General features: G+C 43.4%; 69 protein-coding genes and 1 pseudogene (1 of these 70 running past the window's edge). 6 read left to right on the forward strand and 64 right to left on the reverse strand.

What is annotated here, in order from left to right; all coding sequences use genetic code 11:
• Positions 1 to 146 precede the first annotated feature (146 nt).
• From AC3WJJ_RS13535 to AC3WJJ_RS13675, 29 genes are all read right to left on the reverse strand, one after another.
• Positions 147 to 509 carry a hypothetical protein gene (locus tag AC3WJJ_RS13535; protein WP_492541330.1) on the reverse strand — a complete coding sequence of 121 codons (363 nt, stop codon included), beginning with the start codon at positions 507 to 509 and terminating at the stop codon, positions 147 to 149.
• Positions 510 to 605: 96 nt separating this feature from the next.
• Positions 606 to 812: a hypothetical protein gene (locus tag AC3WJJ_RS13540; RefSeq protein ID WP_492541332.1), complete on the reverse strand. Its 207-nt coding sequence runs from the start codon at positions 810 to 812 to the stop codon at positions 606 to 608.
• 117 nt (positions 813 to 929) lie between these two features.
• The gene (locus AC3WJJ_RS13545) at positions 930 to 1,142 is read right to left on the reverse strand and encodes a hypothetical protein (RefSeq protein WP_492541334.1); all 213 of its coding nucleotides are present in this window, start codon (positions 1,140 to 1,142) and stop codon (positions 930 to 932) included.
• A gap of 15 nt (positions 1,143 to 1,157) precedes the next feature.
• The gene (locus AC3WJJ_RS13550; RefSeq protein ID WP_492541335.1) at positions 1,158 to 1,766 is read right to left on the reverse strand and encodes a hypothetical protein; all 609 of its coding nucleotides are present in this window, start codon (positions 1,764 to 1,766) and stop codon (positions 1,158 to 1,160) included.
• Positions 1,763 to 1,912, reverse strand: coding sequence for a hypothetical protein (locus AC3WJJ_RS13555; RefSeq protein ID WP_492541337.1), 150 nt, complete (start codon positions 1,910 to 1,912; stop codon positions 1,763 to 1,765). The genes AC3WJJ_RS13550 and AC3WJJ_RS13555 overlap by 4 nt, the downstream gene beginning before the upstream one ends.
• On the reverse strand, positions 1,909 to 2,247 hold the full coding sequence (locus AC3WJJ_RS13560) for a hypothetical protein (protein WP_492541339.1): 339 nt from the start codon (positions 2,245 to 2,247) through the stop codon (positions 1,909 to 1,911). Before AC3WJJ_RS13560 ends, AC3WJJ_RS13555 begins: the two co-directional genes overlap by 4 nt.
• 2 nt (positions 2,248 to 2,249) lie before the next feature.
• The gene (locus AC3WJJ_RS13565; protein ID WP_492541341.1) at positions 2,250 to 2,642 is read right to left on the reverse strand and encodes a YopX family protein; all 393 of its coding nucleotides are present in this window, start codon (positions 2,640 to 2,642) and stop codon (positions 2,250 to 2,252) included.
• An 89-nt stretch (positions 2,643 to 2,731) separates the two neighbouring features.
• The gene (locus AC3WJJ_RS13570) at positions 2,732 to 3,046 is read right to left on the reverse strand and encodes a hypothetical protein (RefSeq protein WP_492541343.1); all 315 of its coding nucleotides are present in this window, start codon (positions 3,044 to 3,046) and stop codon (positions 2,732 to 2,734) included.
• Between the two features lie 121 nt (positions 3,047 to 3,167).
• Positions 3,168 to 3,359 (reverse strand): hypothetical protein, encoded by a 192-nt coding sequence (locus AC3WJJ_RS13575; protein WP_492541345.1) that lies wholly within the window; start codon positions 3,357 to 3,359, stop codon positions 3,168 to 3,170.
• Positions 3,360 to 3,390: 31 nt separating this feature from the next.
• Entirely contained in the window at positions 3,391 to 3,891 is a 501-nt protein-coding gene (locus AC3WJJ_RS13580) for a DNA N-6-adenine-methyltransferase (RefSeq protein WP_492541347.1), read from the reverse strand.
• A 22-nt stretch (positions 3,892 to 3,913) separates the two neighbouring features.
• Entirely contained in the window at positions 3,914 to 4,195 is a 282-nt protein-coding gene (locus tag AC3WJJ_RS13585; protein ID WP_492541349.1) for a hypothetical protein, read from the reverse strand.
• A 520-nt stretch (positions 4,196 to 4,715) separates the two neighbouring features.
• Complete coding sequence (locus AC3WJJ_RS13590; RefSeq protein WP_492541351.1) at positions 4,716 to 5,384, reverse strand: dUTP diphosphatase; 669 nt, start codon at positions 5,382 to 5,384, stop codon at positions 4,716 to 4,718.
• Positions 5,385 to 5,386: 2 nt separating this feature from the next.
• Entirely contained in the window at positions 5,387 to 5,707 is a 321-nt protein-coding gene (locus AC3WJJ_RS13595; RefSeq protein WP_492541353.1) for a hypothetical protein, read from the reverse strand.
• 158 nt (positions 5,708 to 5,865) lie between these two features.
• Positions 5,866 to 6,330 carry a Holliday junction resolvase RecU gene (locus tag AC3WJJ_RS13600; protein ID WP_492541355.1) on the reverse strand — a complete coding sequence of 155 codons (465 nt, stop codon included), beginning with the start codon at positions 6,328 to 6,330 and terminating at the stop codon, positions 5,866 to 5,868.
• Positions 6,331 to 6,350: 20 nt separating this feature from the next.
• Entirely contained in the window at positions 6,351 to 6,593 is a 243-nt protein-coding gene (locus AC3WJJ_RS13605) for a hypothetical protein (protein ID WP_492541357.1), read from the reverse strand.
• Positions 6,560 to 6,718: a hypothetical protein gene (locus AC3WJJ_RS13610; protein ID WP_492541358.1), complete on the reverse strand. Its 159-nt coding sequence runs from the start codon at positions 6,716 to 6,718 to the stop codon at positions 6,560 to 6,562. Before AC3WJJ_RS13610 ends, AC3WJJ_RS13605 begins: the two co-directional genes overlap by 34 nt.
• Positions 6,687 to 6,815, reverse strand: coding sequence for a hypothetical protein (locus tag AC3WJJ_RS13615; protein WP_492541360.1), 129 nt, complete (start codon positions 6,813 to 6,815; stop codon positions 6,687 to 6,689). Before AC3WJJ_RS13615 ends, AC3WJJ_RS13610 begins: the two co-directional genes overlap by 32 nt.
• Positions 6,816 to 6,822: 7 nt before the next feature.
• Positions 6,823 to 7,563, reverse strand: coding sequence for an ATP-binding protein (locus tag AC3WJJ_RS13620; RefSeq protein ID WP_492541362.1), 741 nt, complete (start codon positions 7,561 to 7,563; stop codon positions 6,823 to 6,825).
• Positions 7,520 to 8,296: a DnaD domain-containing protein gene (locus AC3WJJ_RS13625; RefSeq protein WP_492541364.1), complete on the reverse strand. Its 777-nt coding sequence runs from the start codon at positions 8,294 to 8,296 to the stop codon at positions 7,520 to 7,522. Before AC3WJJ_RS13625 ends, AC3WJJ_RS13620 begins: the two co-directional genes overlap by 44 nt.
• A gap of 81 nt (positions 8,297 to 8,377) precedes the next feature.
• Complete coding sequence (locus AC3WJJ_RS13630) at positions 8,378 to 8,743, reverse strand: hypothetical protein (protein ID WP_492541366.1); 366 nt, start codon at positions 8,741 to 8,743, stop codon at positions 8,378 to 8,380.
• A 72-nt stretch (positions 8,744 to 8,815) separates the two neighbouring features.
• Positions 8,816 to 9,130: a single-stranded DNA-binding protein gene (locus AC3WJJ_RS13635; protein WP_492541368.1), complete on the reverse strand. Its 315-nt coding sequence runs from the start codon at positions 9,128 to 9,130 to the stop codon at positions 8,816 to 8,818.
• 11 nt (positions 9,131 to 9,141) lie between these two features.
• Positions 9,142 to 9,954, reverse strand: coding sequence for a PD-(D/E)XK nuclease-like domain-containing protein (locus AC3WJJ_RS13640; RefSeq protein WP_492541370.1), 813 nt, complete (start codon positions 9,952 to 9,954; stop codon positions 9,142 to 9,144).
• Entirely contained in the window at positions 9,935 to 10,708 is a 774-nt protein-coding gene (locus AC3WJJ_RS13645; RefSeq protein ID WP_492541372.1) for a recombinase RecT, read from the reverse strand. The genes AC3WJJ_RS13640 and AC3WJJ_RS13645 overlap by 20 nt, the downstream gene beginning before the upstream one ends.
• A 62-nt stretch (positions 10,709 to 10,770) precedes the next feature.
• A complete protein-coding gene (locus AC3WJJ_RS13650; protein ID WP_492541374.1) occupies positions 10,771 to 10,962 on the reverse strand; it encodes a hypothetical protein in 192 nt (63 codons plus the stop codon).
• A gap of 56 nt (positions 10,963 to 11,018) precedes the next feature.
• The gene (locus AC3WJJ_RS13655) at positions 11,019 to 11,258 is read right to left on the reverse strand and encodes a hypothetical protein (RefSeq protein ID WP_492541376.1); all 240 of its coding nucleotides are present in this window, start codon (positions 11,256 to 11,258) and stop codon (positions 11,019 to 11,021) included.
• A 57-nt stretch (positions 11,259 to 11,315) separates the two neighbouring features.
• Positions 11,316 to 11,492, reverse strand: a complete 177-nt coding sequence (locus AC3WJJ_RS13660; protein WP_492541378.1) for a hypothetical protein — start codon at positions 11,490 to 11,492, stop codon at positions 11,316 to 11,318.
• Between the two features lie 192 nt (positions 11,493 to 11,684).
• Entirely contained in the window at positions 11,685 to 12,422 is a 738-nt protein-coding gene (locus AC3WJJ_RS13665; RefSeq protein ID WP_492541379.1) for a Rha family transcriptional regulator, read from the reverse strand.
• Positions 12,423 to 12,464: 42 nt separating this feature from the next.
• Positions 12,465 to 12,608 carry a hypothetical protein gene (locus AC3WJJ_RS13670; protein WP_492541381.1) on the reverse strand — a complete coding sequence of 48 codons (144 nt, stop codon included), beginning with the start codon at positions 12,606 to 12,608 and terminating at the stop codon, positions 12,465 to 12,467.
• Between the two features lie 90 nt (positions 12,609 to 12,698).
• Positions 12,699 to 12,884, reverse strand: a complete 186-nt coding sequence (locus AC3WJJ_RS13675) for a helix-turn-helix domain-containing protein (protein ID WP_492541382.1) — start codon at positions 12,882 to 12,884, stop codon at positions 12,699 to 12,701.
• A 161-nt stretch (positions 12,885 to 13,045) separates the two neighbouring features.
• Here AC3WJJ_RS13675 and AC3WJJ_RS13680 point away from each other — a divergent pair, with 161 nt between their 5' ends.
• The 3 genes and pseudogenes from AC3WJJ_RS13680 to AC3WJJ_RS13690 form a co-directional block, all read left to right on the forward strand.
• Complete coding sequence (locus AC3WJJ_RS13680) at positions 13,046 to 13,696, forward strand: LexA family protein (protein WP_492541384.1); 651 nt, start codon at positions 13,046 to 13,048, stop codon at positions 13,694 to 13,696.
• A gap of 12 nt (positions 13,697 to 13,708) precedes the next feature.
• Positions 13,709 to 15,124, forward strand: a complete 1,416-nt coding sequence (locus AC3WJJ_RS13685) for a recombinase family protein (RefSeq protein ID WP_492541386.1) — start codon at positions 13,709 to 13,711, stop codon at positions 15,122 to 15,124.
• 26 nt (positions 15,125 to 15,150) lie between these two features.
• A pseudogene (locus AC3WJJ_RS13690) lies at positions 15,151 to 16,374 on the forward strand (SpoVR family protein); the annotation flags it as partial.
• 131 nt (positions 16,375 to 16,505) lie between these two features.
• Here AC3WJJ_RS13690 and pdxR read toward each other — a convergent pair.
• The 14 genes from pdxR to AC3WJJ_RS13760 form a co-directional block, all read right to left on the reverse strand.
• The gene (gene pdxR / locus AC3WJJ_RS13695; RefSeq protein WP_492541388.1) at positions 16,506 to 18,023 is read right to left on the reverse strand and encodes a MocR-like pyridoxine biosynthesis transcription factor PdxR; all 1,518 of its coding nucleotides are present in this window, start codon (positions 18,021 to 18,023) and stop codon (positions 16,506 to 16,508) included.
• Between the two features lie 90 nt (positions 18,024 to 18,113).
• Entirely contained in the window at positions 18,114 to 19,328 is a 1,215-nt protein-coding gene (trpB, locus tag AC3WJJ_RS13700; protein ID WP_492541390.1) for a tryptophan synthase subunit beta, read from the reverse strand.
• Positions 19,329 to 19,337: 9 nt separating this feature from the next.
• On the reverse strand, positions 19,338 to 20,792 hold the full coding sequence (locus AC3WJJ_RS13705) for a UbiD family decarboxylase (protein ID WP_492541392.1): 1,455 nt from the start codon (positions 20,790 to 20,792) through the stop codon (positions 19,338 to 19,340).
• Positions 20,789 to 21,094 carry a chorismate mutase gene (locus tag AC3WJJ_RS13710; RefSeq protein WP_492541394.1) on the reverse strand — a complete coding sequence of 102 codons (306 nt, stop codon included), beginning with the start codon at positions 21,092 to 21,094 and terminating at the stop codon, positions 20,789 to 20,791. The genes AC3WJJ_RS13705 and AC3WJJ_RS13710 overlap by 4 nt, the downstream gene beginning before the upstream one ends.
• 12 nt (positions 21,095 to 21,106) lie before the next feature.
• A complete protein-coding gene (locus AC3WJJ_RS13715) occupies positions 21,107 to 21,706 on the reverse strand; it encodes an anthranilate synthase component II (RefSeq protein WP_492541396.1) in 600 nt (199 codons plus the stop codon).
• Entirely contained in the window at positions 21,687 to 23,195 is a 1,509-nt protein-coding gene (locus AC3WJJ_RS13720; protein ID WP_492541398.1) for an anthranilate synthase component I family protein, read from the reverse strand. Before AC3WJJ_RS13720 ends, AC3WJJ_RS13715 begins: the two co-directional genes overlap by 20 nt.
• A 23-nt stretch (positions 23,196 to 23,218) precedes the next feature.
• Entirely contained in the window at positions 23,219 to 23,566 is a 348-nt protein-coding gene (locus tag AC3WJJ_RS13725) for a cupin domain-containing protein (protein WP_422657929.1), read from the reverse strand.
• 57 nt (positions 23,567 to 23,623) lie between these two features.
• Complete coding sequence (locus AC3WJJ_RS13730) at positions 23,624 to 24,307, reverse strand: flavodoxin family protein (protein WP_492541400.1); 684 nt, start codon at positions 24,305 to 24,307, stop codon at positions 23,624 to 23,626.
• A 27-nt stretch (positions 24,308 to 24,334) separates the two neighbouring features.
• Entirely contained in the window at positions 24,335 to 24,634 is a 300-nt protein-coding gene (locus tag AC3WJJ_RS13735) for an AzlD domain-containing protein (RefSeq protein ID WP_492541402.1), read from the reverse strand.
• Positions 24,631 to 25,350 carry an AzlC family ABC transporter permease gene (locus AC3WJJ_RS13740; RefSeq protein WP_492541404.1) on the reverse strand — a complete coding sequence of 240 codons (720 nt, stop codon included), beginning with the start codon at positions 25,348 to 25,350 and terminating at the stop codon, positions 24,631 to 24,633. The genes AC3WJJ_RS13735 and AC3WJJ_RS13740 overlap by 4 nt, the downstream gene beginning before the upstream one ends.
• Positions 25,347 to 26,132 (reverse strand): B3/B4 domain-containing protein, encoded by a 786-nt coding sequence (locus AC3WJJ_RS13745; RefSeq protein WP_492541406.1) that lies wholly within the window; start codon positions 26,130 to 26,132, stop codon positions 25,347 to 25,349. Before AC3WJJ_RS13745 ends, AC3WJJ_RS13740 begins: the two co-directional genes overlap by 4 nt.
• A gap of 217 nt (positions 26,133 to 26,349) precedes the next feature.
• A complete protein-coding gene (locus AC3WJJ_RS13750; RefSeq protein WP_492541408.1) occupies positions 26,350 to 26,523 on the reverse strand; it encodes a glycine zipper domain-containing protein in 174 nt (57 codons plus the stop codon).
• Between the two features lie 48 nt (positions 26,524 to 26,571).
• A complete protein-coding gene (locus AC3WJJ_RS13755) occupies positions 26,572 to 27,612 on the reverse strand; it encodes a protoglobin domain-containing protein (RefSeq protein ID WP_492541410.1) in 1,041 nt (346 codons plus the stop codon).
• A gap of 270 nt (positions 27,613 to 27,882) precedes the next feature.
• Positions 27,883 to 29,778: a PrkA family serine protein kinase gene (locus AC3WJJ_RS13760; protein WP_492541412.1), complete on the reverse strand. Its 1,896-nt coding sequence runs from the start codon at positions 29,776 to 29,778 to the stop codon at positions 27,883 to 27,885.
• A 275-nt stretch (positions 29,779 to 30,053) separates the two neighbouring features.
• On the opposite strand from AC3WJJ_RS13760, the gene AC3WJJ_RS13765 reads away from it, so the two are divergent.
• Positions 30,054 to 30,896: a DUF2161 family putative PD-(D/E)XK-type phosphodiesterase gene (locus AC3WJJ_RS13765; RefSeq protein WP_492541414.1), complete on the forward strand. Its 843-nt coding sequence runs from the start codon at positions 30,054 to 30,056 to the stop codon at positions 30,894 to 30,896.
• Positions 30,897 to 31,020: 124 nt separating this feature from the next.
• On the opposite strand, the gene AC3WJJ_RS13770 is transcribed toward AC3WJJ_RS13765, so the two are convergent.
• Both AC3WJJ_RS13770 and AC3WJJ_RS13775 read right to left on the reverse strand, forming a co-directional pair.
• A complete protein-coding gene (locus tag AC3WJJ_RS13770) occupies positions 31,021 to 32,235 on the reverse strand; it encodes an aminotransferase-like domain-containing protein (RefSeq protein WP_492541416.1) in 1,215 nt (404 codons plus the stop codon).
• Positions 32,236 to 32,337: 102 nt separating this feature from the next.
• Positions 32,338 to 32,994 (reverse strand): response regulator, encoded by a 657-nt coding sequence (locus AC3WJJ_RS13775; protein WP_492541418.1) that lies wholly within the window; start codon positions 32,992 to 32,994, stop codon positions 32,338 to 32,340.
• A 372-nt stretch (positions 32,995 to 33,366) separates the two neighbouring features.
• On the opposite strand from AC3WJJ_RS13775, the gene AC3WJJ_RS13780 reads away from it, so the two are divergent.
• Positions 33,367 to 33,780: a hypothetical protein gene (locus tag AC3WJJ_RS13780; protein ID WP_492541420.1), complete on the forward strand. Its 414-nt coding sequence runs from the start codon at positions 33,367 to 33,369 to the stop codon at positions 33,778 to 33,780.
• Positions 33,781 to 33,794: 14 nt separating this feature from the next.
• Positions 33,795 to 34,856 carry a phosphodiester glycosidase family protein gene (locus tag AC3WJJ_RS13785; protein WP_492541421.1) on the forward strand — a complete coding sequence of 354 codons (1,062 nt, stop codon included), beginning with the start codon at positions 33,795 to 33,797 and terminating at the stop codon, positions 34,854 to 34,856.
• A gap of 281 nt (positions 34,857 to 35,137) precedes the next feature.
• Here the strand turns inward: AC3WJJ_RS13785 and AC3WJJ_RS13790 are convergent, their stop codons facing one another.
• From AC3WJJ_RS13790 to AC3WJJ_RS13880, 19 genes are all read right to left on the reverse strand, one after another.
• A complete protein-coding gene (locus AC3WJJ_RS13790; RefSeq protein WP_422657942.1) occupies positions 35,138 to 35,392 on the reverse strand; it encodes an AbrB/MazE/SpoVT family DNA-binding domain-containing protein in 255 nt (84 codons plus the stop codon).
• Positions 35,393 to 35,588: 196 nt separating this feature from the next.
• Complete coding sequence (trmL, locus tag AC3WJJ_RS13795) at positions 35,589 to 36,053, reverse strand: tRNA (uridine(34)/cytosine(34)/5-carboxymethylaminomethyluridine(34)-2'-O)-methyltransferase TrmL (RefSeq protein WP_422657943.1); 465 nt, start codon at positions 36,051 to 36,053, stop codon at positions 35,589 to 35,591.
• 121 nt (positions 36,054 to 36,174) lie between these two features.
• Positions 36,175 to 37,263, reverse strand: a complete 1,089-nt coding sequence (gene serC / locus AC3WJJ_RS13800) for a 3-phosphoserine/phosphohydroxythreonine transaminase (protein WP_492541424.1) — start codon at positions 37,261 to 37,263, stop codon at positions 36,175 to 36,177.
• Between the two features lie 190 nt (positions 37,264 to 37,453).
• Entirely contained in the window at positions 37,454 to 38,878 is a 1,425-nt protein-coding gene (gene glnA, locus AC3WJJ_RS13805; protein WP_492541426.1) for a type I glutamate--ammonia ligase, read from the reverse strand.
• A gap of 273 nt (positions 38,879 to 39,151) precedes the next feature.
• Positions 39,152 to 40,207, reverse strand: a complete 1,056-nt coding sequence (gene aroF / locus AC3WJJ_RS13810; protein ID WP_492541428.1) for a 3-deoxy-7-phosphoheptulonate synthase — start codon at positions 40,205 to 40,207, stop codon at positions 39,152 to 39,154.
• Between the two features lie 216 nt (positions 40,208 to 40,423).
• Entirely contained in the window at positions 40,424 to 42,214 is a 1,791-nt protein-coding gene (locus AC3WJJ_RS13815; protein ID WP_492541430.1) for a cache domain-containing sensor histidine kinase, read from the reverse strand.
• 24 nt (positions 42,215 to 42,238) lie between these two features.
• Positions 42,239 to 43,813, reverse strand: coding sequence for a response regulator (locus AC3WJJ_RS13820; protein WP_492541432.1), 1,575 nt, complete (start codon positions 43,811 to 43,813; stop codon positions 42,239 to 42,241).
• 79 nt (positions 43,814 to 43,892) lie between these two features.
• On the reverse strand, positions 43,893 to 45,566 hold the full coding sequence (locus AC3WJJ_RS13825; protein WP_492541434.1) for an extracellular solute-binding protein: 1,674 nt from the start codon (positions 45,564 to 45,566) through the stop codon (positions 43,893 to 43,895).
• Between the two features lie 77 nt (positions 45,567 to 45,643).
• A complete protein-coding gene (locus AC3WJJ_RS13830; RefSeq protein WP_492541436.1) occupies positions 45,644 to 46,540 on the reverse strand; it encodes a carbohydrate ABC transporter permease in 897 nt (298 codons plus the stop codon).
• 34 nt (positions 46,541 to 46,574) lie between these two features.
• Positions 46,575 to 47,531 (reverse strand): ABC transporter permease, encoded by a 957-nt coding sequence (locus AC3WJJ_RS13835; RefSeq protein WP_422657951.1) that lies wholly within the window; start codon positions 47,529 to 47,531, stop codon positions 46,575 to 46,577.
• Positions 47,532 to 47,768: 237 nt separating this feature from the next.
• Positions 47,769 to 48,713, reverse strand: a complete 945-nt coding sequence (locus AC3WJJ_RS13840) for a 4-hydroxy-3-methylbut-2-enyl diphosphate reductase (RefSeq protein WP_492542046.1) — start codon at positions 48,711 to 48,713, stop codon at positions 47,769 to 47,771.
• Between the two features lie 53 nt (positions 48,714 to 48,766).
• Positions 48,767 to 50,230 (reverse strand): sensor histidine kinase, encoded by a 1,464-nt coding sequence (locus AC3WJJ_RS13845; protein WP_492541438.1) that lies wholly within the window; start codon positions 50,228 to 50,230, stop codon positions 48,767 to 48,769.
• A 1-nt stretch (position 50,231) separates the two neighbouring features.
• Positions 50,232 to 50,918 carry a response regulator transcription factor gene (locus AC3WJJ_RS13850; RefSeq protein ID WP_492541440.1) on the reverse strand — a complete coding sequence of 229 codons (687 nt, stop codon included), beginning with the start codon at positions 50,916 to 50,918 and terminating at the stop codon, positions 50,232 to 50,234.
• Positions 50,919 to 51,041: 123 nt separating this feature from the next.
• Positions 51,042 to 52,676, reverse strand: coding sequence for a S1C family serine protease (locus AC3WJJ_RS13855; RefSeq protein ID WP_492541442.1), 1,635 nt, complete (start codon positions 52,674 to 52,676; stop codon positions 51,042 to 51,044).
• A gap of 174 nt (positions 52,677 to 52,850) precedes the next feature.
• Positions 52,851 to 53,501 carry a response regulator gene (locus AC3WJJ_RS13860; RefSeq protein ID WP_492541444.1) on the reverse strand — a complete coding sequence of 217 codons (651 nt, stop codon included), beginning with the start codon at positions 53,499 to 53,501 and terminating at the stop codon, positions 52,851 to 52,853.
• A 12-nt stretch (positions 53,502 to 53,513) separates the two neighbouring features.
• Complete coding sequence (locus AC3WJJ_RS13865) at positions 53,514 to 54,602, reverse strand: sensor histidine kinase (RefSeq protein WP_492541447.1); 1,089 nt, start codon at positions 54,600 to 54,602, stop codon at positions 53,514 to 53,516.
• A gap of 4 nt (positions 54,603 to 54,606) precedes the next feature.
• Positions 54,607 to 55,602 (reverse strand): cell wall-active antibiotics response protein LiaF, encoded by a 996-nt coding sequence (gene liaF / locus AC3WJJ_RS13870; RefSeq protein WP_492542048.1) that lies wholly within the window; start codon positions 55,600 to 55,602, stop codon positions 54,607 to 54,609.
• Between the two features lie 200 nt (positions 55,603 to 55,802).
• Positions 55,803 to 56,096 carry a hypothetical protein gene (locus tag AC3WJJ_RS13875; RefSeq protein ID WP_492541449.1) on the reverse strand — a complete coding sequence of 98 codons (294 nt, stop codon included), beginning with the start codon at positions 56,094 to 56,096 and terminating at the stop codon, positions 55,803 to 55,805.
• A gap of 120 nt (positions 56,097 to 56,216) precedes the next feature.
• Positions 56,217 to 56,708 carry the 3' portion of a 3D domain-containing protein gene (locus AC3WJJ_RS13880; protein ID WP_492542049.1) on the reverse strand. It continues 87 nt past the right edge of the window, so only the last 492 of its 579 coding nucleotides appear in the window; its start codon lies beyond the right edge, outside the window; the stop codon is at positions 56,217 to 56,219.

Below are 56,708 nucleotides of genomic sequence, written 5' to 3' on the forward strand. Positions count from 1 at the left end.
CACAATGTAACCGAGTCCTGCAATGATAAGGGTTAGCAGGGACACCCGAGCGTTTAGCTCTATGTCCCTAACTATAATTTGTACTAACCCTCATATTTTCGTCAGCTTACGTTCATATTCCATTCAATTTACCGTCAGTTTTTTGATCATATAATTCCGCAGTCTTTAAGGGTATTTGCCACACTCAACAGTCCTTTTTCAATTCTCCGATCTATTGTACTTTCTGACATGATTGATCTAAACTGAGCAACGGTGTTTTTCCTTCTCCCTGACTTGAGGTATCGGTGCTTGATGACGTCTCTTGCTTCACTGTCTAGGATAGCTTCGACAGTAGTCTTCACCACTTCAATCTTTACCTCATACTCTTCGAGCTTTTGTTGCTGATCAGGAGTTAATTCCTTTAGACGATTCAACACCCTTACTGATGCCACCCATTGATGATATTCAACTTGTAACATGTGTATAGCGGCTTCTATGTCCTTTTCTCTGGCACTTGGTATTAGTTCCATTTGTTCCACCGCCCCCATAGGTTCACCCCAATTTGCATTTATTTACTAGCATCTTGAATATAACACTCGTATTTCGCGTCATTCATTTTCATTTTTCTACATAAAATCGAATATACTCGTCTGCCCTTCCTTCACAAATTCCGATGAGTCGCAGATTAATCCATCGTCCAGCCATCGCTTGGGAGCTTCCTGCTTACAGTGAGGCCATACCATTTCCCCGGCCCTGTGACGCTTTGGTTCTTCTTCCTCTGCCTTTTTAGTCCACACCCAGTGGGTTTGTGCTGTTACCGTGTTAGGTGTCACGACTGAGCCCCCAAACTGCTCTATGGCAACTCAAGCATATTTTCATTTGGTTTCCGTTCACTTGATTCTTCATGTTTAACTTCGCGGGCTTCTTTTTGCACAAGTCGCATTTGATACTCATGTTGTTTCCTCCCCTGGTAGGTTGATAGGGGACCAATGGGTTACTCCGTTGAGTCTGTAACCGCCTTTCCCATGCCATCCGTAACCTTCTATGGCTAGAAACTTCGCATGTTGAGCAAGTTCTGGTTCTATCCCGTCTATTAAAACCAAGTGTGTTACATGGCTCTCTATGCTTCTGTCTGTGGGATCATACATGCGCCATTGAATCATTTACCTTCACTCCTTTTACATGTTTGATAAAGCTTTCTTCCAGACTTTTCTGCTTTTAATTCTTGAAATCGAATGAATAGATACTCCATAATCAGCGGCTATTTCTTTCAACAATCGTGTATCGTTATAAATTTGTCTTACTTGCTCTTCAGTCAACTTGTACTTTCTTGTGTCCCTTCTTCTTCGGGGCAACGTACCGGCCGGACTCAATAGCAATTCTTCTGAACAGCCTTTATTTATTCTCCCTGTAAGTGTTTCTTCGTGAATTCCGGCAAAGTCGGCCCATTCTTGTACGTTTCTTGTTAATCCGGCTATTGTGACTTTTCTATTACTTCTTCTGTTATTTAGGTTTTCTTTTTGAGTAACCCATCTGCAGTTGTTTGGAGAGTATCCTGAATTATTATTGATACGATCTATCTGGAGACCTTCCGCGCACCCGTTATCAAGACACCATTTTTTAAACTTAGCAAAATCCTTCCACTCTTCACAGACAGAAATTCCTCTTCCACCATAACGATGAAATTGAGGATGATTAGGATTAGTACATCTTGATCTCATTGCCAACCAAGCATTTTTTATTTTTCGATGTAAAACCCTTTCTTCCTCGCTTTTCCAGTTACTCACTTTGCTTCTTCCTCCTCAACCTTCAGGTATCCAGCAGCACTGCAAATCGGACAATCGGGATGGTTTTCTGACTCCGTATATCCACGCCCGTTGCATCCATAACATTTTTCAATATCTCCGGATAGATAATGGCCACTCTCCCTCATTCCACTACCTCCAAATCCTTAACGGGTACAGTAAATGTGTAAGTATCAAAATCAATCTGTACAGTTGGATTCGTGACCACACCACTCAATGCAATGCCATTACCGTATATTTCGTGTTTAACTCCATCTCCCGGCTTAATGGTGGGTACTGGTGGGGTGTCGGGATCAAACTTACCCGCCTCGATTTGATTAACGATATCCGTTAAAACTGTCTCACGTCCTAAGTAGAATCGGGTGCTCTTTTCGTTGAACTTTTCCTTGATGCAAAATTCCAATTCCTTTTTCAAGCTTCTCAGCAACTTTGTCTGGTCTATTAGCTTTACTTGGTTATTCATATCTACCCCTCCAATAGATCGGGATTGTCGTATACTGATCCGATAACCTCATATGATGAAAGCAATTCTTCGCGAATCTTTGCGTATTTTCCGATTCCATCTACAACATATCCAGCACCAGCGTAAACAACTTTGCCTGAAAACTGGTTGAAAATATCAGTAGCGCCTCTAACTATATCCCCTTCATATATCTCAGCGCCTTTACGATCGGTCAGGCCGGTGTATTGCATGTAGATCAAGTGGTCCAGCGTTTTGAATTCTGCCTCCGACTCTGAAATGTCCGTTGCTACAATCCCCGAGCTGTTGAATTCGAAGCAAATATTCGTTTCTTCGCCAACGTAGTACATTTCGTTTTTCACGTTGTCCCATGTTCTGAATTTGATTTCACGTTTCATCTTCTCTTCCTCCTCTCTAAAGGGATGGATAAGGGCTTATACGGCCCACGCTACGCTCGGATTATTCAGTCGATTGATGCCCTTCGGCCTTAAGCAAACGATCGTTCTTTTTTGAGTTCTTGCCAAGGTAAAACGTACACTTCGAATGATCCTCGCTGTTTGTTGCAATACGTATATCCACTTTCCAGACCAAGGTGTGAACAATCTTCTGGCATTCTAGGGTAGTACCTACAATGGATTCCGTCATGAACATCATCTGCTGTAATCTCGAAGTCAATTTCCTCGAATCTATAATCAAATTCGCCCCTGCACTGTTTCAGAAAATCAGTTGCATCTTTAAAGGCGCTTTTCTTACCGACAAGCTCAGTCACTGATGAACCGTCTGTAAACTCCATTAAATGCATCGTATTTCCTCCTTTGGTTTTGCGGCATGCCGCCATCGTCCCGACCGAAATACTTAGGCGAAGCCGGTAGCCGTATAAGGTTGTGTAGGGTTTATATGTGGGAGGTTGCCCTCCCTTGGGGTTAACCGATCATTCTTTTTGCAAGATTCGCCACAATGCTTTTCCGTTCATTAGGAGCAAAGGGCTGCAGTAGTCGCTCCATTTCAGTTACACATTTTTCAAAGCGACCAGGTTCATATTCTTCAGTAATCGCCACCGCAACACCTGTTTCTGAGCTCACGCGGCTGGTTCTGATTTGTCGGTGTGGTTTCATTCGATCGCTTCCTCCCTTGAGTTAGATAGGTTCATTTAAGTCTCACAAACATGCCCCAATGACTCACGTTTTCCAAAGTTTTAACGTTATGAGACCCGTATGCTATCAATACTGATGGGGCCCCTGCGTTCGCGTTCGCCCTTTTACCGTCCACATGATGAAAATGCAATCTACCTTTGAGAAACAACAGCGCATCAGCCCTAGTCCACACATGATTAAAGAACATTTCCGTTTCAGTCCGTGCAAATATTAGTGCGATTCCGTTCCCGTGTTCACTTAATTTATGAAGCCATTCAGCAGCTTCCCTTCCATAAGGCGGGTTTAGCCACACCCGACCATTCCATTCAGCCTTTAAGCCGTCATCCATAACAGTTAAGTGCCTTTTCGCCGTATCCCATGGACGAACTATCGGAGAGCATGGGTCTAAGTCAAACGGTCCAAGTTTGCTAACGATCTCCGGTGGAGTCAACCATTCATCCTTTTGCATACGTGCAGATTGGTGACCTCCCATGCCTGATACTCTAGTGCTCATTCCGTCTTATCCCTCCTTGGGTTTATAGGGCTTCCCTAGCTTGTTCTCCGCGATCTTCTACCACTTTCATGGACCAGAAGGCTTGCTTATATCCGTCATCAAAAACCTCATTCTCAGCTACATAGATGTCTTCATCCGCATAGAACCTCAGCGCTTCATCCTTGCGTTCGATCTCTGCCAGTAGGTAACCGATCCAGTCATGTACTTGGTCGAACTTATCCCTCATTTGAGGCTGTCTCTTGAACAATTCTTCTGCCATTTGGTATTCAGCTTTTATCTCGTCTATCTTGTTCTGTTCGCTCATTGTTATCTCTCCTTAATACACGCCCGTTAGTGTGCAATCGTGGTATTTTTCTTTATCGATCCATTTGAATCCGTGCTTCTGAAAGTAGGCCAGATTGATCAAAGGTAGTTTGTAACCGTATGAGTACCAAATGTGATGAATCCTATGAATACCCGTGATGCGTTGAATTATCCTGTGTTTTTTTCTTTTCTTCATTTGTTATCTCTCCTTATATGGGATGGGGGTTAAGCTGTTTGATTGGAATTTAATTACTACGACTCACTTTGTTTATTGGAAGCACTTCCTAATCAGCTGGAATCTATCATTTATTGCTAGGAAGTAGTTCTTCCTCAATAAACAGTAGGGGTTGATTTTATGAAAAACGCATATTCATGGTTCGTTACAGTAATGGTTCACAAACAGATAATTGCAGAATTGATAGTTGATTTGGCCACATCGGGCCGCAGCCTAGAAGTGGCTTTTTCTTTTGTGAAATTCTTTTGGTTTTGGAGGTTAGAAAGAATGAGTTAACCTTCTCTTTTTAATATCCGGTACTCTGCCGATCATGATTGACCGCATTCTTTGCCATGTATGCTGCTTCGATTTGTTCCCAAGTGAATCCAAGTTGTAATCCGAGCGACAAAAAGTGAATCCCGACATCTTCGTATAACTCATATGGCTCTAAGTCATCGTTTCCAGTTGCAAATTCGTAAATTGCCATGAATACTTCGTTGAATTTTTCTATCAATCCATGCGTTGACTGAAAAGCTCGTATATTGTGTTCGTGTAAATATCTAGCATCTTCTTCGAATTCATATCCAATTTCATTCCCAATCGACAATATGAAGTGTAGGCAGTCAATGTATTCTTCTAGGAGTGGGTTTTCGTAACCAAGCTTTCCAGTGGCGTTGCAATCAGTACAAGGATCAAAATCCAATCCCGTATGACCTTCCATCAAAAACAGCATATTTGCTTCATGATTCATATCTCCGGTTCCATCACAAGTTGAACACAATACTTCGACTGTTGTATTTGGTTGTTGATTCTTACTCCAAAACTTGAACCCTCGCCATTCATTGGCACATTCCCCGAGCTCCACTTGTAGAGCCAGTACCTTTTGCGGCAACAAGTCTTGTCCTTCCAGACCTTTCTCCTTTATGATCCGTTCATCCAGTTCACGTTGCATTTCAAATAGCTTTATAAGGTTCATATTTATTTGGCCTCCTTGATTTCTTGTTTCGTTGCCTGACGCACTACAAATGCCCTACCGCCAATCCAAACTATCGATGGTTCTGTTGTGTTATAAATCTCTATCTCACCCTTAGATAAGCCGTGTATTAGCTCTGTGGATGTCTTTAACTGTGCGTCATCGGTGTCATCTACAGTTATCATTTTGATTCCGTCCCACGATTCGCGAATCTCTTCGGCTTTTTCAATAACTGCGTTCCGTTGCTTCGGTTGCAAAACAATTTCCATAGCTTCTCTGTAGTGGTCTACAGCCTTTGCATAAGCTCTGGTGTGTATTTGGTTCATTTCAGCCCAAAACGCTCCTGTAGAGGCTTTTTTCATGCGCTGCTGGAACGCTCGTTTTTCGTCTCTGTTCACACTGATCACCGCCCATTATTTGTATTTATAGAAACTGGTGTTTGGTTAAAGGGTAATAAGAGGCCCTTGTCAGCTGTTTTTCCGTCCTAATTAACAGCTGACAAATAATCTAATTGATATGCTCCTGACTTGATCAACTCTGCGTTTTCTTGAAACCAGACATAAGGAATACTCTTCCTTCCTTGGTTATACTGATCGTCCCACCAACCTAATAAATCATGTTTGGTTATCAGATATGTTTCATCGAATGATTCAAAATGTATAAGGGCAAATCCTATCCCTTGCCAGCGGCGTATAAATTCTATTTGATGTTCTTCAAAGTTACTGAGTGGGAAGCTAGTGAGCTTTTTAGTGCTTTTAGCTTCAAAGCAGATAGACCTTCCATTCCAGTCACCCATAAAATCGACTGTGCTTGGTCCTTCCGGAAATGCATTAACAATTTTCTTTCCTTTCCGGATCACTTTCCATGGGGTTGAAACCTTCTTGATACTTGCAATCCCCTTCCGTTCGTACTGTTCACAGGCATAAATTACAAGCTCTTCGAATTTCATTCCCCTGTTAGCAAAGGTATTCACGCTATCACCCTTTTCGGTTTCATCGATTCCCGTTGCTCTGCTATTTGATCGATCATGTCCACCAATTTAGTTCGGATGTATTCCTCTCTATAGGCTGCTGGAACACTGAATACTGCGGCTTCTTCTGAAATCTTAGCTATCATGCTATCTGCACTCTTGAGGTGTTCGAATATGAGATACTCCAGAGATTCGAAAATACTGTCCATCACTGGTTCATGATTTTTCGGTTTACGTCCCATGGTGTATTCACTCCCAATCGTTTGATGACTTCCTTGGCTGCATGTACTCGGCAATCAAAGTCCAATCCGCAATTCATGACGATATCTATAAGTTCAATGTCTTGCTTGTTCTCCATCGCTTTCATGTTGAGTTTCCTCCTTTATCCCGAAGCTCTCCCTGCCCCGGCGCATAAATTCTTCAAAGTCTTCGTCTATTAGGTTGTAGTCATCAATTTGTTTCATAATCCTCCTACTGCAGCCGATAGTTCAATTCAATGCCGCCCGTTAGTGTTACTTTGTAATCCCGGCACATTTCGTTGATCCGACTGCCAATGCCTTCGTCATATTCACAAATCTGTCCGATCGTTTTTTCCGAGCTGATTAATAATGGTTTGTTCTCTAAATATCTAAAGTTGATGATTGCGAATAATTGTTCCAGTTGAAAATCCGTTGGTTCCCGGCGGCCTTTAAACATGTCGTCAATGTAAAGTAGTTCTGCACGTTGTAGCTGCCGGATCCGTTCATCCATCAAATCGAAGTTATCTTTGATCTCGTTGAACCCTTCAACCCAAGGGAAGTAGACAACGCCTACTCCCTTACTTAGAAGGTTGTTTGATATCGCCATGAGCAAGTGTGTTTTGCCGCACCCCGGACGCCCTAGGAGAGCCGCGCTGTTGTATCTGGTATATTTGATCCCTTCGAAGTTCAGGACGTAATTCCAAGCCGCCTGTTTCGCCTCAGCTACAATCAACGGTCTACCTTCTAGGTTGAAGTTCCCAAATGTCTTCTTTTGGAACTCTTCCGTTATCTTGCTAGACCTCATTAAACGCTCAGCACTTCTTTCCTTTCGGCACTCACACGGTACGGCGTACTCATGACCTTCTTCATTTTTCAGGATGATCCACTCGGCATCCTTGCACTTCTGACAACGATATTTCGCTAGGTCTTCAGCTTCCCGTTCTGTTTTGCTTATCGAGGAAAGCGTACTCACTCTCTCGCGAAGCTTGTCCAGATCTAACCCTTCCATGGCTTTCTTGATACTTTCCATATTGCTCCCCTTTCCGTCTATCAAACTCGACTATTTGGGTTTTGCAATCCTCTATTGATTTGGCTCCGTGCCTTTGCCACTCGTTTAAAGTCTGATTAACATAGCTCCACTTAGGAACTCCGTTGTCTATGGCTCTTCGAATTGCAAGGTTAAGGACCTCTGAATCAAAAGTGTTCAACCAGTCTTTCACGTACTCATATTGTGAAGGTGGCATTGTCCCAATGTTCCTTTGGTAAAAATCGACCACTTGAGCGAATGCTTTATCATCATCATTTAATACTTCTTCTTCATTCTCATCATTCTTTACATTCTTGTTTGTGGTCATTTGTTGGTCATTTGATGGTCTTTTGTTGGTCATTTGTTGGTCAATCTGATGGTCATCTTTGACCTCTGCACCTTGATAAATGTCCCAGTTGTCAATACTTACAACACTAAATTTGTTGGTCTTTTTGATGGTCAGAAAACCACCACTTTCCAATGTTTCTAGCCACCTAAAAACCGTTTTATCTCCGGTCACTTTCTCCTTTGGTTTAAGGCCTTGATTGTACAATTCCTTAATATCAAATCGACCAGTTACAAACTCACCAGGCATCAAATGAACCGTTTGTTTGCCTATGATTTGATCTCGTTCTTTATGTGTTGCTTCGGTTAGGCATATCATCCATAACCGAAACAACTGGTGATCATTAAATATTGAGCTGTCCCGTATTTTCCGGTGAAGCTTAATCCAACCTTTCCCGGACATTTCACCACCTGCTTATTGTTTTGCTAGTTCGATCAATGCTTTTTGTATCTTTTGAGCTTCGACGTTATCTCCCTTTTTAGCTTCAAGGTATTCCAGCAGCCGGTTCATCCAACGTTTCTTGTTGGAATGTACTAGCTGGTGCATCTCTGTACTGAGAAGAACACAATTCCATTCCTCATACTTTCCGTTACCGCCACCCATGCCGCCATATACCACACGGTGCAGATGTAGTCCGGGACCCGGCTTACCACTCAGCAAGCACCAGTTACCATCCCGATCCTTTACAGCCGCCCGGACATCTTCTTTTGAGGTTTTGTCTTTATTGCGTTTCGTCTTCTTGCTTGGCTTATGACAAGGCAGAAGTTCAAAGGTCGTCATATGGATTGCCTCCTAAAATGGGAGTGCATTCGGGTCATAACTCAACGTTTCCCCTTCACCTTCAAATACATCTTAAGGTGCGTTGTTTGACTGATTGTTTCTAGGTGTCAAAAACTCCACTGAATCTGCCAATACATTTGTGTAATATTTGTCATCGTTGCGGTCGATGTTCACTTGGCCCGACACACCGACTTTGGATCCCTTCTTGCAATACTCAGCTACATTCTCAGCTTGCTTCCCAAAAGCGGTGCAGTTGAAAAAGTCAGTCTCATTCCGGTCGAAACTTCTTGGTACAGCAACTGTAAATTTGGTGTAAGCCTTACCACCACCACTATACTTAAGCTCTGGATCTTTGGTTAGATTTCCGATAATTGAAAATACGTTCATTTGGTTTCCTCCTAGTACAAGCTCAATTCGCTAAAGTGTTTGATACTCTTTATCTTCTTGGTCAGTCGGCAGTACTCGCATTTTTCACAACGAACCGGTTCAGCCCCTCGGTACTTTACCGCCTTGACTCGTTCAATGTTATTGGCAACAATCTGCAAGCTATGCTCAATGATTTCATAATCAAAATAGATAATTTCATGATCCGGTGGATCTTGTTTAGTCACAACTACCATGTGAGGTAGCAGCCATTGGCTCCGACCTGTGGACTTGCGTTCGATCTCCGCGTAGACAGCCATTTGAACCGTATATCCATAGTGGTCCAGAAAGTTCTCATACGCTTGAGCATCCTTATTCCACCACTTGCCGTCCATCTCTTTCATCGTTTTGATATCTGCAAAGATACCAACATCAGGGTTATAGCTATCCAACATGGCTTTCCAAGGAATACCGAATAGCTCAGTTGTGAGAATTACTTCCTTCTGTCCAGCCAATGCTTTCATTACCAATGGGTCAGACTCTAAGACTCGAATCATCTTCTCACAGTGCTTAAAGCTGGCTTTTAATTGTCCTTTAGTCGGTCCTTTACTGCTGATAATGTCCGGGTTCTCAGCCTTGAACTCTTCCAATGTCCCTTCATTCCAAGCGTGGACATAATGACCTTCCTTGAACGCATCAATTGCATATGGCTGGAACTCTCCATTGATCGATGCCATGGCCTGAGCTTCACACCCACCAAAGGCAGGTAAGAAGCTCTTGAACTGGCTCACAGACATATAATGGCGACTTGCTTCGGGACCGTAATAATTACTCTTGTTCAGTTCCATTGGCTGTTTCCTCTTCTACTTCCTCATACTCAGCATCAATGATCATAGGGTTAAGCGGACTTTGTTGAGCTGGCTTCTGCTCTTTGCTCATATCAAAGTCGCTGGCATCTTCAAACGTTCTAGCCTGTTCAATCGTGTCAAAGTTCAATTCAATGTTCTTGCATAGGCGGCGAAGAACAGTTTTCTTATACATTTCGCCTTTGCTTTTCGTCCAAGCTTGTCCATTCGCTTGTTTCGAATAGTTCTTACGTGTGGCTTCGATATCTTCCGTGGACATTACCTCATAAGCCATGCCGCCATCTTCGTAAAGGACCACAGCAAAGGCACCAAGGATTTCTCCGTTGTTAAAAGGCTTGGGTGCAAACTGGATCGTCTGTTCACCGTCTTTAATTTCTTCTCGGAAATCGTCATCTTCTTTAACTAGCTTTGCGTAAATATCCTTAACAGGGCGTACACTGTAGCGCTTGGCAAGCTTCTTCTCACCTTTGTAGTCGGTTTGAAACTGTACGCTACCGCCGTAAATAATCGCGTAGCATTCCTTATTGAAGAAGTCCAAACCAAGGAAAGCTCCTTTCAACATGGTTCTTGCTACACTGGTAGCGTCACATTGTTCGATTCCCTTTGTGTCCTGGAGCACTGTCATACAGTTTTGAAGAAACCGCGTTTTATTGAAATTCGTGGGCATAGCCTCACGTTTAGTCTCTAGCAATTGATCCAAGTTGCTGTGGATCACCTTCAATTGATTAGTGGACATACTTTACAACCTCCTAAAAAATGTGTTATTGTGTCCGTAATTAAATTTGTTAAAGCATCTACTCAATGATCACGGTTGCAGCCGTGGTCATTTTTCGTTTCCAGACCATTCTGAACATCCTTCAAGTTATCAATCACACCCTGTAGATCGTGCCGAAAGAAGAAAATAATTTCCTCGCCAGCTCCTGCGAACGAACCTTTACTGGACTCCTGCAGTTCCTCAAGCTTGCTGATAGCTTCCTCCAATGCTTTCAAGTGACTCGCCTCCCTTGATGCGTCTTCTTATTTCGTCATATCTCCCACGCTGTACTTCATCTGAAAATATGAATTTTGGATAAGGCCCGTCTGATCTTCTTCCACCAACTAACGCCAACGCTTGAATATCTGCGTATTCTTCGCTTGCTTTGATCCGGTAACCAAGGTTCATCTTTTAGCCACCTCACTTCAACATAATCCTGATCCTCTATCGCTTCTTCAAAGCATCTTGGGCAATGCGGCTGATCGTAGACAATGTACTTAGCTTCGTTGTCGCATCCTGCGCATTTTCTCACGTCTCTCACCCCTCCTGTACATAAGAAGCACGAACAGAATGTTGAACAGTATCCATGCTATAAACCACATGCTTGTCCTTCCTTTCTCCGCAGCTCTGCTTCAAGATACGCTATCTCTCCGTCAATCAAATCACTACCAGCACCATGCAGCAGGTAGTTTCGACTTTGCATGAATCGCAATTCTTTGAGCCGTATCCACATTGCATGGCGTTGTCTTGAGCGTTCAGGACTCATATTAATTCTCCTTTCAGATTTGGCTTTGCAATTCGTCAATTACTCTCAACGTCTCTTTGTTACCAGTCCACTGGATACGCGCTCTATCTATAAAGCCCTGTAACTGATCTTTTGTGCATTTACGATCGATACAGTTGTAAAATGCTGCTCTTATTGATTCGCTTGGTGTTGGCATGGCTTGTCCTCTCCTTTCTAAGCTATAGTTCCAATAGCCAATTCCTTGACTATGGTTGTGTAGATTTCTTTTAGTCGTGGATCCGATTCGATTACGTCTAAACGGTTAGCATCATTAATCTTGGTTTTAGTGGCTCCCTGTTCGGCAAGCCTGTCCTTCAAATTGGCTAAACGTGTATTTAGTTTGCAATGAGCTCGTTCCTCCAAGAGCCTGTAGCTCTCTGTCCTCACTTCTCGATGACCGCCTAACCGTGTAGCAGCTCCGTTAAGCAATCCCGTAATCTTCTGCCGCCAGTTATCGTCACGCTGTAGGAATGTTTCTTTGATGGTTGTAAGTTGACTCTCAGTCTGTTGCTGGCGTTGTTCGATCTGCTTAAGACCTTGTTCCATTTGGATTAGGAGTTGAAGTTGTGGGCTCAGTCCGGTTAGATCAAGTGATTGTGACTTCTCCATTTCTTCGAACTTGGTTACATAAGCTGCTGTGAACAACACTCCTTTTTCTCCGGTCATCTTATTGGCTACCATGTCGCAACCTTTGCGGGTGATAAGGTAGCAAGGTAAGGTTCTCCCAGTACTATCCAGATAAGAATTCTCTAAGAAGAAATCACTGAGGGGAAAATCTCCCTTAGTAAGGTAATCCGAATAATTCCGAATGCTTTTAATTAAATCGTTGTGTGGTCTTCCGATCATGTCAGCCACTTCTCGACTATCAACAAGCAACTGCCCGTTGTAGTTTTTAATTTGCAATTGGTTCATTTCATTGCCCCTTTCAATTGGGCTTGTCCACACGAACGACTCTTACGAGTCGCCATCATGCTCAATTTCAACTGAAACAGGTTCAGGTTCTTTATATGTACCGTTTTTAATGGCACGAAGAATGGCATTTGCGCAAAGTTGATGTATAAAGTCCTGTGTTTCTTGTGAAAACTGATTGATATGCATTGCAATCCCTCCCCTGTTTTATTGATATGATCAGTTGAATGGTGGACGACCCTTATTTCCTCATGACTTGTCGTGTCTTTTAAAGACACGTTACTTCAAAAAAAATTTCATATCCACTTTGAAAAGGTCGCTCAATACCACAACTTCGTCAATATAAAACTTAGATTTACCACTTTCTTTTTTGGCATATCCATTTACTGACAAGTCGAGTTTTTCTGCTACTTCTTTTCTGGTTAAACCAGCGTTGACGCGAGCGGCCTTGATAGTCAGCGGCATAAGATCACCTCCCCTCAACGTGTCTTTTAAAGACACTATCAATATATCATCCTCTCATTTCCTCGTCAACCACAAAAAGACACGAATGAACATTTTTGTTGCACTTCGTGTCTTTTTGTGGTTCAATGAGTATATATTTTAAGTGGAAGGCGGACGATCAAGTGTCAAACAAGCCAGATTCAAGATTATTCTATTTAGCAGTAGGAAATAACATAAAAAAATATCGCACTATAAGAAATTTCAGTCTGAATGACTTAGCTGAAAGAATCGGCCTGACCAAAAAAACGGTACAACGTTATGAAAACGGCGAAATAAAAGTAGACATGGATCGTTTAACAGATATCGCTTTAGCTCTGGATGTAGATATACCGCAACTCATAGAAGGTGCAGAGTCATTCCTTGGCGTAGATATTGAGGAACTGGATACAGTCAAAATACCAATTGTGGGTCGTGTTTCTTGTGGATCTGGAACCCCTGCAATTGAAGAAATAGATGGTTACGAAGATACCCCTCGTGCATGGGTTCGTGGTGGTGAACATTTTTATGTCCGCGCAGAAGGCGATAGCATGATTAATGCACGAATTCATGACGGAGACCTCTTGTTAATACGTAAACAAGAAGATGTTGAAGAAGGTGAGATCGCGGCTGTACTCATTGGTTCTAAAGTTTTCTTGAAAAGAGTATTTAAGAACAATGGAATAATGCTCCTTCAATCCGAAAACCCTCAATATGGACCAGTTTTTAGAACAGAAGAAAATTTCGATACTATTAAAATTCTTGGAAAGCTCAAAAAAATAGTGATCAATATGTAAGGAGGGTTCAACATGATAGCGGCTCTATATGTTCGCGTGTCGACAGATGAACAAGCAGAACAAGGGTTTTCGTTGGATGCTCAAAAAGAAAGACTTATAGCATTTAGCAAATCGCAAGGATGGGACGATTATAAACTTTATATAGATGACGGATATACAGGTACTAAAATGGAGCGTCCTGCGCTTAAAAGAATGATTAGACATATAGAAGAAGGAAAAGTGCATACAGTTGTCGTTTATAAATTAGATCGGTTGAGCCGACGACAAAAAGATGTATTGGAATTGTTGGAGGATGTATTCGAAAAGAATGACGTGAAATTCAAATCCGCCACCGAGCCGTTTGATACTTCAACTCCATTTGGTAAAGCGATGTTAGGTGTATTAGCTGTATTCGCACAGTTAGATCGAGATATGATAATTGAACGAACAACAGTAGGCAGAAGGCAAAAAGTGAGCCAAGGTCAGTGGTACGGGGGAAGAGTTCCTTTTGGATATGGTTGGAATAAAGATACAAAACGATTAGAAATAATCCCAGAGGAAGCTCGGATAGTAAAAGAAATCTTCAACCTGTTTCTCCAAGGTCATTCACGTTTGTCGATAGCCGAGTGGGCAGCAAACAGAACAAACGAAAGAACTATCGATCATAGTACCATAAGAGACATGATAGCGCGTCCCATTTATGCAGGTAACCTTATGAATGCTGGTAAGGTCAACGCAGGCTTGCACGAAGCAATCATAGATCAGGAGACGTGGGACAAAGCACAATTAGAAACATTGAAAAGAAAAGAAGGAGTTACCCCTTTAGGCGAATATCTATTGACTGGCTTGCTAAAGTGTGGTGTCTGTAACGGTAACATTGTCCACGTAAAGCGGATTACACGAAGATACAACAAAGAATATTTATACGAATTGTACGCTTGCAAACAACAACACGTTCGGAAAAAAGATAGAGATAACAATTGCACCCTTGGTTATATCAGGAGAGAAAAAGTAGAAAAGTTCATTATCGATCAGATAAAATCTTTCGAGTTGAACCCTAAGAAAATAACTGAAATATTAGAGTCGAAAAAAGAAGTAGAATTCGAATATGAAACAACATTAGAACAACTACAGGAGCAATTAAAAAAGATTAACGCTAATCTAGAGAATTTATATGATGCTATTCAAAATGGTGATATAAGAGCATCGTCTGTGAGCGATCGCATTAAAAAATTAGAAGTGCAAAGAGATGCCTTTGAAAATGATATTGATGAATTAACATCCGACATACCTAAGCCGAAGGAGCAAGATGTAAAACAGATGGTGGACCAGATTAGCAAAGCGTGGGATTATTTAAGTGAAGATGAACAAAAAGCTGCTGTTAGGAAACTTATAAAAAGCATCACACTACACAAAGGTGAAGATCCAGTAATAGAATGGAATTTCTAATACTCTGTTTTTCATTCTAATGATTTTTCGCCAAAACCTTTAATAAAATGAAGATGCAGTATGATTTTGGCCTAAGTAAAATATATGAACTAGTCATTAACTCCAACCCTTGTTATGCCTTTTTGCTCGATGGAAATTCACTCATACAGAACAAGCTTATTGTTGCCCACGTTCTGGCGCACTGTGACTTCTTCAAGAATAATGCCCGCTTCTCCGTCTCTAATCGTAATATGGTCGAGAGTATGTCTGCTACCGCTGAGCGAATAAGTCGCTATGAACTAGAACATGGAACAGATGCTGTTGAGAAATTCATCGATGCCGTATTGGCTATCCAGGAGCACGTAGATCCACAGATTCTCAGACCCGAAAAGCTCGATAAGCAGCGGTATACGGAACGAATTATTCAAGGACAGAAAGACGATGCGAAACGGCACAAGTTTATTGGTCCATACGACGATCTGTGGGAGACTGAGATAAACAAAGAAACTCCAGCCGCAAAAGAAGGCCCGCATCAGCTAACCTTTCCACCTGTTCCGGAGAAAGATATCATGTGGTTCATTCAGGAGCATTCTGAAATCTTGGAGGATTGGCAGCGTGACATTATGAGTATGCTGCGTGAGGAGATGCTATATTTCTGGCCTCAGATGGAGACGAAGATCATGAACGAAGGCTGGGCTTCCTACTGGCACCAGCGCATCTTACGCGAGATGGACCTCACCAGTGAAGAGACCGTTGAATTCGCTAAGCTTAACGCATCCGTCGTGCAGCCTTCTCGTCACAGTCTGAATCCTTACTATCTAGGACTGAAAATATTTGAAGATATTGAACGCCGATGGAATCGGGAGAAAATGTTCGAAGTCCGCGAATACGACTCCGACATCTCATTCTTACGCAATTACATGACGAAAGATCTTGTTAACGATCTTGATCTGTATGTCTTTGAGAAAAAAGGGCCTGAATGGAAGATCACCGACAAAGCATGGGAGAACATCCGTGATCAACTTGTCGTATCCCGTGTAAACGGCGGATCGCCATATCTTGTTGTACAGGACGGAGATTACCATCGATTCGGCGAGTTAATGATTAAGCATCAATATGAAGGCATGGAGCTGGATTTGAAGTATATGGAGCGCACGCTTCCTTACGTCTATCACCTCTGGGGTAAACCTGTTCATCTGCACAGCGTAGTTGAGAACAAACCTATCATGTTCTCCTATGACGGTAAAAAGCTGCATCGTCGTTTTATTTAGAGGATTGTATTACGTTCCTCAATGTCCTTCTTATATTCTAAATTAAAACTGCCCCCTCGTAAGTTAGACATCTTCTAACTTATGAGGGGGCAGTCTCACTTCATAATCAACTAACCTCTTCTTCGGTCACATTATGTGTTCGTTAAAGCAGCAACAGCACACGACATTTGATGAATCCCCGTTCTTATCTGATGTTCTGACAAGTTAGAGTACCCTAAGATAAACGTCGCCTTATTAGGTTCGGTATGAAAGAAATAACGAGAAGCCGGATAAATCTTTGCTCCGAACTCAAGCGATTTCTGAGCAATGACGTCTGCATTTATATTCGTATCCAGTTCAATCAGAAGATGAAGTCCTGCCTCGTCACCGAAATACCGAACCTCATCTCCAAACTCATCTTGCAGAGCTTGAACCAGACATGCTCGGCGTGAAGCATACAGCTTTCCCATCTGACTGATATGCTTGGCATACTGTCCGGATTGTATAAATTCAGTAAGCGCTTCTTGCTCCAGCACAGGTGTCATCCGGTCCGTAATCCATTTTATCGACAGAAACGGCTCGATGAGGGAAGGTGGGAGAATAACATATCCGATTCGCAAAGCAGGAAACAATGTTTTGCTAAAGCTTCCAACGTATATTACTCGTCCGCTTGTATCCAGTCCTGCCAAGGCTGACACCTTTTGCCCAGCATAGCGATACTCACTATCATAATCATCCTCAATAATGAATGATCCGTTCCTTCTAGCCCAATCTAAAAGCTCGATTCTGCGATTCAGGGTCATCGTGACCCCCACGGGAAATTGGTGGGAAGGAGTGACATAGATCATTTTAGGAACAACTTCACTGTGACTGCTGTGCATCTTAATACTCCTCGCAATCTCCTGCACACAAATTCCTTCCTCATCCACCGGTACAGGGATCACTTCACCACCTGAGTAGCTGAATATCTCACGAAGAACGTCATGTGTGGGATCCTCAACCAGCACTGGGGCGCCATCACCTACGCATAATCGGGCAAGAATATCCAGAGCTTGCGTAGCACCCGTTGTAATTACTATTTGTTCAGGCGTCGCTGGAATGGACCGGGTTGAACGCACCAATCGCGCAATTTCCTCCCGCAGAGCATAAGATCCTTCAGCAGGTCCATAAGATAGCGTGGCAGGTGTAGCTCTTCGACATGCCTCAACCAAGCATCTCTGCCAGCGATCCATCGGGAACATATCCCAAGCAGGAACACCATGCCGAAAATCATTAGGGACGTTTACTCTTCCATGTGCGTGACCGACAGGTAGCGGTGGCGAACTGGTAACCAAAGTCAGATTTGGGACATTGGCTATCATCTCATAGTCCAGATTAGGATCATGACCTATCGGTTCTGCATCAATTGGGGCTGCATTAGAAGCAATAAAAGTTCCCGCTCCTCTCTTCATTTCCAAGTACCCCTCGGTCTGAAGCTGCTCATAAGCTTTAATAACAACACTCCGAGAAACATCAATCTGCTCTGCCAAGAACCTTGTTGAAGGTATCGGGTCTCCTGGTCGCAACCGTCCTGCCTCAATGGCTTGCACAATCTGCTCGTAAAGCTGTCTAGTCAAAGACGTATCCACTGCTCTATCGATTCGGACCAACAATTCGTGTGCCAGATGCATCCTCCCCCTCCCACAACTTATATCTATAATAATGGATGTAAGCCTCCGACACGAATGGTCGGAGGCTTGTTATCTCAAGTGGTCTTTACATCACACATGTTGTAAGTTGGAACGTTCTTGCAACATATCATACACCTGAGCTACATCCTTATCGCCCCGGCCAGAAAGACTTACTATAATAATTTGGTCCTTCTGCATGGTAGGAGCGACTTTCATAGCATGAGCAACTGCATGAGAACTCTCAAGTGCAGGAATGATTCCTTCCGTCTTGGAAAGCTTCAGAAAAGCATCCAAAGCTTCCTCATCATTAACCGTCACATAATCAGCTCTGCCTATATATTTGTAGTAGCTATGCTCAGGTCCAACACCGGGATAATCCAATCCTGCCGCAATGGAGTGACAGTTATCTGCTTCTTCCATGACATAACATCTAAACCCATGAATAATATCCGGTTTACCAGTCGATAATGGAGCAGCATGAATTCCAGACTCGATTCCTTTTCCGCCTGGCTCGACCCCAACAATGGCAACCTCAGCATCATCTACAAACGGATAGAAGAGACCCATCGCATTGGACCCACCGCCTACACAAGCTGTAATCAAGTCAGGGAGCCGTCCTTCTTTCTCCAGAATCTGCTGCTTAGCTTCCCTTCCGATAATCGATTGGAAATGTCGAACCATAAGTGGAAATGGATGCGGGCCTACAACCGAACCGATCAGATAGAAGGTATCCTCGTAGTTTTTGGAGAAATCATTTAAAGCTTCATCCACAGCTTCCTTCAGCGTACGATTCCCTGACTTCGCTGCTACTACCTCAGCTCCAAGCATCTGCATGCGGAACACATTCAAAGCTTGTCTTTCAATATCAACCTCTCCCATATAAATGGTGCAAGGGATATTTAACAATGCGCATACGGTAGCTGTGGCAACCCCATGCTGTCCGGCACCTGTTTCAGCAATAATCCGTTTAACGTTCATTCGCTTAGCCAGCAGGGCTTGTCCAATGGTGTTATTAATTTTATGCGAGCCTGTATGATTTAGATCCTCACGCTTCAGATAAATTTTCGCTCCGCCTAGCTGCTTCGTAAGTCGCTCAGCATAATAGAGCGGATTGGGTCTGCCCGCATACTCTTTCAAGTAATACTGAAGTTCGCGTTCAAACTCCTCATCATTTTTGTAATGCTGAAAGGCTTCATTTAGTTTTTGTAGAGGCAGCTCGAGTTCCTGAGGCACATACGTCCCTCCAAATTGCTCCCCCTCTTGATCTCCAAATACGCCGTCTGCCGTAACTTTTATAATACTCATAAGATTCCCCTATCTTTTTGGTGGTTTTGAAAAAGAAGCTCTAACAAAATTACTCTTAAGTTGAAATGGCACGGTACAATCAAAAACAACTTTGGCTGTCATGCCCGGCTCCTTTATTGAAGGAGACATCCCAGGCTGCTGCGAAGGATCAAGATGAAATCCTGAAAGGCCCGTAAGGATCATCACATCCTTGTCAGCCTGAAACCGGGTAGCCATAGCCCACCATACCTCCTCCTCACTGAAGAGATTCACATCCTCATCCACCAGAACAACCTGTTTGATCATGCGAAAAGAACGAATGATTTCGATGCCGGCCTGCCTGACGATCGTATCGTCCTGCTCATTCATTTTATGGAACTGTGCGAACAATAATAGCTGCCCGCCACCTGCAGAGCTGCAATAAGCATTCGTCATTAAGGGTGTTATCCGATCCCGTACAAAACGAAGCACTTCCGCTTCCATACCTATGGCTAACAAGTTTGATTGTTCGTAGCCCGGACCAATTACTGTCTGAAAGATAGGAGTCTCGGAAGATGTGATACCGTGAATTTTGACAATAGGTAAGCCGGGATGTGCCTTTCCGTCATAACCTAAAAATTCCGGTAGCGAATGCCCTCCGGACTCTCCTTCCGGAGCGTAATCATGCGTGATTTCTCCTTCGAGTACATATTCCGCGTCTGCCAAGCAATCTGCCGAGACGGATAAACACGAGGAAATTTGAACAGGTCGATTACGTAATCCCCCGGCTATAGACAACTCATTACAGCCCTCAGGAGCAATGGCTCCTGTACAGCAAGAAGCGAAATACACCGCTGGATCAAGACCGATGTTAATGGATATGGGCAGAGGCTTCCCTAACTCTTTAGAGGCACGATAAAATCCTTCAAGATGACGGCCTGGAACCATCCATATGGTCAATTCATTGTGACTCTTAACCCATAATCGATGGATCGATATATTACTCTCACCCGTTACCGGGTGACTAGCGATTACTAGGCCAAGCGTAATAAAAGGACCTGCATCTTTAGGACTCATCGTCGGGATCGGCAGCTGAAATAAATCAACTTCTTGATGCACAACCGTCTGGCATGGAGGATGAGAGCACCTCACAGGTTCCACAGGTCTCTCCACCGCGCCGAGCAAATAATCAGCTATGTGCTGTTCATTCGCTCCTAGTAGAAGAGCACATCGCCTCCTGGTTCCGAACATCCCTGCAAGAACAGGTCGATTCATCGGGATTACCCGTTCATAAAGAACGGGTAATCCCGGTCCTGTAGGAGGGGCAATCGGTACCCCGCCTCCATGGACCGCATAATGGGCGGCCAGTTCATACTGAGCTTCCACAGGAGCCGCTATAGGTTCAGGACCTTCTCCATGCTGATTCAAAAACAACAGAGCTGTCTTCAGATCACAGACCGAATGGACCTCAGGTAGCTTCCGATCGTGTTCTAATGAAGCTTTCACACGCCTGATCCTTCTGCCGTTTGACGGCTGCGGAGATATTCCAGCTGCATGTCTGTTAGGACTGTAATCAGCGTCTGGTAGGTAGGAACAGCAATCTCAGGTTCCAATCCATTCTCCTCAGCCAGCTTAGCTACCTTATCTAGGACCTGCTGTACCCGATCACAGGAACGAACAGACTCCTCATCCGTTTTCAGTACCATGACTTGCTTCACAACTTTAGTTCTTTCCGCAATGAGCGCAACAATCTGACGATCTATACGATCGATTTCCTGGCGATGCATTGTAAGATTCTCTTGATTCATAGAAAAACCCTCCTATATCATCTGAATTTTTGGGGAAACACTCACATAATTTGCTATAAAGTTCTGAATTAACTGCAATCCGCTTTCGGTATATACACTTTCAGGATGAAATTGTATGGATTCAATTGGGAATTCTCTATGCCGCAGCCCCATAATATACCCGTCATCTGCTGACTCGGCAGTAATTTCAAGACAATCTGGGAAGTTGTCCTTACTTACAATTAAGGAATGGTAGCGTGTTGCACGAAAAGGATTATATAGCCCTGAAAAACATCCTTTGCCATCGTGAATAATTTGACTCGTCTTGCCATGCATCAAATGATCCGCTCGCTTAATGGTTCCGCCAAATGCAAGGCCAATAGCCTGATGTCCAAGACAAACACCAAGAATCGGAAGTTCTGTGCCATATCGATGAATCAGCTCTGCATACCTTGCTTCAGAAGGGTGGCCAGGACCAGGGCCAAGAACGATAAAATCAGGATCCAATCGGTCGATCTGATCAAACTGAAATTGATCATTACGAACAACCTCTAACTGGACACCCGCTTTCATAAGATACTGACAGATAATATAGACGAAACTATCGTAAGCATCAATAACTAAGGCTTTCATCGAGTATCTCCTTTCCGGTTACGGCCCAGAATAAGGCGCCCATCTTATGATAGGTTTCTCTCCATTCATTCTCGGGCTTGGAATCAGCTACCACACCCGCAGATGCACGGATCGAATACAGGTTAGGTTCGTGATGTACTGCTGTTCGAATGCAGAGCGCCATATTAACAAAACCACTAAAATCAATAAATCCAAGAGCACCTGCATAGGCACCACGTCGTGTGGTTTCCAGCTCTTCAATGATTTCCATCGCCCGCACCTTTGGAGCTCCTGTCATGGTACCTGCTGGAAATGTAGCTGAGATAATATCATACATGTCCTTACCAGGTACTTTGATTCCACTCACACTTGATACAAGATGGTTTACATGAGAATATCGTTCGATCACCATGAGCTCTTCCACCGTTAACGTTCCTTCACGACATACTCGGCCAATATCATTCCGACATAGATCCACTAGCATGATGTGCTCGGCTACTTCCTTCTCGTCTGTCATTAACTTCTCAACAAGTTGTTTATTCTCTTCCTCGGTTGCGCCCCTACTGCATGTACCCGCTATAGGGCGCATTGTAATAGTCCCTCCCTGAATTTTCACAAACAACTCAGGGCTTGCTCCAATCAACGTCATACTTCCAAATGGAGCCATATACATGTAGGGAGATGGGTTTCGTTTTCTAAGACGATAGTAGACATCCATAGGCTGAATATCGCTGTGAATATTGATCTGATTACCAAGCTGTACTTGATATATATCACCCATAGAAATATATGATAGCGCCTTTTGGACGTTGTCTTCGTAAACCTCTCGCTGAATTGTATGTTCGATTGCAAATGGATCGATAATATCTGCCACTGGCTGGTCCTCACGGATCAACGTTTGTTGATCTAGAATGCTGTAAATATCCGCGGCATGGATATCCTCCCACGCTTCATTTGACTGATTCAGAACTAATCTGGCCGTTTGTTCAATCAGATTATATTCCACCAACCCTTGATAGATGGATAACACGATATCGGGCACTCTACCATCATTCGGAATATGCTCAGGCAGCTTTTCGACCGACCACGCCGTATCGTATCCCAAATATCCAAAAAATCCAAAGCTGAAGGCTTCTCCCGGCTCTGATACAGATACTGAGAACCTCGATTGAACAAACCGAAAGAAATTCCAAAGTCCATGTCGTTCATATAGATGCAATTCATTTCCCTTTTGCATAAGTAGTCCTTCTCTTATAGCCCCCAACCGTACCTGGTCAACAATGGATTTCATTCCTTCCAGACGAACCTCGGTTCCAAACGTTGTGATGGAAAACAACGGTCTGAATCCGATGATCGTACTTTGAGCATCTTTAGATGGACCCGACAAAGATTCGAGGAGATAGACCTCCTGCTGTCCGAACTGCTCTTTAAGTGACAAATAAGCCTTTAAAGGATCTTGGAATACTAGGTTATGGACTTCGGTAACTACCTTAATAGCGCTAATACGCAAGATGAACTCACTCCCCTTATTACTTATTCCATCTCATCCATGACAAATACTAACGTAGAACTCCCGTCCTTACCTTGTGATCGGTGAGGATCACCATCCGGAATGACGAAGCCCATCCCCGGACTGCATGACACCTTGCGATCTTTATAATGAATCGTAAATTCACCATCCAAAACATAACCAACATGACCTTTGAGACACCAGTTTTCTTCATTAAATCCTGGAGGTAGCTCTAATAAGCGAATACGTTTGTTGCCAATGTAACTGATCTTCACTCGTCCATTCGCACCTGGCTTATCCCAGTGCGTCCACTCCATATTAGGGAAATCAATGCCTCCCAAAGCCTCAAGTTCTTTAATTGTCATTGTCATCTTCGTCAACCTCCAATGTTTTATATAGATAACCCCTGAATACTCAGGACATATCTTCTAAATTAGCGACTCTTTTAAACGCATAAGTGTGTTTTCACTAATCATCCGTTCATTAGCTTCGTTATATGTTAGGAAGGTATCGTTTGTCATGCGGGAATAACGCTTCATCACAGAAACCATATCCACCATACGCTCCACCATTCTCCTTACCGAGTCCATACCTTCCAGATCATCAAATGCCTCGTTCGTCTTCCCTGCATGTAGCAGAGCGGGAAAACCGCTGCCTACCATAATCATTCGGTTTAATAAAATGTTACTGACAAGTTGGGAATATACATGCTGATGGTTATATCGACGCCCAGTTACGATAGCTCCTCCGACTTTGTTCGTAAGAGGTCTATCGAATCGGAGATAACATACACCCGCCCGCTCAATGAATATTTGCATAAGGTGACCCATACCGAAACCATGCACAGGAACCGCGTATATAATCCCATCTGCTTTGCTCATCCGTTCTGTAATCTTCAGCATATCGTCATGAAAATCACAAGGGTTCTCCCGATAATTACAATCTCCACACTGACCACATGCGGATATATTGAAATCTCTTAAATTCAGAACCGATAGATTAGCATTCTTCTGGAGGGCTACTTCTTTGGCATACTGCAAAATTTGATCCGTATTTCCTCCCACGCGGGTAGAACCGCATATCGCAAGAATATCTGCTGTAACGTTATCCACTGTGAACTCCTCCTTCGGCCAAAATATTTATACAATTTTAACAAGTACTGCCACAGCTACAGAGGCAGCAATAACACCGAATAAGGGTACTTTTTTGGTAAGGACTAGAATGACGGATACAGCACCAGCTGCAACCCCAACCCATAATGAATCTTCATCTACATAAAAAATACTTGGAACAGTTAGTGCACTGAGTACGGCTAGCGGAAGATGATCAAGAAATCCACTGGTTTTCTTCTCTACTTGGGATTCCTTTATTAGCAGCAGAGGAGCTGCCCGAAAGAAAAAGGTGATGAGGCCCATCGCAAGAATTAGTAATATCGTCACTTCGCTTCACTCCCGATTTCTTTTTGCCTAGGCGTGTAAAAGCCTACACATGCTCCAATCAGCATTGCTACAAGCACGGACGACGTTCCCAGTAAGGGCTGCAGCAACCAAGATGACAACGCAGCGGATAGACATATCCCAAGATTTCTTCGATTACCTAAAAGTTGAGGAATAATCAGAGCGATCAATAGTGCATAGAGTGAGGTATTCAGAGCAGGCAAGATGAAGGCCGGAATATAATTAGCAAGCATAATCCCGGCATAAGTTGAGATTAAGGTCACGGCATACGGAGGGAACTCCAGTCCTATAAGATAAGAGACAGATAGATGACTTCCTTTACTGGTGTTCTTATGTGACATCATGCTAACCGCATAAACTTCTTCCGTTAGCCCAAAACCGACAATGCTTTTTAACGTGGCTCTTGTACCGCGTTCTAGTCTTTGAGACAAGGACATACTGATGAAGAAATATCTTAAATTGATGATGAAAGTCAGCAGAAGAATTATAGGAGCTGCGGTTCCAGCTGCCAAAAGTTGCGCACCTATAAACTGACTTGCTCCGGCATACACAACCGCTGACAGAAGAAACACTTCCCAGCCGCTAAGCCCGAGTGATGTGCCGACCAGTCCGAATGTAATGCAAGCGGGGATGTATCCGATGACGATAGGGACAGAATCGTTCAATCCTCTTTTCATTTGGCCTAGTATGTTGGTCATGAACTCGGTAGTTCCTCCCTGTTTAGCAAGTGAAATGTATGCTCAGGTGAGGATTTATGTATAAAAGCACATTCACAAAGACCTCCTTTAGTGAAAGGCTGCAGCAATTCATTCAAAAGAAATGTGGTAGCCTCAACCAGAACCTTCGCCTCCTGATGGACAGCTTCTATTGTAAAGAGCATCTGGGATGAATCAGATGTTGTTTTGATCATGTCACTTTGTCTCCAGTTCCAACGTCTTGAATGAGCCCTGAAATCTTGATCAGCATAAATAATCTCACCGGGTGCAGGCACTTCATACTCTTCAGGTTTGCCGATTGGATAGAATTGCTCATTCCCTTCCGCCTGACGAATGACAAATTCAGATATGTCTGATATGTCGCAAGATGCAATGGGAATTCTAGATTTTAATGAGATGGCGTTGCATAAATTAACCAAGGTATTAATCCGTGCCAGCTCTCCTTGTTCGACGACACGTCTGATAAGAGACTCCGCAGCACAAGGATACCTTGCAGGTTTGACACCAAATTGACTATATACTTTTCTCCAAGCAGCAATCGTGGGCAGCTCACTAATCTGTTCCTTCTGTAGCCCCGAGTTCGATATTTCCTGCTCCATATGTTTCAGTAGTGCCAGTACTTCGTTATCCTTGTCCAGATTCGAAACAGGAGCGGCAGCAATTAATCCGACATGTAAATCAGGAGCTATTTCAAAAACATCTTCAGAAAATCGGACTGAAAATTGTCTATCCTTGCCGTTAAACGGTGTGGAAGAATGTGTCATTTCAAGATCCTCCTCGTCAATATATGGAAAATCATACCTTATATATACTATTAATGTAAACGACCACTTTTTGACCAGTACACCATACCACTTTTAATAACTTTGATTTGTCTGGATGCACAAAAAAACCCTAAATGGCAAAAGCCACTCAGGGTCGTTGTAGTAAGTATATTAAAATAATAGAAATTGGTCCCTTATACAATCCACATTTAAAGGGTCACTTCCTCAACTTCTCCCAAACTGCACCAATAACAAATCCGCATGCTATTCCTATTCCAATTCCTATCACTATTTTATCAAATATCACGCCAAAAGTTGTTCCTAGAGCAATTCCTAGTGCTACGCCAGTTCCAATGTATCTTCTCGGTCCCGGATTGTTCCCGCTGTCCACATGCGTTCCCTCCCTTGCCTAAGAAATCCAAGAGCTAGGTACTACCTATCATCTGATAGCTGTTGTATCCATCATCTTTAATGTTGTACTATGCTGCAGTGCTTCCAGGTCTGCGGCCAGCTTCTCCATCATCTTAACGAATGCCGACAGTTCCTGGGAGCTAGCTGCCTGGTTACGTGCATTGATCGAAGTCTGCTCCGATTCATGTTCCACCATTTTAAGCTTCCGAATAATGCCAGATACCTTCCCTTGAACTTCATCCATGGCTGTTCGGGAATGACTTGCTAGCTTCCGAACCTCTCCAGCAACAACCTCGAATCCACGTCCAAATTCACCAGCATGCGCGGCTTCAATTGCAGCATTCAGACCAAGTAAATGACTTTGATCTGATATTTCACGAATAAGCGAACTCATCTGCTCGATCTGAAGAATCTCTTGATTAAGCTCCTCCGTAAGCGTATGAGCCTTCTCTTGCGCTTCCGCCGTTTTTGTAGCATTATCAGCCATTAGAACGGCGCTTTCATCCAGTTCAACGATCATCGAAGTGAGTTCCTGAACCGCTGAAGTAATCGCTTCCAACATGTGCTCCTGCTCATTAACAAGCGTTTGGATGCGCTCCTTCTCTTTTATATTGTAAGCTTCTAGTACAAGCTGTGAATCTAGATTAAACATTTTACTTAAAGCATGAACGACACGTACCCAGTTATCCGGTACGATCTGTTGCAGTAAATCTGCTGCAATATCCAGATATACCATATAGCTTCCTAAGTAATAATCTGTTGACAAGCCGATTCGAGAATGGACCTGTCCAATTTTGATTCGATGATTAATATATTTATCATCAACGAGTCCGTCTGTCAGTGACATCCAGTAAACGCGCTGGGTCTCCTTCAATCTGTCCACCGTTGAAGTATTGTCGATGATTCTCATCAATTCAGGTTGTGCTCCGATCTGATCATAGAATCGTGTAACGACTTCCTCCACTACTTGCTTAAAAATTTCACGATGATTAGCTAGAAGCAATAATTCTGTTTCTTTCAACCCGAGATAATCTAACTGTCTGCGTCTTTGAGGGGATACGTCGATCATGTCGAAAAAATTCACTCCCAATTCAGTGATAAATGTCACTTAATTTTTAACTTTGGGTTCATTATAGACTATTTCTACTATATCCACATAATCACAAAGGCCTAATTGACCGTGTAAATGCACTTTACAATTACATATAGTAGGTAAAATCCCACATAATGTGATTAAAATCTTCAGGAATCGAGTTTGGACAAAACACAACTCCTCCTAGCCTATAAAAAAAGAAGCATAGCGACCTACACCCTAGTCACCACGCTTCTTATAAAACTTTTACCGGTTCAGCAAACTCCCCACATAACGCAGAAGCTCATTCGCACATACCGGGCAATATCCATGCTCTTCGATCAGACGTGAACTAACTTCATTTATTCTTTTCAGTTGTACAGCATCCGGAGTTTTCGTTGAAGTCGTAATTTTCACGATATCTTTAAGATCCGCGAACAGCTTTTTCTCAATCGCTTCACGTAAACGCTCATGGTTATGGTATTCAAACTTTTTCCCTTTCCGGGAATAGGCTGATATCCGAATCATGATCTCTTCACGGAATGCTTTTTTCGCGTTCTCCGATACACCGATCTGCTCTTCAATGGAACGCATGAGTCTTTCGTCTGGGTCCATCTCCTCATCGGTCAGAGGATCTCGGATCTTACTCCAATTGCAGAATGCTTCAATATTATCGAGATAGTTCTCAAATAGTGTCTTGGCAGACTCCTCGAATGAATATACGAAGGCCTTCTGAACTTCTTTCTTTGCAAGGTCATCATATTCTTTACGCGCAGCGGAGATAAAGTTTAGATACCGTTCCCGCTCTTCCTTCGTGATCGAAGCATGTTGATCCAATCCATCTTTAATCGCCCGCAGCATATCTAACGCATTAATGCACTGAAGATCTTGCTTGATCAAAGCACTTGAGATTCGGTTGATGACATAGCGCGGATCTACCCCTGACATTCCTTCTTCCAAGTATTCGTTCTGCATCTCCTTGAGGTCTGCCTCTTTGTAACCCTCGATCTCTTCCCCATCATACATACGCATTTTTTTGATGAGGTCCATTCCTTGTTTTTTCGTCTCCTTCAAGCGTGTCAGAATGGAAAAAATAGCAGCCGAGCGCAGCGCATGCGGTGAAATATGGATATGCTTCATATCGCTTTGTCCGATCAGCTTTTCATATATTTTCTCCTCATCACTTACTCTTAGGTTATAAGGAATCGGCATTACGATCATCCGTGACTGTAGCGCTTCATTTTTTTTGTTGGCAATGAAGGCTTTATACTCTGATTCATTCGTGTGAGCAACAATGAGTTCATCTGCGCTAATAAGCGCAAACCTTCCAGCCTTGAAGTTCCCCTCTTGTGTCAGGGAGAGTAAATTCCATAGAAACTTTTCGTCACATTTCAGCATCTCCTGGAACTCCATCAGTCCCCGATTCGCCTTATTCAGTTCACCATCAAAGCGGTAAGCTCTTGGATCAGACTCCGAGCCGTATTCTGTAATCGTGGAGAAGTCGATACTACCCGTTAGGTCCGCAATGTCTTGTGACTTCGGATCTGAGGGGCTGAATGTACCAATACCTGTTCGACCTTCTTCAGAGATTAAGACACGCTCTACCATGACCGATTCAATATCACCATCATATTCGGTTTTAAGCCTCATCTGACAGGAAGGGCATAGGCTTCCTTCAATCCGAACCCCTAGTTGCTTTTCCACCTCAGGCCTTAGTTCCAGTGGGATCAAGTGTAGCGGTTCCTCGTGCATTGGGCACCCCGCAATGGCATACACGGCCCCACGCTCTGTCCGAGAATGCTTCTCGAGTCCACGCTTTAAGAGCGTAACTAGCGTCGATTTACCACCGCTGACCGGCCCCATCAACAGCAAAATCCTTTTGCGAACATCCAGCCTACGGGCAGCGGAGTGAAAATACTCCTCTACAAGCTTTTCAACTGCACGATCAAGCCCAAATATCTCCTGCTCAAAAAACTTGTATTTTTTTCGGCCGCCACTCTCCTCAAATCCATAAGATTCGATCATGTCGTACACGCGCGCATGCGCGGTCATGGCGGGAGAAGGATCCTTCTTAAGTATTTCAATATATTCCCTGAATGTGCCGCTCCATGCCAGACGATCGCTTTCTGCCCGATACGATGCTATGCGTTCGAAAATATCCATACCGCTACCTCCTATGACTCTGATTATGAGGATTGGCTCTCATTCCACTCGTGTCGTTTCACTATAAACCCACCGAAAAAGTGTATTACATACCTATGCGGCACCGACCGAATAGTTGACCATATTTTCGAAGTTAAGAGCTTACTTTTTCCTCGAATGAACTCGGGACATCTTGTACACACGCACATCCGTTCTCGGCATGTTATACTGATGGAATAGAGCGCCCTAAGCATCTTCAGCATTTTTGGATAATTGGAATACAAAGGAGAATAGCCATGGCGATAAAACACGAAGCCGAGCTGTACGCTCCCTTGAAGGCTTTTTTCGAGCTGCATGGATATGACATTAAAGGCGAAGTACGCAATTGTGATATGGTCGGCATGAAAGAGGGCTTGGCAGAACCACTCATTGTTGAGATGAAGAAAACATTTAATCTCGCGTTACTCCTTCAAGGCATGGAACGCCTGAAAATGAGTTCGCTTGTATACCTTGCCGTTGAGAAGAGTCGAACTAAAAAAGGCGCGGTCAACCAGCGTTGGTCCGAGCTCAGTGTTCTATGCCGCAAGCTTGGACTTGGACTGATCACAGTCACGTTCTATAAGACCAAAGCTCCGTTTGTCGAGGTGCTGTGTGAGCCTAGTGAGGGTAATGGAGCAGACCAGAGAAAAGCCCCGCGAAAGCGTGAGCGACTTCTTATAGAGTTTCGAGAACGTAGCGGTGACTATAATACAGGCGGTGTCACACGAGCTAAACTAGTCACAGCTTATCGTGAGAAGACGCTTCGCGTTGCAGCTGCTCTGCAGCAGCTTAGCAAGGCTGAAGGCATTCTGGATGCATCAGCCTCCGCATCAGAGCACAATTCTACTACTGGGAATCGAAAATCCACACCGAGCACAACACCCAAACCAGGCGTAACTCCAGCTGCAATCCGTAACTTGAGCGGTGTAGGGAATGCTGCTGCTATGCTGCAACAGAATTACTACGGTTGGTTCTCTCGCGTTGTACGTGGACGCTATATACTTACAGAAGCAGGCATACAAGCTTTACAAGAATACGCAGCCGTCTTAGAGTCCTCCACCATCTCCAGTCACCTTCCTATGTCTTATCCAAGGGATTAGACTTGTTCCAATCGAAGGATACACAAACAAAAAGGGCTGACCTCTGATTCCAATACTGGATTTTCGAGGTCTGCCCTATTTTCATAAGAATAATATATCACGATGATCTCACTCGCTTCAGTCTTTAATTCCGAGCCGTAAACTCCAGAACCGCTTCACTGATCAAGTTCATACCTAGAAGCAATTCATCCCTACCTGGGTGGGTAAAGTTTAGACGAATACATTCATTGGCCTCATCTCCAGAGGAACACATTGATCCAGGAAGAAACTGCACTCCCTTCTGCATCGAGCGTTTCAAGAGCGCATCACCATTCAGTCCGGCCGGCAAACGCACCCAGAGGAACATGCCGCCCAATGGAACCTCGTAAGCGGTATCCTTCCAGGCGTTGCGTTTAAGCAGCTCAACCATTAATTTGAGCCTTGTTCCATATTCTCTGTTAAGCATTTGGATATGAGCGTCATAGTTAAAATAATTCGACTCAAGCAAATGATGCAGCAGTCTCTGATTTAACATACTGGACTGCCAATCTGCCATTTGTTTAACCGCCGTCATCATTTCAATAATCTTCCGATGTCCCGCAGCCCACCCAGTCCTTAGTGCAGGCGCAACAGTCTTACTAAAGGATCCCACATACAGCACATGTTCACCCGATTTCTCTTCTAATGAAATCAGTGACGGTAGCTGCTTCGGAAGGTTTGCCCCTTGAGGGAAATACAAATCTCCAACAGAATCATCTTCAACGATCAACAAGCCATGTGCTATACACAAACGTAATACTTCCTGACGACGTTCCAAACTCCATAAAACGCCTGTTGGATTGGTAAAGTTAGGTGCAGCCAGCAGGAGTTTCGGCTGATGTGCTTTAATGAGCCGCTCCAGAGAGTCAGGTATAATGCCGCTGCTATCTCCTTCTACCGGAATAATATGTGCCCCTTGCAGCCTTAGCACCTGGAGCAATCCAGGAGAAGTCGGATTTTCCACAAGAACGCGATCACCAGGATCCACATATACCCGAACGAGAAGATCCAGAGCCTGCTGCGTTCCGGTTGTCAGCAAAATCTGATCCGAAGATACCGTCAGCTGCTTGCGGCGGCTCCAATCACAACTAAGCCATTCTCGAAGTGGCCCATACCCTTCTGCCTCCCCATATTGAAGTGAACGCCGATCGGCATTCAGCACGTAGTCAGCAGCTTCAGCTAGGGATGAAAGAGGAAATAACTCCTCAGCAGGAAGCTCTTCAGCCAGGGAAATAAAAGAATCCCGCTTCGCAAGTTCCTTAAGACTGCGCAGCGGGGATAACATTAGGGTCTGTGCACGGGAAGCAAAGGAATACTGCATACGAAATCCCTCCCTTTAACCGTTGTCAAAACCTCGGATTAATTCCAGGCAGCCTCTTAAAGGTATTCCTAGCCTCTCACCATTATAACTTACACTTATCATTTAAGCATACATTTGGCGCCCTTGATGGGTGTAAAGCGCATATTTCTCGATCGCCTGTGCTCTTGTGTTTACACCTAACTTTACATAGATTTTCCGAAGATAATTGTCAATGGAACGGCGGCTCACTTCAATTTCAAGTGCGATTTTGTCATAGGTAATCCCTTGGACGATGCGCTCCATGATGAATGTCTCCGTCTCGGAAAGTGGTAATCCACCTTCGTGCATCGCAGAAGAAGTAAGTGGCCATATCGCTTGCTTAACCCACTCTAGTGGAAGAGTGGTAACGCCTTCACGAAGACCCGCGATCATATGCATGAGCTGAAAAGGAGAAGCTTGCTTTGATAAAAGACCGCTTGCCCCTCTACTGATCAACGCTTGCAGTAAAGAGAGCCCATCGTTATCCGTCATGATAATGATATGTGTTTCCGGTGAAATCTGTTTCATCTGCTCTAACACGGTTTCCGCCGTTGTATCAGGAAGTCGATAGTCTAATAACACGAGATCAGGCTGAATATCCCCAACCATTCTAATTCCTTCTTGCGCCGATGAGACCATACTAAGCACACTTAATTGTTTCTCTTCTTCCAAAATTAATTTGGTTCCAAGCATACTCGTAGGATGACTGCCTACAATAACTACTCGCCAAACCTGACTCATGATCCTTTAACCCCCTGTTTCAACTAGCTATACTAGTGTTAAACATAGTCATTCTTATAATAGCTGTGACCCTATTTAATAACAAACGCGAACTTACGTTGTTTGCCGCCCTATTATTCCACCACGATCATTTTCAAAATGGAAAATAGGTTAAGTAATGCTAGAGGCTTAGACCCGGGCAGGATAACATGGCAAACGACTTATCTGTATCACTTTTGTTAAACAAATCTATACAGATTGTATCCCACTTTCGTCGATTTAAGCAATCTATTTTTGATGATTAAGAGAGTTTTTTTCGTCTTTGCGAAATTAATTTTTGCGTGATAGAATGATTACTGGAAAAATTGATAGGAATTTCAAGGAGTGATAAGGATGCCGAGGCTGGAAACAGAGAATATACCAACCTATCCATCCCGGGAAGCATCTTCCCGTAGAGGACCAAAAGCAAGATGGTTTTGGATGTTCTGGATCATATTTATTGCACTAGGAGTTGCTGCCGCTTATTCATATAGCAATCATCTTAAACAAGAAATGCTAACACAGCTGCAGGAAGACACTCACAAAGAGCTTGCCGCTCTCAAGGCCCAGTATGACAGTCGTTTCACAGAGCTATCTCAGCAAGTAGACGAAATGCAGAGCAAGGTGCAGTCTTTCAATGAACTACTCACGTTTACTAAGGATCAAGCGAGTGGCAAGACAGATAACAGCAATAAGTTATACAGTCAGCTGAATGAAGTGAAAGAGGAACTTAAGAAGCTGGAGCAGAAGCTGGAGCTGCTGAAGTGAGGCCTTTGAACCGGATGACACCCAAACAGGTAAATCGATGGTTCATGCTTGCCATCGCACCGTTTATCGGTGCGGCGCTCTGTATCTTTCTCTTTCAAGAACCTCCACGTCTTCAGCTGAATGTTTCTGCTTATGCACCAAACTCCGAATTGTCAAAAGAGACGACGGACATTATTGAGGGTTTAGATCAAGCGGCCCTTACGGTGGACAAGACGGTTGCTTCCATTGAAAAAGCAAGCAAGCTATATCGACAGACAACAACGGCAATGAGTAGCATCCTAAGGAATACAGAACGACAAGCGTTAGTGCCCGAGCGTCTGTATAACCGCCGAATTACAGCTAAGCTGGGTACTGCCACGGAAAGAGTGAACAGTGACCGAATTAACATTGAGCTGTTCAAAGTCAATCCCGGAACGTATCATGGTTATGCCATGAAGGTAAAGCTCAAAGATCCGAATGCCATGACCATGTCTCTTGGCAGTGGAAAGGTCGGTTCGGTAGAAACGACGATGCAGGCTGTAAATCGCTCTGGTGCGGTTGCCGGAATTAATGCAGGCGGCTTTGCTGATGGAAACGGTGGCAGGCATCCATTAAGCACAACCTTTATAGACGGTCATTACGTTACCGGATTCCAACCCAGCTTTAAAGACCTTGCCTTTGTAGGGCTTAACAATTCAGGCCAATTGATCGGTGGTAAGTTCTATAGTCAGCAAGAGCTCGATCGACTTGATCCAAAATTCGGAGCTACCTTCGTACCTGTATTGTTGAAGAATGGTCAAAAAATGCCGATACCAACCAAATGGAAGACAGCACCTGCCCGGGCTCCTAGAACGGTTATCGCGAACTATAAGGATGATCAACTACTTATTCTTGTGACAGAAGGTTATGATGAAAAAGGAAACTCGGGCGCAACCCTACAAGAGTTACAGAACAAGCTTTATAACCTTGGAGTAAAAGACGCTTATAACCTAGATGGAGGCGGCTCCACTTCCCTCATTCTAAATGGAAGAGTAGTGAACAAGCCTTCGGATGGGATTCTTCGTCCCGTTCCTACACATTTTTTGTTTTTTAAATGAACAAATCTATGAGATACTTCATAATTCTCATTTATTTTTCCTCCAAGGCTGGGTATAATAGGAATAGCTTAGCAGGAGGTGGCCTTAATGTCTTTCTCTTTAACTTTTTGGATTGTCACACTGGTTCTTGCCTTGTACATGGTCGGAATTTTGACTGCCTCGTACAATGATGACAAAACCAAAGGCCTGTAAGGCACGGCTTCCTCACCATGGGGAAGCTTTTTCTTTTGCCTTCTTATAACAAAAAAGCACCGCATTAAGCGGCGCTCATTCGCACTACATTAGGCATGTATCGGAAGTTGATTCATCTCGGACATGCACTGTGCGCATATATGACGTTCTTTAAACTCGCTTACTCCATCCATAGATCCGCAGAAAACACACTTCGGACGGTAGCGTTCCAAAATAATATGGTCACCCTGTACCAATATTTCTACAGGATCGCCTTCGTTCATTTGATATCTCTTACGTAGTGATTTGGGCAGGACAATTCTCCCCAGCTGATCAACCTTACGTACAACACCAGCAGGTTTCATAACAAAGTACACCTCTCCGTTCAACAAGTAATGTCTACATTTTTCCCAATTGCATGATAAAATGGGCCTAGTAGGATAGTTCGATAAAAGGTTGTCGAATCCTGCTAGTTTCTAAGAAATTATTTGTTTTTTTACTTTTTTTCTTCCTCGTATAGGTAGAGCGTCTGATTTTATACAACAAACAGTATACTTTATCCTATTCCATTTCTGGAAAATCCAATTGACGAAGAGCCTCATAAACAATAATTGCAGCTGAATTGGAAAGGTTCAAGGAACGAACTTTATCGGTCATTGGCATACGAATGCATGTCTCTGGGTTCGCAGCCAGTAATTCTGGAGGAAGACCTTTCGTTTCCTTACCGAATACGAGAAAATCCCCATCACGAAACGAGATATCTGAATACCGTTTCTCTGATTTCGTTGAAGCGTAGAAAAAACGTCCATCTGGATACTGTGCCTGTAACTCCTCAAAAGAATCATGATACTCGATATGTACAGCGTACCAATAATCGAGCCCTGCACGCTTTAATGTCTTATCATCCGTATTGAAGCCAAGAGGTCTAACCAAGTGAAGGTGTGTGCCTGTTGCCGCGCAAGTTCTAGCGATATTCCCCGTGTTAGCCGGGATCTCCGGTTCTACGAGTACAATGTGTAATGCCATGTTGTAACCATCCACCCTTTTCATCTGTTTTCTTCTATTATAACTTAAAAACCCGATTTCATCGCAACACACCAAAAAAGAACCCCCCGCCAAGACGGAAGATTCCTCTTTGTCACCCACATTATCCGTGCGTTTTCTTGAAATGATCCATAAAATCAACAAGTGCTTTACAACTTTCCATAGGAACAGCATTGTAAATCGAAGCACGTAGTCCACCAACACTCCGGTGACCCTTCAGACCTACAAACCCTTCTTGCTCAGAAGCTTTGATAAATGCTTTTTCAAGTTCTTCCGATTCCAAACGGAAGGTTACGTTCATGTCCGAACGACTATCACCATCAACACAACCACGATAGAATCCACCGCTTCCATCAATCGCATTATAGATCAGTCCTGCTTTTTCACGGTTCTGAACTTGGATTCCTTCAAGGCCTCCCCGTTCTTCGATCCACTTCAACACTTCATTAATCATATATATACCAAAGGATGGAGGCGTGTTATAAAGTGAGTCGTTGCTTGTATGTGTGCTATAACGCAGCATTGTTGGAAGGTGCTTTGGTGAGTTTGTAATCATATCTTCTCTTGCAATTACAACCGTTACACCAGATGGCCCAAGGTTCTTCTGTGCTCCGGCATAAACCATACCGAACTGATTCAGATCAAACGGTCTGCTCAGAATGTCACTGGACATATCACAGATCAAAGGCACAGAACCGGTATTCGGGAACTGCTTGAACTGCGTTCCTCCAATGGTTTCATTGGAAGTCATATGCAGGTAAGCTGGATTCTCGGACAATGAGATATCTGCAAGGCTTGGCATAGACATGAAATTGTCTGCCTCAGAAGAAGCCGCAATATGAGTATCCCCAATCAATTTCGCTTCTTTTACCGCTTTATCAGCCCAGCTGCCTGTCAATACGTAGTTCGCTTGTTGTCCTTGATTTAGGAAGTTCATAGGAACCATAGCAAACTGCGTGCTTGCTCCACCTTGAAGGAACAGAACCTTATATCCTTTAGGCTTGCCAAGCAATGCTAGTAGGCGCTCTTGCGCTTCTTTATGTACCGATTCATAGATTGCACCTCGGTGAGACATTTCCATGATGGACATGCCGCTCTCCCTAAAATCAACAAATTCCGACTGTGCCCGTTCCAAGACTTCTAGTGGCAGTGCGGCCGGACCCGCGTTAAAATTATAAGCTCTTTTGTTCAAACGACTCTCCACCCTTTCTTTCTCTACTTACTAAATATTATCGCATATCATAGCAACAATCGGGAAGTGCGGCAAGTGCTTTTTTTCTCAATTTAAAGACACGAATATCATAATTAATAATATCAGGCCCAACACAAAGGAGGGTGCCCCAGGTCAAAGAACCTTGACACCCTACTATATTCAATTTCTATTAAAGATCATAGTAGAGAGAGAACTCATGCGGATGTACCCGGATAGATACTGCTTTAGCTTCGCCACGTTTCAGTTCAATAAAGTTGTCGAGGAATTCCTTCGTGAATACGCCGCCCTCAGTCAAGAATTCATAATCAGCCTGCAATGCATCCAGCGCTTCATCCAGCGTTCCTGGCACGCTACGGATCTCTTTCTTCTCAGAGTCAGACAACTCGTAGATGTTCTTGTCGAACGGACCGTATCCTAGCGCTACAGGATCGATCTTACGCTTAATTCCGTCTAGACCAGCCATCAGCATCGCTGAGAACGCGAGGTATGGATTCGCTGTAGAGTCCGGTGTACGGAACTCAATACGACAGCCCTTAGGTGTAACAGCCGCTACTGGAATACGGATGGCAGCAGAACGGTTACCTTTGGAGAATACAAGGTTAACGGGTGCTTCATACCCAGGCACCAGACGTTTGAAAGAGTTCGTGCTCGGGTTCGTCAAGGCGATCAGAGCAGGGGCATGATACAAAATCCCTCCGATATAATGCATAGCCATCTCACTAAGATTTGCGTAGGCACCTTTTTCATAGAAGAGTGGCGTATCACCGTTAAAGATCGATTGGTGAACGTGCATTCCACTTCCGTTATCTCCGAAAAGTGGCTTAGGCATGAATGTTGCCGTCTTACCATATTGACGAGCTGTATTATGAACGATGTATTTATAGATGAGTAAGTTATCTGCCGTTTTCTTCAGGGTATCAAATCGGAAATTGATCTCTGCTTGACCCGCTGTAGCAACCTCATGATGATGACGCTCTACGCGAAGACCTGCCTCACCCAGCAAACGGCACATCTCGCTGCGAATATCTTGCTGTGTGTCTACCGGAGCGACGGGAACATACCCACCTTTGACACCAATCTTGAATCCCAGGTTGCCTCCGTCTTCTTTGCGATTCGTATTCCATGCTGCTTCTTCGGATTCCACCACATATGTGGAACTGTTCATCGTGCTTTCATAACGCACATCATCAAACAAGAAGAATTCAGATTCCGGTGCAAAAAAGGCAGCTGTACCTACACCACTTTCCTGTAAAAACTGTTCTGCACGAGCCGCAATTCCGCGTGGATCACGCTCATATGCTTCACCATCCGGTGTATAGATATTGCTCATAATATTCAGGGTAGGATGTGCCGTAAATGGATCAATGTAGCAAGATTCTGGATCAGGCATCATAACCATGTCAGACTCTTCAATCCCTCGAAAGCCTGCAATTGACGAACCATCAAAAGCCACACCATTTACAAACGTTTCTGCGTCCACTTCAGATGCTGGTAGTGAAATATGATGCGCACGCCCCGCCAGATCTACAAACCGAAAATCAATCCACTCAATGTTGTTTTCTTGAATTGTTTGCAATACTTTCTCTACCGACATGTCTATTCCTCCCAATTTCCGAACATTACTGGCCTATGAACCTCTGAATGTTCACTAAATTTCGTTTTCTTTTCAGTCATTATATTCTGGCATGTGATGTAACGTCAATACTGATGTGAGGTATTTTTATGGCGTATGTCACCTATTCTGACATGGAGTATAAACAATAGGCGCAATTGTGCAAAGAAGCTGTATATAACACTATAACAACAAGAAGAGGCCGCCCAAGGATGAACCCATGGGACGGCCCGCTTTCTATTTTATTTATGAATGTTAAACCCGTTGAAATTCCGTAGCATGTGCTTTTGTAGTATTAAAGGTTTTACCGAGAACCTCCGCGATTTTCTCCAAATCCTTAAGCAACTCTGCGAACTGATCTGGGAAAAGAGATTGAACCCCATCTCCTGTCATGGAATTGTCTGGATCTGTATGCATTTCAATAATCAATCCATCGGCCCCAGCCGCTACCGATGCTTTCGACATCGGAGCAACCAGCTCACGGCGCCCTGTTCCATGGCTTGGATCGGAGATAACGGGGAGATGGCTCAACTGTTGCAGTACAGGGATAGCCGATAAATCCAGTGTATTCCGTGTGTATGTCTCGAATGTACGAATTCCACGTTCACATAGCATAACATTCGGATTTCCACCTGCAAGAATGTATTCCGCCGCATTAAGGAATTCGTCATAAGTTGAGCTGAAACCACGCTTCAACAAGACGGGCTTCCCGCAAGTACCCAGTTTGCGCAGTAGATCGAAGTTCTGCATATTCCGCGTGCCGACTTGTAGAATATCTGCATATTCAGCACAGATATCTACGTACTCCGGAGTCATTACTTCCGTAATTGTAAGCAGTCCATGCTTCTTACCTGCTTCAGCCATCATAATCAGGCCTTCTACACCAATACCTTGGAAACTGTAAGGACCTGTGCGCGGCTTAAACGCACCTCCACGCAGGACCTGACCGCCAGCAGCTTTAACAAGCTTAGCAATCTCATCAATCTGTTCGGCAGATTCAACCGCACATGGACCACCCATTACAACAAGATTCCCTCCACCGATTTTGACACCTTTAATATCTATTATTGTATCTTCTGGGTGAAAGTCTCTGCTCGCTAGCTTATAAGATTTAGAAATCTTAACAACATTCTCTACACCCTTCATTTGGCGAAGATGCTCTGCTAGTTTCGGGTTAACGCTACCGATCAGGCCAATAACCGTTCTGCCTTCACCTTTTGAGATATGAGCTTGAAGTCCTTCCTTCTCAATCTCTGCTACGATTTGGCGTAATTGTTCCTCTGGAATTTGGTTAGATGTGATCACGATCATATATACAGCCTTCTTTCTACTTATTATAGTTTCATATAATTTATACTCGGATATGCTTTCGCGCTTGTTCGCTTTTAAGCTTTTATGCTTATACGCTTTTAAGCTTTTATGCGATAAAGTAAATATACATAATATATCCCCGTTCGTCAAGCCTAAATGATGGCTTAGCTTACGGGGATCTTTATATTGATGAATATCACGCATGTCTTAATGGCATCAAAGTTCTTTAACCCGCCTCTTTAACACTTGACGCTTTATCAAAGGAATCTTAATTCTTATGGTCGTTCCGATGCCAGGCCGACTATAAAGTGTTACACCGTACTGCGATCCATAGTGCAGCTTAATACGCTGATCTACATTTTTTATTCCGTATCCAGCATCCGTCAATTCTTGAGCGTCTGTGAGTTCCCGTAGCATTCCTGCTGGAAAGCCCACACCGTTATCAATAATTCTAAACTCTAAAGTCTCGCCCTCAACACATCCAATGATTCGTATATGAATGGAATCTCCCATCCATGCATGTTCAAGTATATTCTCAATGAACGGCTGTAGAATAAGCTTTACAGTCTCGTAATGAACCACCGCAGGATCAATATCATATTGCACTTGCATCCGGTGCTCATATTTGATTTTTTGAATATCAATGTAAGCCTGAGCCTGCTCTAGTTCATTCTTCACGGGAATTACGTTTCTACCCTCATTCAGTGATAAGCGGTAGAACTTAGCCAGATCCATCACCATGCGTTGCAGCTTCTCCAGTTCACCAAACTTAGCGAGTCGGCTGATCGAAGACAAGGTGTTATATAAAAAGTGAGGATTTATTTGCGCATGAAGTGACTCCAATTCAGCCTCTTTTTTTTGTAGGTCAGCTAAGTATACCTCACGAATCAATCGGCCGATATTATTTCCCATCTCATTAAGAGCAGATGCAATTTTGGAGAATTCATCATTCCCTTTAAAGTGAATCCGTCTATGGAATTCCCCTTCTTGAAAGGAGTCAACCACCTTCACAATCTTGGATACCCGTCTTCCAAAGTATCTAGATACGATCACACTTACAAAGAAGAATAATAGAATACATACCAAACAAATAATCAGCGTAAGATTGCGAACTTTCACAGCATCCTTCTCAACAAGATCTGCTGGTATATAAGCAACTAGATCCATATCTAGTCCAGGTAAGTTATCTCGAATGATCAGGCTGTTCTTGTTCTGATTTACGTCTTTTATCGTAGTAACATCCGGTCCCCCGTCAGAGGCAGAAGATATGATGACATTACTTTTGGGGTCCGAAATATAAATTGTCGTCCCTTCACCGATCTTCTGAAAGTCCACCCCATCAAATAAATCGGATAAAGCTACACTAATTCGCATAAATCCAATCTCATCAAATGGGTACTTATCCCCACCGATATCTACAATTCTTCGCAAGAGCGAGATGCGTCCATACTTGCTATCATCGTCAATTTGTCGCCATTGGTGAGTCGTTCCATAGATCTCTTCTTCTGGAAAGGTCTCATACCACTGCTTACCCTCCAGTCGATGATACTGATATATATCATATAACCTTGCTTTCGTATCTAGTGGATTCATATTATCGTAGATATTATATACTTCGCTAAAATTATCATTCTTAAGGTACACCGACAGCCACATTCGACGATTTGCCGTTTCTACTGCAGTTTGAAACTTAGGGATAAGCACCGTTTCCATCGCATTATAGCTTGACCATCCTTCTTTCGTCTGGCGAAGCACTCTAGCCAAATATTCATCAAAATACAGCATATCCGATATCCGCTTTGTATCTTCCATTTTGAAGGCAATGTTATTTTTCATCTGATGTAGGGTCCCTTGAATAATGCTGCGGGTCTGTTCTCTCATAGATTCAACGTATACCCGGTTGGCAACGTTACCCACCATGAGTACGGCAACCATGATTAGAATGCAGTAGGATAGCATTAGCTTGTAACCAAACGGCAGCTGCATTATTTTTATTTTGGACCACATCTGAATATGCCTCCCTGAATGTTATCATGAATGTGTTCGTCTATATTCCAGCGGGGTCATGCCGTAGGTATCTTTGAACTGACGACTGAAATAAGGAAGGTACTGATAACCCGCTTGTGATGCAATTTCATATATTTTCAGCTTTGTGTTCACAAGCAGATCTCTTGCTTTTTCCATCCGCATGGCAATAACATAATCGCTAAAGTTTTGACCTGTTTCCTCTTTAAAGATAAGTCCTAAATAATTCGGAGAGAACGAGAAGCGGTTTGCGATATCGCGAAGAGTAATACTCTCGTTCAAACGCCCTCTTACATCCTCCACAATCTCTTGAATCAATCGTCCATTCTTTGATTGCTTCTTGTTATGCAAGTGCTCTGAAATCTCATACACACGGCGGCGCAACCATAAGAATATATCGTCTAGCGTCTCAAATTGAAGCACTATATCCAAGTTTTTTCGTTCCATATCCAAGATTTCAAAAAGATCCTCATTCATCGTATGCAGATGCTCATCCAGCTTGAGAATGATATACATCGCAAAGTTTCGAATTGTGAACTTAGATCGCAAACTAGATGCAAGCAACGATAGCGCTTCCAGTTCGTCATGGACTCGTACCAGTTCATAATTCGTCATTGCGCTAAGCAAGGAATCCAGTTGAATAAATATATTCTCAGCATCTCTGATATCTTCAGAGGGGACATCTCCATATGGTATCCATTTCCCTTTTCCTCGGAACATCTTATAGTCGAGTGCAGCAACCGCTTGCAAATAAGCAGGATGCAGATCCTGAACTTTGCTAGCTGCATTACTGATTCCGACAGTTACTGAGAAAGGAAATTCTATTTTGAGCTGCTCTAAGATCTGCACTACTGCAGCTCGCTCAGACTCGTCATTCATTAAGATTGCCGATCTTCGATCTGTCACTCTACAAACATAATGAATATATTGTTCTTCAAGAAGGGTCTCTAATCGGGAGAAGAAAGCATCCATTATGCTCTTCTTCGCACTTTCTTCAGATTGGTTCGTTTGCCCAGATACATCATGATCCAGTTCAATTAAAGCCACCCGAGCCGGCCAGTTCACCTCGTCGATTTGATACTCCTTATTAAATACATCAAATGGCACATCCTCATAAGCCTTCTCAAGAAGCTGCAGAAGGTATTGATTCTTAAACATGGGCACCATCTGAAGATAAGCTAGCTCAGTTATCTGCTGCTCTTTATCTCGATCAAGCTCTCGGCGAACTTTATTCAGCGCATCAATCAATTCTGCATCATCCATGGGCTTGAGAACATAGCTGCAAGCATTGAGTGCAATGGCCTGCTTAACATATCCAAAGTCCTGGTAGCCACTCACAAAAATAATTCGTAGCTTCTCTTGAGCAGCCAGTGCTCTTTGAGCCAACTCAAGTCCTGTCATATTAGGCATCCGGATATCCGTTACCAAAATATCTATATGCTGCTTCTCTAACACCTCACATGCGGCAAATCCATTGTTCACACTATCCACAACAGTCATTCCTAGCGATTCCCAAGGAATAAAGCGTTTCATCCCTTCTAAATCGAGTACTTCATCGTCAGCTAGTAATACTTTATACATAAAGACTGTTCACCCCTCGAAAAACCCTAAGGGTATACTGCGAAGGCAGTATACCCATTAGGTGATAAGGAATTATGAATTAATTCCCTTCCATTTTTTTGAGATTTCCTTGCCATTTCTGGGTCTTGAATTCTAGTAATTTGGCATAACCGGCGGCTTGTGCATCTGCTTCTGCCTTATCAAGAATGGCAGTCACTTCTGCATCGTCTTTGGCATAAAGTGCTTTTGCTCTAGATTCCAAGAATATATCTTCGATACGTTGACGAATAATTCCTTCTTCACTATCTGGCATTGGATCCAGGTTAATGAACTCTGTAGCATTTCCTTGTGTCTTCCAAGTAATTTCATATTGCCAGCGAGTGGACCAGTTCCGCTCTTCTTCAGGAAGAGTGCTCTCGTATTTCGCTTTTGCTTGGTCAATATAAACGGTGTTACCATTCCACATAATATTCGTTGTGATCGCTTGCAATTTAGCCAAGCCTTCAGCATCCGTTGTGTATTTATCCGTAAACTTAGGAGTTAATCCATCTTCTTCAAGACCGTTCCAGTAACCATTCTCTCCTTCAGGACCCCACATCTGAATACGTTGTCCTTCAGGACCTGTGTACCAATCCAGGAAGGCAAAGACAGCTTCTGGATCTTTCGCAGCTTTTGTGATAACACTTACGTTCCATCCAAGCTGTGTATATGTGCCTGGAAAGATTTTGTTCTTGTCGAGTCCTTCTTTATGAATCGGCCAGATCATAAAGTAACCAGCATCTGGATCTTTTTCGGTCAACAATGCATGTCCATTCATTGCATACTCTGTAGGACTAGATGCAGCGTATACAGCAACGCGTCCTGTGTTCAGTTTTTCTTTTACTTGGTCAGCCGTTTGAGTCATCGCATCTTGGGAAATCAATTTCTCACGGAACAACTTTGAAGCGTACTGCATTGATTCACGGAAGACGGAATCCGTAAAAATGGAACTGAGCTTATCACCGTCTGGTACGCCACGAATACTGATCCAGCGGCTAAGAGCATTCTCAGCAAACGCAGTGTACAATACATCCAATCCTTGACCATCTTTAGCCAAGTAAGGCTCAAATGGAACGACATTCGGATACTTTTCTTTTACCATGACAAGGTATTTATACAAATCATCGGTTGTTTCCAGTTTTGGAGATCCAAGTTCCGTATAAATCTTCTTGTTCACAACATAACCGGCATTACCGTTCGGTTGGTTCGTATACCAGTTCGGGAACTGATACAGCTTACCATCCTCTGAACGAAGCATGTTAATTCCAGCTTCTCCGAGCCATTCTTTCAAGTTCGGATATTTATCTAGGTAATCATCGAAAGGAACCAGCATACCTGCTTGGCGCAACTTCTCCACATCAGGTCCGCGCTCCATCCAGATGACATCAGGCAAAGTGTTTGAAGCGATCATTGTATTGAATTTTTGGGCTGCGTTACCACCTGAATGAACTGGCGTAACATTGACCTTCATATCTTCTTTAATATACTTGGAAGCTTCATCTGCACCCCATTGAGGCATCGTATACCAATCATAGTGACCATATAATGAGAATTCAAGCGGATTTTCGCCTATAACGTACTTACTCTCTGTTTTCGGAGTATTTGTTTCTTTACCAGGCTCAGTATTACCTCCTGCCGTTTTATCTCCGGTACCCCCAGAACATCCAGCAAGTAGCATAGCTCCAGCCAGCAAAGCCGCCATTGTTGACGATAGTGTCTTTTTTCTTACTCTCATTGTCTCTTTTTCCCCTTTCGGCGTCCCCATGGTATTTATGTTAAAGCCTAGGCTTTAAACATCAAGTGAAATCTATCCTACTCTTTCAATGAACCTACCAGAACACCCTTAACAAAGTATTTTTGAACAAAAGGGTAAACCATAATGATAGGCAATGTAGCAATCATCATCGTAGCCATCGATAGTGACTTGGATGAGACGGTTTGCATCTTCTGCAACTGGCCTTGTGCTGCTGAATCCAGGTTACCGATTTGATCTGACACAATATTCGTGTTAAGAATCTGCTTAAGCATCGTTTGAATCGGCATTAGATTTTCATTATTGATGTAAATACTAGGCAAGAACCAATCATTCCAATGATTAACCGCTGTAAATAAGGACAGCGTAGCGATAACCGGACCTGAGAGTGGAAGTACGATCCGGAAGAACGTTCCCCAATTCCCACAGCCATCGATTTTGGCTGATTCCTCTAGCCCACCGGGTAGCCCTTGAAAGAATGTTTTGAATATGATCATATTCCATACGCTGACCAGACCCGGAATGATAAACACCCAGAAGGAATCCATCAGACCCAGACTTCGAATCAGCAGGAAGCTTGGAATCAATCCACCACTGAAATACATCGTGATGATACATAGAACCATGTAATACTTACGGCCAATCAATTCTTTCTTTGTCATCCCATAAGCGAAGACTGCCGTAACGATAATGGAGGTTACTGTTCCGACAACGGTCCGCATAACCGAAATATAAAAGCCGTTTAATAGACGCTCGTCATTGAACACAATGGCGTAGTTCTCGAGGGTAAAATCTCTGGGCCAGAATGTAATACCGCCAAGTGCTGTATCTGACCCTGTGTTAAATGAAATGACTGCTGCGTTCCAGAACGGGTAGAATGTCGAGAATGCAAGCAGAGCCAGCAAGGTATAAATAATGATCATCATTAGTCGGTCTCCGAAACCTAGACGTACCAAGTCAATCCGCTCCTTTCTTCTAGAGGCCTGAATCCTACCATAGACTGTTACCAGATTTACGTGCGATGAAGTTCGCCATCGTTAACAGCCCGACGCTGATCACGGCTTTAAACAGTCCAACAGCAGTTGCATAAGAGAACCGAGAATTTTGGATACCTACACGGTAGACGTAAGTATCAATAACATCGGATACTTCACGAAGTACCGGGTTCACACCAAGAAGCAAAATATCCTCGAATCCAGCCGTAAGCAAGTTACCAATCGCAAGAATCATGAAGATGATGACAACTGGCATGATGGAAGGTAATGTAATCGTGAAAATCTGACGTAACTTACTAGCCCCATCCATATCTGCTGCTTCATACATGGAAGGGTCAATCCCTGCGACAGCCGCCAGGTATACAATGGAGGCAAAACCAATCTCCTTCCAGACCCCTGTCGTTACAAGAATTCCCCAGAAGTATTCGGGAATGGATAGGAAGCTTACAGGTTCATCGATCAAATTGAGCTTCTCTAGCAATATATTGATGCTTCCGTTGTCTGTGGATAAGAGTGACATAGCAAAACCTGCCACAATAACCCAAGACAGAAAGTGCGGAAGATAACTGACAGTTTGAACGATCCGTTTAAATGCCATATGTCTGATCTCATTCAACATCAATGCGAGTATAACCGGTGCAGGAAATCCAATGAAGAATTTCAAAAGACTGATGACAATCGTATTTCGCATCACGTTGAAGAACTCGGGAGATTCGAAAAACATTCGAAAATGTTTAAATCCGACCCATGGACTCTCCGCCATACCACCAAATAAGTTGTAGTCTTGGAAAGCCATTAATACGCCATACATAGGTATGTAGCTAAAAACTAAAATGAGCAATAAAGCTGGAAGCACCATCAACTGAATGTCCCATTGTGTAAATAACCGGATCAGGATGTTGTTTCGTTTCCGTCTTGGAATACGTTCCTTATCAACGGATATCTGAGCCATTTCTGTTCCTCCCCCGTCTCTAGTATCTTTATGGTTATAATTCTAGCGGAACGGATTCAAGCATACTATTTGCCTGATCAACTAAAAATGATACAAAACAATCGAGAATTGAAACGCTTTCATATCTTTAGATCATCAGAGCATAGAAATAACCCGCTATCGCATAAGCGACAGCGGGTTATTGTTTATGAATATATATGATACTAATCAATGATAGTTAATCAATTTTATAATTAATTAACTTTTCGCTCTTACAGGGGGAAGCAGTTTACTCATATTAATGGTTCTCTTGATTTCCCATGTCTCGGGCTGATCGTGTTCATATTGCTCTAAATAAGCAATAACTTCCTTGGTAATCGGCGTTGGTGTTGAGGCTCCTGATGTAACAGCCACCTTCTTAACCCCTTCAAGCCATTCACGTTTCAGTTCTGTGACATCTCCGATTCTATGGGCTGGTACCCCAGCAATCTCCTCAGAAACCTGTGCAAGTCGGTTCGAGTTGTTACTACGTGGATCACCTACCACAATAACAAGATCTGACTGGCCAGCCTGCTCGGCTACTGCTTCTTGACGCACCTGTGTCGCAAGGCATATCTCATTATGAATCTCAGCACCTGGGAACTTCTCTAAGAGACGCTTCATGATGTGTTTGATATCCCACTGGCTCATCGTTGTCTGGTTCGTAATGATGATCCGGCCCGCATTAAGCTTGAGATCCTCAATCTCTTCTTCCCTCTCGATCAGATGAACGTGATCTGGAGCAACTCCAATGGCACCCTCTGGCTCGGGATGGCCTTTCTTCCCGATATAGATGATTTCGTATCCATCAGCAACCTTCTCTCGAATGAGATCATGGGTCTTCGTTACATCTGGACAAGTAGCATCCAGCGTTGTCAGCCCCTTATCCCGAGCTAGCTTACGAACTTCCGGAGAAACACCGTGAGCCGTAAATATAACCGTTCCTTTATCGACCTGATTCAGGATTTCCATCCGATTTGGCCCATCTAATGTGATGATTCCCTCGTCTTCAAAAGACTGCGTTACATGACTGTTGTGGACAATCATACCTAGTATATAAATAGGCCGCGGAAGATCCAAATTATTCGCTGCCTGCCGTGCCAGCACCATTGCGTCGACAACACCATAACAGTAACCGCGCGGCGATATTTTGAGCACTTCCATGGTCTTCACCTGCTTTCTAAACAATAAAAATAACAATCTCTCTCATTATAACCCTATTCAAGTGGAGGAGCAAAGATAATAGGTAGCCAGACGATAAACGTACTTCCTTCTCCGCGTTTCGTTACCACTTCAACAGAGCCATTATGCACATCGATAATCCATTTGGCAATTGATAATCCAAGGCCGGTTCCTTCGGTTACCCCTCTAGACTGATCTGCCCGATAGAAGCGCTCAAAGATATGTGGAATTTCATCCTTATCCATGCCGATTCCTGTATCCGAGAAACGGATTCCGATCTGACCCTTATACAGAATAACATCCAATCGAACTTCGCCTTCCGGTGTGTATTTAAAGCCATTCTCAATAAAAATGAATAGCATTTGTTGCAAATAATCACGGTTACCTACAACATACACTCCGTTAAGTGAACGCAGATCACCTACATGCCATTCCGCTGTTTTCGGAAGGAATTTCGCCCGTCTAGCGACTTCCTCGATAAGAGGTTGAAGTGCAACAGGTTCCTTCTCAAAAGTCTGTCCCGTGTCTGCACGCGCAAGTGAGAGCATATCTGATACCAGACGGCTCATCCGTTTAGCCTCATCCGAAATGTCTCCAACCGCTTCAACAGACATTTGCCTTAATGTCTCTTCATCCAAATCCGGACGTTCCGAAGGAGATCCCGTCCATATTTTATGAAGCAAATCCACATTTCCACGAATGGTAGTAAGCGGTGTTCTTAGCTCATGAGAGGCATCAGAGACAAATCTACGCTGAGCGGCATAGGCATCTTCAAGCTCTTTATAGAATCCCTCTGTCCTTGCCATCATCCCATTAAAGGTTCCGATAAGCCTTCCGATCTCATCCTGCGGACCTTCATACTCAATTCGAACACTTAGATCTGTTCCCTTCTGGATCTGATTCGCAGCATCCGTAACCTTCTGAATCGGCTTCATCGATTTTCGAGCTAAGAATAAACCGAGTGTGGATGCGATGATAAGTGTGGCCAAAGATCCCATAATTAGAATGGATCGCAGTCTATTCAGTGTATTCTCGGCTGTACCTATATAGGCTCCAACTTGGAGCCATCCAATAGGTTGATTGGATCTTTGCTCATAAACAAAATCTTGATACACAAGGAATGGGTACCCAGCAACATTCATTTTCTTAAACCCACGTTCCTTCGAAGCCTTTGAAGGATCAGGAACTTCAAAATTGAGTCCTCTAAGCATCATATTCTCGGATCGTAAAGTCCGTTGAGTACTAAAAGTAAAGGATTGGACATACAAATCAGCTTCTTCCATACGCTGTGCAGACGATTGATCTGGGGTAAATCCAATACTTCCATCTTTATAGTAGGCCGGTATTGGATCAATTTTGTTATAATGCTGTAAAATCTTTGATTTCAATTCATCATACGTATAGAGATGAACAAAACCATACACAGCAACGCTGAATATAAGCAGCGTGATGAACAGAATGCCAGAGTACCACGCTGTAAGCCGCCAACGTACCGACATGCTATTGTTCTCCTCTTAGGATATATCCTGCTCCACGGATCGTCTGAATCAACCGGCTTCCACCTTGATCCTCCGTTTTTTGACGCAGCATGGCGATGTAAACCTCAAGTACATTCGACTCACCGCTATAATCATATCCCCAGATTTTATCCATAATTAAGTCACGGGAGAGTACCCGCTTCGGATTCATCATGAACAGGTGTAGCAGCTCGAATTCCTTCGCAGTAAGCTCCAGCCTTTTCCCGTTTCGTATCACTTCCCGGGCATCGGTATCCATGACGAGATCCTCATAGGTTAATTTATGATTACCTGACTCGACGCCTGTATTCCGTCTAAGCAGCGCACGAACTCTAGCGAGTAACTCTTCAAGCGCGAACGGTTTGACCAAATAATCATCAGCACCTATATCAAGTCCTTTAACGCGGTTCTCTACCTCATCTTTTGCGGTAAGCATGAGCACGGGAACTTTACTCCCGCCTTCCCTTAACCTACGCAGTGCTTCAAATCCATCCACCTGAGGCATCATAACATCCAGTACAACCACATCAGGCTCTTCGTTTAAGACCATCTTTAATCCCTCAGCACCATTTGAAGCAGTATGGACATCATATCCTTCAAAAGCCAAACCTCGACGGAGCATAGAAATGATCTTATCATCATCATCAACGACTAAAATACGGGATCGCATATTGGTATCTCCTCTTATATCATCTATCTTTTCTACTCTAACCCCATTATATCCATGCCCCCGAGAACAGCACAAGCGGAAGGGACTCTCCCTTCCGCTTGTCTCCCAGGTTTAAAACCCTAGTTATTGCTGCTGTTGCTGCGTGAGATCGAACTCATTGCGATCACCAATCGTCAAAGGAAGATCGATCTTCTTCCCGTTACGCACAACATTCAACGTAATCTTATCGCCAACCTTCTTGGATTGAATAAATTCAATCAAATCCTGGGCTGTCGCATACTTCGTTCCATCAATTCCAGTCACAATATCATACTGACGAAGATCTGCCTCATAAGACGGGGAACGGAATACTACGCTATCCACATAAGAACCTTCTGTTACATCTGTACCTAGCTGCTGGGATACCTGTGGAGTCAATGTTCCGAGACTTGCACCGATGAATGGAATAGGCTCTTTTGGCACTTCTTTATTGTTCTTCAAGTAATCCAGAACTTCACTGATCGTTTTGGATGGAATAGCGAAGCCGATACCTTGCGCATCTGCACTAACGGCCACATTCATTCCGATAACCTCACCTTTCAGATTAAGAAGCGGTCCACCGGAATTACCTGGGTTAATAGAAGCATCTGTCTGTAACAAGTGTTCATAGTTACGGTCTTCTTCTCCATTCTGTCCTGAAATATCGATATCACGTTCCTTAGAACTCAGGACACCTGCCGTTACCGTATGGTCAAATCCATGTGGATTACCGATCGCAACGAGCCATTCACCAACCTTCAGTTCATCTGAATTACCAAGTGCTACAGATGGGAAGTCTTTATCGCCTTCAATCTTAAGTACAGCTAAATCAAGCTCATAACTCGAACCGAGTAGTTTAGCTTCATAAGGCTTTTTGTTGTCCTGCAAAGTTACCTGGATCACATCCGCTCCATGAACAACGTGCTCATTCGTTAGGATATATCCTGACTTATCAAAGATAAATCCAGAACCGATACCGGATGGTTGCAACTGTGAAGTATCTTGACTGCTACCGTTATTGTTGTTGTTATTGTTGTTTCCACTTCTGCTACTCGACTGATCTCCGAAGAAGTAACGGAACAATGGATCATCCATATTTGAGCTGCTTTGTCCTCTATTATTACTGTTAACAAGCGTTTCAATTAGAACAACTGCTGGGCTAGCTTGATCCACTACGGATGCGACATCACCAGGCTTCGACGGTATTTGTACTGATGCTGTCTTGTTGTTATTCTCTCCATCCGCTGAGGCAAGAGTTGACTGTACATTCTCATTTCCAGCTGCCTGTGAGGTTATGCCTGCATCTGGTGTAAATAGATTAGCTCTATCCGCTGCAAACATACATCCTGTAATCACAAGCATACCTGCTAGAAATGATAGCAGAACCGTTTTGACCGAGCTCTTCGGCTTCTTGCTATAATTCCATTGTGCGTTAGAAGATTTCTCAGGGAGAGAACCACCTCTACCGCCCCCATTGCCTTGGCTGGAAGATCCGGCCGAGTAAGATTGAGAAGGAAGAGGCTTTACGGGTTGAGGAGCTGTAACCTCCACTTCTTGTGCTTCAGGCCTACTGTAAGGATCCGGAACATCATTACGGGCATCTTCATCACTGATCGACTTGAATGGTCCGTAAGAATAGTAGTAAGATGAATTATCCGAAGACGAATTTTGCTGTTGCTGAGGTTCATTCACTTGATCCTCATTATCTTTCTGACCGAATCGATTTCTTTGATCGTCCATATCTATACCTCCTATTAGATCACCTGATCCCAATACAGGTGGTTTAATAATTTATCTGTTCTTATTGTGTACTATAAACCTTAATGACACCTTAAAAACAATTAAAAGTAAGATAAAAACGAATGAAATCAAATTAAGTGCTTATAAGAGATTAGTCTCACTACTTGTCATTTGCTAGTTCGTCTTTACCCAACCTTTTCTGTGGGCAAAGATAGCAAGCTGTGTCCGGTCTTCAAGTTCACATTTCATCAATAAATTGCTGACATGTGTCTTTACTGTTTTAATGCTGATATGTAGTTCTTCTCCGATCTCCTTGTTACTCTTTCCTTCTGCTATTAACAATAGAACTTCCTTCTCTCGTTCGGTAAGCCCTGATTGATCATCTTTCACCATATGCTGACGAATCCCACGGGTCAAAGCCTCAGACACATCCTTCGTCATCACGGGCATCCCCCGAAATGCACCTTGAAGTGCATAAATAAGCTCATCCGCGGATACGGTTTTAAGGACATAGCTTACTGCTCCTGCCTCAACACACTCCACTACTAAATTATCCTCCAAAAAACTTGTTAATATAACTATTTTCTGATTAGGAAATTCACTCATCACTGCCCGCGTTGTTTCAGCTCCATTCATCACAGGCATCATAAGATCCATAAGGATGAGATCTGGTCTCTCTTCGTCACTTCTCAGATAATCCAGTACCTCCTTACCGTTAGAAGCTTCTCCTATCACTTCAAAAGACGAGTCCAGAGATAAATATGTTTTAAGTCCCATGCGAACCATATCATGATCATCAACCAGCAATATTTTAATCACACTCATTATGCTCTTCTCCTATTCTCCCTGTGATTCTTTGACTTCCGTATCCGTAGTATGTACATCTGAATTAGCCGGCACCTCATCATCGCCTAAATTCTCAAACAACGGTATATGTACTCGGACCGTTGTGCCTGCACCTCTGCGACTTATAATGTCCACCTGTCCACCCAATTTCTCTGCACGCTCACGCATGGTAGACAAGCCGTATGATCCTTGCCTCTGCGTCATTTCGTCAAAACCTTGACCATCATCACTTATACTTAGCACGACTCGCTTCTCTTCCTCGTGAAGGGACATACTCACAAGACTCGCCCTAGCATGTTTAACGATATTAGCCACGGCCTCTTGAATGATAAGAAAGAGCTGATGTTCAATGGCTTCAGACAATCCGTCATACATCTCGACATCTTTTATACCTTTTAGTCCATTCTGGCGGCAATAATCAGGGAACCAACGTTCAAGCGCTTCCTCTAACGTTTTACCTTCAAGTTCGACTGGCCGCAGCTGTGCAATTAATGCCCTCATCTGTTTTTGGGCTATATGTGACATCGAGATTAACTGCTCAAGAACTTTATCTCCTTGTTCAGGATTTTTGCGCATCACACCGGGAAGAGATGAAGCTGACATATGTATGGCGAATAATTGCTGGCTGACTGTATCATGTAAATCCCTCGCCATCCGCCTGCGTTCCTCCAGTACCGCAGCTTCCGCAGCAATCTCCTTCTCAATAACATCCTGTTCACCGAGTCGTTGAAGCAGCTTCATCTTCTTCTCCAGTGCTTCCGTCATACCATTAAATTCTCCATACACACGAGCAAAAGATGCATCCTCTGCATCTGGCATTCGGACGGTTAGATTGCCTTTGGCTACTTGAAGCATATTCAAATGTAGCAAGTCCAAGGGTCTTTGTATTCGCTGACCCGCGATATAACCTGCAATTCCTGTAAACAGAACAATACCGACCGCATAATACACCCACAGCCGGTTGTCCTCAATGATAATATAACCTGCACCGTCTGCGAGATATAGAAACACAGCTACCGCAGCCCCGATTAACAGGAAGTAAAGCATGATCACCCATTTGGTATTTTTTATAAAACTCATTAGTCTACCCTACCTTGTTCACCTTAACATCGCCAATAAATACGCTAATGTTAATACGGATTTTTTTGCCGGCTTCTCTGTAATGAGGACTTTCCATATCCGCACTACTCATGAAACCACTCCGTTTCTGTCCCAGGACGGACATGTCTCCGATGAATGAATTCGTTGACACATATACACCAATATCCGAGTCATTGGGTACGAACACCTTTACATCCCCGATGAAAGCCGAGATGTTAATCTTCGTTTCACCATAAGGAATTTGCGCTTTTGTTAAATCCAGCACGGCATCCCCAATAAACTGTGAGATGTTGGTTGGCTTCAATGTGAAATATTCATTCCCTAAGTGCACATCCCCGATAAAAGCCGACTTATTCACTGTCTCACCATCATCCCAACCATGACCCTTCCAGTGCTCCCCATGATCTCTACGATGATGCCCATGCGATTTACGACGTGGCTCCTCATCGATAAATTCCGGGTTAGGCTTAGCTTCCTTTTCTTGATCGACTTTCTTACCGAATGTCCGTTCAAACATCTCATCAAGCGAGGATTCCAATTTTGGTGCTTCAGGCACTTCAATGTCAGGATGATGTTCTACCCTTACATGATCTTCTCTTTTGTAGTGTTTCGGCGGTCCAGGAGGCTGCTGATTTCTAGGTTTAAATATAACCGTCAGCCCAAAAGCAATGAGAAGTAGTGGAACCGCGTATTTAATTAATTCTCCAAATGAGAAGTGAACCATATCTAAATTACGCCCTAGAAAATAAACCCCAAGGATTAAGGGCACGATAGAACCCCAAATTGCACCACCAAAGTCAGGTCGATTCATCAAACCATGTAATCCTACCCATATCAGAATAACTGGCCAAAATGTAGAGATCAGGTGACCCAAACTCACATCAATGATGCCCATTTGCTGTAATATAAAATACACACCTACACCGATAAGCACAAGTCCGCCTGTCAGTTGGTTCCAACCTCTTCGATTCATGCGCATCCCCTTGCTTTCCATTTCGTATTTTCCCTTTGACTACATTTTACAATAAGAGCTACTCTACGGATAGCGGCGTTGGAATGAAACATGCCTCGGTCTTGAGACCGAGGGGACTGGATGATTATGTATATTGAATGATATCGAAAAGAAAAGCCCCCGCAATCTGAAATTGCGGAGGCTTAACTTTGTTTAAGAATACGGGCCTAACGGCTCGAATTCTTGTTATTTGCGCTGTTTTCTTCAGCAAACTCAGCATTAAACTTTTCGTTTGGTGTACTGTAGTTTTCCCTTACTTTCTGGGAGCTCTTTTGTGTACCGGCTACGCTGTTTTCTTCAGCAAACTCAGCGTTAAACTTTTCGTTTGGTGTACTGTAGTTCTCCCTTACTTTCTGGGAGCTCTTTTGTGTGCTGGCTACGCTGTTTTCTTCAGCAAACTCAGCATTAAATTTTTCATTTGGTGTACTGTAGTTTTCCTGCACTTTGTTTTTCTTGGCCATGGTATTCACCTCCCTGTCCAACAATACCATCATCCTCTTCAGGGAACGTCTCCCCGAAGAATAGTATGTGAAGGACAGCCAGGCATTATTCCGAGAAACTGATGAATTCATTTCCAAATATTAAATAGCCTCTTCGAGTACAGATGAAGGTAGGAAATGATACGTCTCAATAGCAGTACCTAGCTTCTCAAGCATCTCTTCAGTACATTTCCCGCTCCCCCGTTTGATTACCTGAACCTCTACATCCTTCTTACCCCATTCATTATAAACCTGCTTTGTTGTTGTAAAGTACAGATCGATCTTCTCGCCTTTTATTGCCGATCCGGTGTCAGCTACAATTCCATACCCGTAATCGGGAATGTACAAAATACTTCCTAATGGAAATACGTTTGGATCTGCCGCAATCGTCGAAACCTTGTTCTTATCCCGTTTTACCTTAACACCAGAATAGGTTATTCCATACTGTTTATGTCCAGGTTTTTTACCCGTTGATTCAAAGCCTGCAGTATACCCTGTCGCTGTAACCTTTACGGTATGAAGAACTTGTTCTTCCTTCGGAGCAGACACCGTCACTGATGGAACACGTTTCTTCATCGGATCAGTGGAATCTAT

This window comes from Paenibacillus sp. FW507-14B1B, from assembly GCF_058781425.1.

Coding starts and splice junctions, on each gene's coding strand:
- AC3WJJ_RS13875 (WP_492541449.1), bottom strand. CDS start 56,096: ATGGCCAAGAAAAACAAAGTGCAGGAAAACTACAGTACACCAAATGAA.
- trpB (WP_492541390.1), bottom strand. CDS start 19,328: ATGAGTATTATAAAAGTTACGGCAGACGGCGTATTTGGAGATCAAGAG.
- AC3WJJ_RS13575 (WP_492541345.1), bottom strand. CDS start 3,359: ATGAAACCACACCGACAAATCAGAACCAGCCGCGTGAGCTCAGAAACA.
- AC3WJJ_RS13630 (WP_492541366.1), bottom strand. CDS start 8,743: ATGACGACCTTTGAACTTCTGCCTTGTCATAAGCCAAGCAAGAAGACG.
- AC3WJJ_RS13600 (WP_492541355.1), bottom strand. CDS start 6,330: ATGAAATTCGAAGAGCTTGTAATTTATGCCTGTGAACAGTACGAACGG.
- AC3WJJ_RS13855 (WP_492541442.1), bottom strand. CDS start 52,676: ATGGACGATCAAAGAAATCGATTCGGTCAGAAAGATAATGAGGATCAA.
- AC3WJJ_RS13675 (WP_492541382.1), bottom strand. CDS start 12,884: ATGCCGCTGACTATCAAGGCCGCTCGCGTCAACGCTGGTTTAACCAGA.
- AC3WJJ_RS13760 (WP_492541412.1), bottom strand. CDS start 29,778: ATGGATATTTTCGAACGCATAGCATCGTATCGGGCAGAAAGCGATCGT.
- AC3WJJ_RS13775 (WP_492541418.1), bottom strand. CDS start 32,994: ATGAGTCAGGTTTGGCGAGTAGTTATTGTAGGCAGTCATCCTACGAGT.
- AC3WJJ_RS13710 (WP_492541394.1), bottom strand. CDS start 21,094: ATGAATCAAGAGAATCTTACAATGCATCGCCAGGAAATCGATCGTATA.
- AC3WJJ_RS13815 (WP_492541430.1), bottom strand. CDS start 42,214: ATGTGGTCCAAAATAAAAATAATGCAGCTGCCGTTTGGTTACAAGCTA.
- AC3WJJ_RS13665 (WP_492541379.1), bottom strand. CDS start 12,422: ATGAACCAATTGCAAATTAAAAACTACAACGGGCAGTTGCTTGTTGAT.
- AC3WJJ_RS13715 (WP_492541396.1), bottom strand. CDS start 21,706: ATGAAAGCCTTAGTTATTGATGCTTACGATAGTTTCGTCTATATTATC.
- AC3WJJ_RS13865 (WP_492541447.1), bottom strand. CDS start 54,602: ATGAGTTTTATAAAAAATACCAAATGGGTGATCATGCTTTACTTCCTG.
- AC3WJJ_RS13565 (WP_492541341.1), bottom strand. CDS start 2,642: ATGAAACGTGAAATCAAATTCAGAACATGGGACAACGTGAAAAACGAA.
- AC3WJJ_RS13580 (WP_492541347.1), bottom strand. CDS start 3,891: ATGAGCACTAGAGTATCAGGCATGGGAGGTCACCAATCTGCACGTATG.
- AC3WJJ_RS13835 (WP_422657951.1), bottom strand. CDS start 47,531: ATGGCTCAGATATCCGTTGATAAGGAACGTATTCCAAGACGGAAACGA.
- AC3WJJ_RS13820 (WP_492541432.1), bottom strand. CDS start 43,813: ATGTATAAAGTATTACTAGCTGACGATGAAGTACTCGATTTAGAAGGG.
- glnA (WP_492541426.1), bottom strand. CDS start 38,878: ATGTCGGTAGAGAAAGTATTGCAAACAATTCAAGAAAACAACATTGAG.
- AC3WJJ_RS13535 (WP_492541330.1), bottom strand. CDS start 509: ATGGAACTAATACCAAGTGCCAGAGAAAAGGACATAGAAGCCGCTATA.
- AC3WJJ_RS13670 (WP_492541381.1), bottom strand. CDS start 12,608: ATGCATATCAATCAGTTTTCACAAGAAACACAGGACTTTATACATCAA.
- AC3WJJ_RS13595 (WP_492541353.1), bottom strand. CDS start 5,707: ATGAACCAAATACACACCAGAGCTTATGCAAAGGCTGTAGACCACTAC.
- AC3WJJ_RS13790 (WP_422657942.1), bottom strand. CDS start 35,392: ATGAAACCTGCTGGTGTTGTACGTAAGGTTGATCAGCTGGGGAGAATT.
- AC3WJJ_RS13555 (WP_492541337.1), bottom strand. CDS start 1,912: ATGAGGGAGAGTGGCCATTATCTATCCGGAGATATTGAAAAATGTTAT.
- AC3WJJ_RS13840 (WP_492542046.1), bottom strand. CDS start 48,713: ATGGAAGTGCTCAAAATATCGCCGCGCGGTTACTGTTATGGTGTTGTC.
- AC3WJJ_RS13660 (WP_492541378.1), bottom strand. CDS start 11,492: ATGAGTCCTGAACGCTCAAGACAACGCCATGCAATGTGGATACGGCTC.
- AC3WJJ_RS13585 (WP_492541349.1), bottom strand. CDS start 4,195: ATGAGCGAACAGAACAAGATAGACGAGATAAAAGCTGAATACCAAATG.
- AC3WJJ_RS13560 (WP_492541339.1), bottom strand. CDS start 2,247: ATGAATAACCAAGTAAAGCTAATAGACCAGACAAAGTTGCTGAGAAGC.
- aroF (WP_492541428.1), bottom strand. CDS start 40,207: ATGATCGTGATCACATCTAACCAAATTCCAGAGGAACAATTACGCCAA.
- AC3WJJ_RS13635 (WP_492541368.1), bottom strand. CDS start 9,130: ATGAACGTATTTTCAATTATCGGAAATCTAACCAAAGATCCAGAGCTT.
- AC3WJJ_RS13615 (WP_492541360.1), bottom strand. CDS start 6,815: ATGAAACAAATTGATGACTACAACCTAATAGACGAAGACTTTGAAGAA.
- AC3WJJ_RS13765 (WP_492541414.1), top strand. CDS start 30,054: ATGGCGATAAAACACGAAGCCGAGCTGTACGCTCCCTTGAAGGCTTTT.
- AC3WJJ_RS13545 (WP_492541334.1), bottom strand. CDS start 1,142: ATGATTCAATGGCGCATGTATGATCCCACAGACAGAAGCATAGAGAGC.
- AC3WJJ_RS13610 (WP_492541358.1), bottom strand. CDS start 6,718: ATGAAAGCGATGGAGAACAAGCAAGACATTGAACTTATAGATATCGTC.
- AC3WJJ_RS13770 (WP_492541416.1), bottom strand. CDS start 32,235: ATGCAGTATTCCTTTGCTTCCCGTGCACAGACCCTAATGTTATCCCCG.
- AC3WJJ_RS13740 (WP_492541404.1), bottom strand. CDS start 25,350: ATGACCAACATACTAGGCCAAATGAAAAGAGGATTGAACGATTCTGTC.
- AC3WJJ_RS13745 (WP_492541406.1), bottom strand. CDS start 26,132: ATGACACATTCTTCCACACCGTTTAACGGCAAGGATAGACAATTTTCA.
- AC3WJJ_RS13645 (WP_492541372.1), bottom strand. CDS start 10,708: ATGTCCACTAATCAATTGAAGGTGATCCACAGCAACTTGGATCAATTG.
- AC3WJJ_RS13590 (WP_492541351.1), bottom strand. CDS start 5,384: ATGAACCTTATAAAGCTATTTGAAATGCAACGTGAACTGGATGAACGG.
- AC3WJJ_RS13570 (WP_492541343.1), bottom strand. CDS start 3,046: ATGCATTTAATGGAGTTTACAGACGGTTCATCAGTGACTGAGCTTGTC.
- AC3WJJ_RS13845 (WP_492541438.1), bottom strand. CDS start 50,230: ATGTCGGTACGTTGGCGGCTTACAGCGTGGTACTCTGGCATTCTGTTC.
- AC3WJJ_RS13605 (WP_492541357.1), bottom strand. CDS start 6,593: ATGGGACGTAAACCGAAAAATCATGAACCAGTGATGGACAGTATTTTC.
- AC3WJJ_RS13725 (WP_422657929.1), bottom strand. CDS start 23,566: ATGACAATGACAATTAAAGAACTTGAGGCTTTGGGAGGCATTGATTTC.
- AC3WJJ_RS13780 (WP_492541420.1), top strand. CDS start 33,367: ATGCCGAGGCTGGAAACAGAGAATATACCAACCTATCCATCCCGGGAA.
- liaF (WP_492542048.1), bottom strand. CDS start 55,602: ATGCGCATGAATCGAAGAGGTTGGAACCAACTGACAGGCGGACTTGTG.
- AC3WJJ_RS13860 (WP_492541444.1), bottom strand. CDS start 53,501: ATGAGTGTGATTAAAATATTGCTGGTTGATGATCATGATATGGTTCGC.
- AC3WJJ_RS13640 (WP_492541370.1), bottom strand. CDS start 9,954: ATGGAACTGAACAAGAGTAATTATTACGGTCCCGAAGCAAGTCGCCAT.
- AC3WJJ_RS13685 (WP_492541386.1), top strand. CDS start 13,709: ATGATAGCGGCTCTATATGTTCGCGTGTCGACAGATGAACAAGCAGAA.
- AC3WJJ_RS13850 (WP_492541440.1), bottom strand. CDS start 50,918: ATGCGATCCCGTATTTTAGTCGTTGATGATGATGATAAGATCATTTCT.
- trmL (WP_422657943.1), bottom strand. CDS start 36,053: ATGGCATTACACATTGTACTCGTAGAACCGGAGATCCCGGCTAACACG.
- pdxR (WP_492541388.1), bottom strand. CDS start 18,023: ATGCATCTGGCACACGAATTGTTGGTCCGAATCGATAGAGCAGTGGAT.
- AC3WJJ_RS13785 (WP_492541421.1), top strand. CDS start 33,795: ATGACACCCAAACAGGTAAATCGATGGTTCATGCTTGCCATCGCACCG.
- AC3WJJ_RS13755 (WP_492541410.1), bottom strand. CDS start 27,612: ATGATCGACGTATCCCCTCAAAGACGCAGACAGTTAGATTATCTCGGG.
- AC3WJJ_RS13825 (WP_492541434.1), bottom strand. CDS start 45,566: ATGAGAGTAAGAAAAAAGACACTATCGTCAACAATGGCGGCTTTGCTG.